This window comes from Kocuria marina (assembly GCA_014652975.1).
Lineage (GTDB): Bacteria > Actinomycetota > Actinomycetes > Actinomycetales > Micrococcaceae > Kocuria > Kocuria marina.
In genome coordinates, this window is record BMZV01000004.1 from 172637 (window position 1) to 230307 (window position 57671).

Sequence of the window (57671 nt, forward strand, 5' to 3'; positions counted from 1 at the left end):
CCTCAAGGTCCTGCACCCGCGGCAACCCCGCACGCGCCGAACGCACGTCGTACTCCGCCACCACAGCGGCCACGATCTGACGGGTGGGCTCCACCTCATGCAACGGATCCAACCCGCTGCGCCGGATCTGCTCACGCACATCCGCCTCGATCAACCCGATCGCGTCCTCGGCGACCCCTACGGCCATGACTCCCCCTGGGATTCCTTCGAACCCGTTACCGGCTGGTCAACTCTGCAGGGAACGCTAGGGGAAATCACAGCTGATCGACACGACACGGCACCCGGTCTGTGGATAATCCCGCTGACGTGCACCGATGAACCCGGCCATGGGCGTCATGTTTCGACCCACTATGCAACTGCATCGAGCATGATGGGCATCACACCAATGGGGCAGGACTCGCTAGTTGTTGTTGGCCATGAGGTTGTTGACGGCGTCGGCGCCTCGGCGTGGTCACTGCCAGACATGGGGCTTGGATGTTAGAGCGACGGCTTGACTCTGTCGTAACGTCAACCGACAGGGTGATGTTCATGACTGAGAACGACGGGCCGGCGATTGACCGGTCGATCTATGTGATGCCAATGTTCGTGAACTTCGTGGTCAGCGACCTAGCAGCATCCGAAGCGCTCTATGCCTCGGCGGGGTTCGTGACGCTTGCGACCATCCCGGGGCCGGGCGGTGTGCCGTCGCTTGTGCATCTGCGCCGGGAGAAGTACCAGGACATCCTCATGACCCAGGGCGTAGCGGTGCGCGGGTCAGTATCCGCGTCGTTTGCGGCGGGCGACGTCGACCTCGGGCAAGTCGCTGATCGCCTTCGGTCGGCGGGTGCCGAGGTCGCGGGGCCGCTCGATACTCCGTGGTTCACGACCGACGTCACGTTCACGGACAAGGACGGGAACGCGGTCACTCTGACCGCTCCGCGTGTGGCGGATCAGGCTGCCGCGCAGGCCTGGGCGAGCGATCAGATCACCGGTGACTTCGAGCTGCCCGAGGGAGCAGCCGCCCCGAACTGGAACCAAGGCTGAGGAGAGCAACGTGACGGAGTGGCCGATCAGAGACCTTGCGAAGGCGACCGGGCTCACCAGTCGAACGCTCCGGCACTACGAGCAGATCGGGCTGCTCCTCCCCTCGCGGGTCGCGAGCAACGGATACCGCTTCTACGGAGACGCCGAGATCTCACGGCTCTATCGAATACTGTCGCTCCGCGCGCTCGAACTCCCCCTCGCGACCATCCAACTCGCGCTCGATGACGAGACCTCTCTCGCTGACGCCATCGAAACGCATCTCGGGCTCCTGGAAGAGCGCCGAGACAGAACCAACGAACAGATCGCCGTCGTCCGACACACGCTCGAGACGGTGAAGAAGGGCCAGTCCATGTCCATCGAGGAAGTCTTCGCAGGCGTCGACCAGAGTCAGTACGAGACCGAAGTGCGCACCCGCTGGGGTGACGCGGCGTGGGAGCGTAGCGCTCAGCGACTCGCCGCCATGACCGACGAACAACGGGAAGCCGACGAAAAGAAGAGCCGCGACGTCAACGCGGCGTTGCGGGCCGCGGCCGAGGATGGCGAGGGCCCGAACGGCTCCCGCTTCCAGAGCTTGGTCGCGGACCATCATCGGTGGGTTACGGCGTACTGGGGAGGTAGAGAACCCGACCGTGAGGCCTATACCGGGCTCTCCGAGTTGTATGTGGCCGATCCTCGGTTCGCCGCAACCTACGGCGGTGAGAGCAACGCCGAAATCATTCGCGAGGCAATGCGGATCTGGGGCCGGGCCAACCTCGAATGACGGGTGGATGATGTTTCACCGGAACAGTCTGCTCACCTTGGAGGGCCGCCGCCGACTGATTGAGCGCTGCCAGACGCGGCCGATTTCACACGTCGCGGCCGAGATGGGCCTATCTCGTGCCACGGCCTCGAAATGGGTCAATCGGCACCGAGCCTTCGGCGACGAGGGTCTGCTCGACCGCTCCTCGAGGCCATTGCGGCAGCCGACCGCCACGTCGGGTGCGGTCGTCCGGCGGGTCGAGTGGTTGCGCCGCGAGCACAAATGGTCGGCATCTCGCATCGCTTTTGAACTTGAGCGGGAAGGGGTCTGCCTCAGCCGCAGGACCGTGACTCGATTGCTGGGGCATCTCGGATTGAGCCACCGGCGGTTCATCGACCCGACCGGCGAGACAAACCGCGAACCGCAGCGCATCATTGCCGAGCGACCCGGTCACATGGTCCACATCGACGTGAAGAAGGTCGGCCGGATCCCGGACGGTGGCGGCTGGCGCATTCACAGCAAGGGTAGCCCCCCAAGCCAAAGCGGTCGACCGCGCGAAGCGGCGCGGATCGCGGGCTGGATACGTCTACCTGCATTCCGCGATCGACGGCTACTCGCGACTGGCGTACACGGAAGCCCCCCCCACGATGAGAAGGGCATCACCGCAGTTGAGTTCCTGGCCAGAGCCCGCGACTGGTTCGCCGCCCACGGCATCGTCGCCATCGAACGGATCGTGACCGACAACGGAGCCTGCTATCGCTCGCAGGCATTCGCTGCCGCTCTCGACGGCAGCCGACATCAGCGCATCACGCCCTACACGCCGCGGCACAACGGCAAGATCGAACGCTACAACCGCATCCTCGCCGAGGATTTCCTCTACGCCCAAGCCTGGTCCTCAGAACAGCAACGCCGAGACGGGCTGCTCACCTGGAACCTGCACTACAACTACCACCGACCCCACAGCGCACACGACGGTCGCCCGCCAGCATCCGCGACACCGTTACGCGTCAACAACGTCCTGGCCTCCTACAGCTAGTCCGGCCGAGCTGGTCGCCGCGACGTGACTGAGAGACTTGGTCCTTTGCAGCACGAGCTCCGTGCGGGGCCAACGGCGCAAGTTGAGAATGAGCGTGCGATCCGCCCGCCTTAAGGTGACGCCACCGATGGAAGGAGGGAAGAGTGGCCAAGCACCTGTTTCTGCCTAAGACCCACCCCCCTCTCTCGCTTTTCTCGACGAAACAGGCTCGATCTCCCGAGACGGATTCTTCGCTGTCAGCCTTCTCCTTCACCCGGGCCTCCCCGGGTTCTGCGCAGCATGCAGAAGTACCGAGACCGAACCCACGACTACGGCAAGTTCCACCTCACGGATCTCACCCAGGGCGCCCTCAATACTTACGAGGGCTTCGTGGACACCGTCTTGGCCGACAGCGACTTCCGTTTCTTCTGTTGCGTCGCTGCTCGAGATCCTGCCGACCCGGTGGCACCGTTCGCAGATCCGTGGACGGCCTACCTGAAGCTGTTCGAACGGTTACTCATAGGGGCGATCCGACCGGGATAAATAACGTCTCACAGCGGGACTCGCCGGTTCCCGGTCGCCCAAGGCCCTGCTCGCAAACCATGTCGCCCAACGATGTGGTGTGCCCGATTTCCTGACCGAGAGGAAGACTGCGTGCCTCGGCTTGAGGATGTATGACCATGCCTCCCAGCCCGGCATCGCTGGGCCCGATGTCGGGGAGTAAAATGACTATGTACCGGGTGTGGGCCTCCGGCCTATAGCCCGGTATTTTCTTGCTGTGCGGAACCCGGCCCAGCGGCGTTGTGCCCGGACGAGTACCCCGACGATGGCGCCTCCACCGGCCGACCCAGCGGCGAGGTGTGGCGGAAGGCGCGCACCGAGCGGCGCTCGCCGTGGGCAGTGTCGGGCTCCCAGGGCTTCTCGGTCTCCGAGATGGCGATGTGCCGGGCGATGCGGGTGAGCTTGACCTCCTCCGCACGGCGGTGCTGCGCTGTGGTGTACTGCGTGACCATGAACAGCACCACGAGCGCGTAGAGCACCAGGTCCGTACCACGGCCGATGCCCAGGAACCGCGCGACGTTCGTGACGAGGTCCGGGACCAGGATCGAGATGGCCGCGAAGACGAAGAACGCGACGGCCGCGAGCCGGCGGATCGCCTGGTGCTTGGCGTTGGCCCCGCCGCGCACGAGCGTGAGCGCACCGTACGCCACGGCGAGGATGAGGACGATCTGGACCACGATGGTCATGTGGGGGCTCCCGCTACTTCACGAACAGTTCGGTCAGGATGTTCACACCGTTGAGCAGAGACTGGCCCTTGCCCTTGGAGTACTCCGTGTAGATGATCTCCACCGGGTGCTCGACCCACCGGGGCTGGATCTGCGCGAACTGGTTGACGATCTCGGAGGCGTGGGCCATGCGGTTCTGCTTGAGTTGGATCTTGCCCAGGGTCCCCCGGTCGATGGCCCGCAACCCGTTGTGGGCGTCGGAGAGGTCCATCCCGCTCGTGAACTTGGACACGAACGCCGCGGTGCGCAATACGAGGCGTTTTAGCGGTGAGACCTGCGTGCGGTCGTCCAGGAACCGGGAGCCCAGGACCACCTCGGCCTCACCGGAGCGGATGCGCTGAACCATGTCGTACGCGTCGATCACCCGGTGCTGGCCGTCGGAGTCGAACGTGACCACGCAGTCCATCTCGGGGTCCTGCAGCGCGTACTCGAAACCCGTCTGCAGGGCGGCACCCTGACCGAGGTTGATGGGGTGCTGGACCACCACGGCGCCGGCCTCGCGGCAGATCCGTGCGGAGTCGTCACGGGAGCCGTCGTCCACGCACACCACATGCGGGAACGTCCGGCGGAGGTTCTCCAGAACCTCCCCCACCACCTGGGCCTCGTTGTACACGGGCATCACAATCCACGCTCGACTCACCCGACCATTGTTCCATAGCGCGACCGAGCCACAGGCGTGCCGGCGCCGTCCCAGCAGGGCGTCTGCGGGGAGCCTCGCTGGCGTCTCCGACTTCCCCGGCGGGCGGGCACCGCCCGATTGCACCCTGTGGGGTGTGCACGAGCCCCCGCCAGCCCCGTCCACTAAACTTCCCACGTACCCCGCCCCGTTGACATCTGGAGTCATGGATCCCTTGAGCTGGCCAGAAGCACTTCCCCCGTACGCTCTCGTAGCACTCCTCGTGGTCCTCCCTGGCACGCTGCTCAGCGTGGCCCTGGGGTTGCGGGGGCTCGCCCGATGGGCGTCGGTGGTGCCGCTTTCCGTGGCCGGCTTCTCCGTCTCCGCCGTCATCTTTGGTTTCGCGGGCGTGCCGTGGAACCCACTCACGGCGTCCGCGGCGTTCGTGGTCGCGGCCGTTATCCTGTGGCTCGTGCTGTGGCCCTCACGACGCCGCCGCACCGGTCCGTGGGCCGGGACCGTCCCGCTGCGGGAACGGATCAATAGCTCCGCCGTGGCCGTGGTGTGCGGTGCGGTGCTGGGGATCGGGATCGTGGTGCAGCGACTGCACCTGATCATGCAGCGCCCCGATGCCATCTCTCAGACCTACGACGCGAACTTCCACTACAACGCGGTGCGCTACATCGAGGACACCGGGTCCGCGTCCTCCCTGACCCTGGGTGGGTTGGGCGTCGTGGAACCAAGCTTCTACCCGGCGGCGTGGCACAACACAGTGGCGTTCGTGGCCCAGGTCGCCGACCTGCCCGTGGCGCTCACGGCGAATGCCATGACCATGATCGTGTGCGGCATGGTGTGGGTGCTGGGGAGCCTGTACTTCACCACCCGGCTGCTGGGTTCGCGTCCCGCCGTGGCGGTGGCCACGGGGCTGATGGCATCCAGTTTCCCCGCGTTCCCGTACCTGCTGAGCTTCTACGGCAACCTGTACCCCAACACGCTCTCCATCGCCATGCTGCCCCTGTGGCTGGGTCTGCTCGCGGATGCCCTGGGGCTGTCCCGGGAGCCCTACCTGCGCTCGAAACTCGCCCTGTGGCTGACCCTGCTCGCGGTCACCGGCGCCATGGGTCTCGCCCACCCCTCCACCGTGGTGGTGGGTCTCGCGCTGCTGTGGATCATGCTCGTGACCGCGTGGTGGCGCACGGTGCGCCGGACCCGCCCGTGGTGGATCAAGGTCCTCGGGGCCGTGGGTCTTGTGGCGATGCCCGCGGTGCTGCAGCAGATCTGGTTCGCCGCGCGCGCCTCGCAGACCGCGTCCTCGTGGCGGCCCCACGTCACCGAGGCGCAGGCCCTGGGTGAGGCCCTCGCGACCGTGCACCCGGACGCCCCCCACCTACCGTGGGTCCTGGTCCTGCTGGTCCTCGTGGGCGCGGGGAGCCTGCTGCGCCACACCTCCCGCTGGGTGGTGGGAGCATGGTTGTTCCTCGTGTGGCTCTACGTCCTGGTGGCCGCCTCGCGGGACTACTCCTTCCGCTACGACTGGACCGGTGTCTGGTACAACGACTCTCACCGGATCCTGGCGTTGATCCCCGTGGTCGCGGTGCCGCTGGCCACCGCGGGTGCCGTGGCGATCCTGCACTGGATCGTCTCCCACGTGCGCCAGACCCTCGGCCGGGCCGCGCGCAGCCGCCGGGCCTCCCCCGCCGTGCGGGACACCGCCGCTCGGATCCGGCCCGTGGTGCGTTCCCGCGGCGCGGCCGTGGTGGGCGGGGTGCTCGCCGTGGTCGTCGGGTGGATGCTGATCCAGACGCAACCCATGACCGACATCGTGGAGTACGGCAAGACGGAGTACGCGAGCGGGGTCGACTACCAGTTGCTGACCCCGGAGGAGCTGCAGCTTCTGCACGAGCTACCCGAGTACGTTCCCCCGGGAGCCACGGTGTACGGCAATCCCCTGACCGGGACCTCCCAGGCCTACTCGGTCGCGGGCGTGGACGTGCTGATCCCGCACAACGGCCTGATCGCGGACAAGGACGTCTCCACGATCGTCCACCACCTGGACGAGCTCACGACCGATCCCGCGGTGTGCCCCGCGCTGCGCCGCCACCACGTCCAGTTCGTCCTGGACTTCGGCACGCAACAGGTCAACCCGTTCGCGTACTTCGACACGAGCGGCTACTCCGAGCTCACACCCGAGAACGGGTTCGAGTTGATCGCCCAGACCGGTCCCGAGGCCAAGCTGTACGAGATCACCGGTTGCGACTGAGCGGCCCTTCGGCACACGACGACGCCGCCGCGAGACAGGAAATCTCGCGGCGACGGCGTCGTCCGAAGGTCGGGAAGCGGGGGCGGGCTCAGCCGGCCAGGGGCCCGTCCAGGTCCGGATCGTACTGGGGCACGAACTCTTCGCCACGCTCGGCGGCCTCGCGGGCCTGCCACTCGCGTTTGCGGCGCTTGTCCTCCAGAGCGCGCGCGAGGCCTTCCGCGTGCTCGCGGCGCACCTCCTCCTCCGGCTGGTTGCGCATGTGGGCGACGGCGCCGTAGACGTTGCCGTCGAAGACCTTGTTGCCGTGGTCCATCACGATCCCGCGCTCGCAGATGTCCATCACGAGGTTGAGGTCGTGGCTGACCACCACGAGGGTCTTGCCCCGGCGTACGAGGTCCTTGATCCGACCGATGCACTTCTTCTGGAACGGCTCGTCCCCCACGGAGAGGATCTCGTCCACCAGGAACACCTCGGGGTCCGTGTGGATGGCCACGGAGAACGCGAGGCGCAAGTACATGCCGGAGCTGTAGAACTTGACCTCGGTGTCGATGAACTCGGCGATCTCGGAGAAGGCCACGATGTCGTCGAACTTAGCGTCGATCTCCGCCTTGTCCATCCCCAAGATGGCACCGTTGAGGTAGACGTTGTCGCGGCCCGTGAGGTCCGGGTGAAAACCCGCACCCACCTCGATGAGCCCCGCGACGCGCTCCCGCGTGAGCACCTCCCCAGAGTCGGGGTTCATGACCCCGGAGATCATCTTCAGGGTCGTGGACTTGCCCGAACCGTTGAAGCCCAGCAGCGCCACGGTTTCGCCGTCGTAGACGTCGAACGAGACGTCGTTGAGTGCCGTGAACTTGGCCGTGAGGTCCCCCTTGCGGCCCTTCACGAGCCACACGAAGGCCTCCTTCATGGAGCGGGTGTGGCGCAGCACGAACTCCTTGGTCATGTGCCTGACCCGAATGGCGACGTCCGCCTCGGTGCGCTCGGGGGTGTGCGGCGTGACTGAACTAGACATGATTCACAGCTCCTGCGCGAAGTTGCCCTCTTGGGACCGGAACAGCCGGTCCGCGATCACGAAGAGGATCAGGCTGGTGACGATGGCCAACGGGGTCCAGCCCGTCATCAGATGGGGCGGGACGTGCCAGATCTGCGGGTTGTCCGTGGTGGGGAACCAGAACCCGTAGTGGAACAGTTCCACGGCCACCGTGAGGGGGTTGACCATGTAGACGTAGTACACCCAGTCCCACAGCTTCTCCCGCACCATGGTCCACATGTAGAGCACGGGCGAGGCCCACGTGGATACCATGACGATCAGGTCCACGATGTTCTCCGCGTCCCGGAAGAACACGTTGAACGTGGTGAACAACATGCCCAGGGCCAGGGAGAACAGGGCGATGATGAGCGTCCCCACGACCACGGCCAGCAATTGTTTGAGGTCCGGGCGCCACCCGGTCACGAAACACGCGAGCAGCAGGATGGCCAATTGCGGGACGAAGTGGATGAACGCGACCAGCAGGTTGGACACCGGGAACAACTGCCGTGGCAGGTAGATCTTCTTGAGCAGACCACCGTTGGCCACCACCGAACGCGATGCGTTGCCGAAGACCTCACCGAACAGGTTCATCACCACGATCCCCGAGAACAGGTAGACCGCGAAGTTCTCGATCCCCCGGTTCAGGTCCAGGAACACGCCCATGGCGATGTAGAACACCAAGAACTGCACGCCCGGCTTGAGGTAGGACCATAACAGACCCAGCACCGTGCCGCGGTACCTGATCTGGATCTCCTTGTCCACGATCAGCTTGAGCAGGAACCTGTTGGCGAACACGTCCCGCAGGCCGCGGTCCTGCCCCGGAGGCCGCAACTGCGTCGCGGGGGCTTGCATTTCCATCTGCCGTCCTTTCCTCGCACGGGCCGTTGTGCGCCGTGACCGGATACACGCCGACGCCGCACGCGGAAGTCTGCGTGCGGCGTCGTGCAGGGGCCAAATTACTGCGCGGGGCCGTTCTCCGCAAAAGTCCGCGCCCACGCGTCCACCGAGGTGATCTCCGGGAGGGCGGCGCGGTACTGCTCGCTCAGCGCGTCCCAACGGGAGAGCAACTCGGCGTGGAGCTTGACGCTCTCCACCATGAGCTCACGGACCTGAGCGGGGTCCCGGCGGTACCAGGACGCCCCGGTGCCGTCCGCGTTGGAGACGATCGCCGAGTCCAGGGACGCGAGGTAGGACCAGTGGCTGTCCATGTGCGCCACGCTGGCCTCCGGGTACTCCTTGGCCATGTCCCGCACGGGGCGCAGCGTCTGCTTGAGCACAGTGCGCACCGCCCACGGGATCAGCTGCGCCTTGGTCGGAGACTTGGGAGCCCCCATGGTGCGCGGGGGCTTCTTGCGCCGGACCGGCGGCAGGGTGGCCGGGTCCTTGACCACGCGCGCGTCCGAGTACTCGTCCTTCATGGCGCGGATCTCGGGCATGCGGGTGGGCAGCATGGCGTGCAGCCCGTCCGGGCCGTCCAGGACGTCCTGGATCGCGAGCAACACGGACTTGGCCGGGTAGTACTGCATGGACACCACGTGCTTGGTGTCCGTGGTCAGGGACTCGCGCAGCATCCGCCCGCCCTTGGCGAACGGAGAGTGCAGTAGGGCCGCGATCAAGCGGTTGCGCTCGTGGAAGTACGCCTGCCAGTCCACGGCGTCGTCCTTGTCCGCCCACGACACGTGCCATACGGCCGCACCCGGCAGGGAGATGGTCGGGTAGCCGGCGGCCTTCGCGCGCAGCGAGTACTCGGAGTCGTCCCACTTGATAAACACGGGTAGGGACAGCCCGATGTCCTCGAGGACCACGCGCGGGATCAAACACATCCACCAGCCGTTGTAGTCGGCGTCCCAGCGCCGGTGCAGCTGGGGGCGCGAACGCAGACCGCGCTCGGCGAAGTCCACGCCACCCAGGCCGTCGATGGGACCCCACAAGAACCGGTAGGGGTTCACGACCTCCGCGTACGCGTTGAGCAGGGGCTTGTTGTACATGTCGAACATGTGCCCGCCCACGATGGACGGGGTGTGGCACATGTCCGCGAACGCAGTAGCCCGCAGCACGCCCTCGGACTCGAGCAGGATGTCGTCGTCCAGGATCAGGACGTAGTCGGACTTCTCCACGCCGTTCGGGGTGTCCCGGCCGCGCACGACCTCGTACATGTTCCGGGCGAAACCACCGGAACCGCCCATGTTCCCCTGCCGGATCATCCGCAGCTTCCCGCGCATGGCCTTCTCGGCCTGCGGGAAATCGGGTTCGTCCTGGACCAGCTTGTTACCCTGGTCCACGATGATCAGCTCGTCGAGGACCTCGTCCAGGCCGTCCGCCTCGGCAATGGTCTTGATCGTGTTGACGCAGTAGTCCGGGCGGTTGAACGTCGTCACACCCAGGGTCACCCGGCCCACCGGACGGCCATGGGACGGCACGAGCCAGGACGCCGCGTCCAGGACCATGCCCTCCTCGTCCGCGATCAGGTCGAACCAGTACCAGCCACCGTCACCGAACGGGGCCAGCGTGAGCTCGAACTCGCACGTGGTGCTCCCGCTGACCCGACGGTCCTCGACGCGCTGCGCGACCCCGCGAGCATTCGTGCGGTACACGATGAGCGATCCGGCACCCGTAGTGCGCACGCGCAGCACCACGGACTCGGCCACGGTCCAGCGGCGCCAGTAGGACGCCGGGAACGCGTTGAAGTAGGAGCCGAACGAGACGCGTCGCCCGGCCCGGATCCGCACCGAACGGCGCGAGATGATGTCGTCCGGGTGCTGGTTGGCGGTGTCGGCGCCGGCCGAGGACGGGCCGTCCCGGTTGATGGGACCGTCGATGTACAGCGGCAGGGCGTCCAAGTCCTTGTTCGCGGGGAACACGACCCGGGCCACCTCCCGCAGGTCCTCCGCCGTGCTGGGCTCCGTGTTGATCTTGGCCAGGTACTCCTGGTCATCCGTGGTCTGCGGTTCGGGCTGGCTGGCCTGTTCCACGCGTTCGCTGCTCACTCGTCCACTCCTCCGCTGCTCAGGGGCGCACCGGAGGTGAAATGCGGTGCGATCTTGTTGTCCACCATGGACAATGCCGAGCCGATGGCCATGTGCATGTCCAGGTACTTGTAGGTGCCTAGGCGGCCGCCGAACAACACCGACGACTCCTCCTTGGCCAGATCCCGGTACGCGAGCAGCTTCTCGCGGTCCGCCTGCGTGTTCACGGGGTAGTAGGGCTCGTCACCCTTCTCGGCGAAACGCGAGAACTCCCGCATGATCACGGTCGCGTCCTTGGTGTAGTCACGCTCCGGGTGGAAGTGGCGGAACTCGTGGATGCGCGTGAACGGGACGTCCTCGTCCGGGTAGTTCATCACCGAGGTGCCCTGGAAGTCCTCGATGTCCAGGACCTCCTCCTCCAGATCGATCGTGCGCCACGAGAGGTCGCCCTGGGCGTAGTCGAAGTACCGGTCCACCGGGCCCGTGTAGACCACGGGGACCTGGCCCACCACGTTCGACTTGGAGAACTCCTGGGAGTCGTCGAAGAAGTCGGTGTCCAGGCGCACGTCGATGTTCGGATGGTCCGCCATGCGCTCGAGCCACGCGGTGTACCCGTCCACGGGCAGGCCCTCGTGGGTGTCGTTGAAGTAGCGGTTGTCGTACGTGTAGCGCACGGGCAGCCGGGAGATGATGGACGCGGGCAGGTCCTTCGGATCGGTCTGCCACTGCTTGCCGGTGTAGTGCTTGATGAACGCCTCGTACAGCGGGCGCCCGATCAGCTGGATGCCCTTGTCGTTGAGGTTCTGCGGATCCGTGCCCGCCAGTTCACCGGCCTGCTCGCGGATCAGATCGCGCGCCTCCCCCGGGGAGTACGCCGCGCGGAAGAACTGGTTGATCGTGCCCAGGTTGATGGGCATGGGGAACACCTCCCCCTTGTGCCGGGTGTACACCCGGTGCACGTAGTTCGTGAACGCGGTGAAGCGGTTCACGTACTCCCACACGCGCTCGTTCGAGGTGTGGAACAGGTGGGCCCCGTAGCGGTGCACCTCGATCCCGGTCCGCTCCTCGTTCTCGCTGTAGGCGTTGCCGCCCAGGTGGGAACGCCGGTCGATCATGGTGACCTTCAGACCCATTTCTCGCGCCGCTCGTTCCGCCACGGTCAAACCGAACAGACCCGAGCCCACGACCACCAGATCAGTGTTCATGTGTTTCTCCTAGCATCTTCCGCGATTCATGCACGGACATCGTCTGGCCTAAAAATACCGGACACCACCCCGTGCGCCCTGTGTGACCCGCACAGCGCCGCGCCTCATGAGCGCCGTCACACGGCGGCGTCGTGCGCGGGGTGCGACGCCGCTCGGCCGCATCGGCGACGGCGCCGCAGCTCGGAGGACGGCGGGGTTCACGTACCGCGGCGCCGGGATGACAGCGCGGCGCGCGCTCCGCGTTCAGCGGGCGTCCCGGGTGAAGCCGCTGAGCACCCACGCGGCGGCGGCTCGCCCCGACGCCGCGAGCGACGCGTTCTCGCGGGCCCACGTCCGACGGCGCTCACGCGCGCCCTCGCGCTCACCCGAGCGGGCGTCGTCGAGCGCGCGTTCCATGGCGTCCGCAACCGCCTCGGGGGTGAACTCCACGGGCGTTCCCAACCGGTTCTCGGACACGAGGCGGGCACCCGCGCCCACCCCGGCGTAGATGGACGGTGTGCCGCACGCGGCGGCCGCATAGAGCTTGGTGGGCTTGGAGAAGTCGTACCCGGTGTGCGGGATGACGGAGGCGAGGGCGGCCACGGCACCCCGCAGGAACGCCGCGGTGCGCGCCGGGGGCTGCACGCCGTGGAACACGACGTTGTCCGGGGCCAGCCGCGCGGCGACCTCCTGGACGCGGGTGAGGTCCGACCCGCGCCCCAGGACGTGCAGGGTCACCCCGGGGTGGCGCGGCAGGATCCGGGCGAGCGCCTCGATGAAGATGTCCATACCCTGCCATTCGGACACGGACCCCGCGTACACGAAATACGTTCCGTCCCACGGTTCGGCGGGGCCGTCCGCGGTGAAGGTGTCGGTGTCGATCCCGTTCTCGGCGAGGAACATCTTGTCCCGCCCGACCCCGGTCACGCGGCGCAGTTCCTCGCCCATCGACTCGGACACCGTGATCACACCGCCGGCGCGCCGGGCGGACACGGTCTCCGCGACGCGCATCAGCTGCGTCACCACCGAGGGGACGTCCATGTTCAGGGTCGCGGAGGTCCACACGTCCGGGTTGTACCAGATGTACGGACGACGCCGCAGTGCACTCGACAGCCATACCGCGAGTCCCGTGGTGGGGGGTGGTTCGCTCACCACGATGTCCGCGTCCATGGTGAGGAGGCGGGCGAAGGCCTGGACGTCGAAGCTCAGGTACTGGGCCACACCGCGGACGTAATCCTCGCTGTCCCGCAGAACGGGGACCCGCACGATGCGGTACGGCTCGTCCACGGTGGCCGCAGCCATGGCGCGGGGCGGGTTCGTGGTCAGGACCGTGACGTCGGCCCCCTCGGCGGCGAAGCCCCTGGCCAGGGCGGCCAGACGGAAGGACGCGGCCGCCGGTTCGGGGAGGAAGATTCGGCTGACGATGACAACCTTGCGGGGTCTCATGGCCTTTACTGTCTCATGATTCACGCCCCAATCCGGACCGCGTCCACGGCGCGTGCATGGGCGTTCGGTGGGAAGATCGGCCCGCGGTGAGCCCACTGCACGAGCGAGCCCTTGTACTCCCCCGCGCCGCGCGGATCCACACGGCGGGACGTGTCCTCGCCGCGGGCGGTCACCGGCGGGTGAAGTGCTGTCATGCAGTTGAGTCTCCGGATCACGTGGGCCGGTTCTGGCGTGGTCCACACTGCGCACCTCACCGCCGCATCGGGTGCGCGCGGGGCGGACCTGCGCGCCGAACTCGCCCGACTCCTGGGGACGCCGTGCACCGCCGTGGTCTCGGGCGTCGATCTCGCGGCCGCGCGCGTGGGCACCCCGCCCCTGACGGATGGTGCCACGGTGGTCCTGACCCCGGAGGCACGGACCCTCGACGACGCGGACGTGCCGGCCGGGCCCGCTCGGGCCTCGACGCCGGGTCCCCCATCCCCGGTCGTGCCGCTCGCGGATTCACAGGAGACCGCGTATCTCGTGGCCGTGGAGGGCGTCGGGGTGGGAACGCGCTTCCCGCTGGCCCGCGGAACGCATCAGCTCGGCCTCACGCCCCACGAGCCACGATTGCTCCCCGCGTCGCAGCTACGGAAAGATCCCGCCCACCCGACCCTGATCATGGATGACGTGGGCCTGCGGGTGCTCCCGGGAGGCGCAGCACTGCGGCACGGCGACCGGGTCCGCGTGCGGGCGGACGGTCGCGCGTGCACCCTGCGGGTCTCGTTCCCCCCGGCGCACACCGAGGACCTGGCCTGGCCGGATCCGGCGGTGCCCTCGGCAGGATTCACCGCCCAGGAGGCGGATCCGGCCCACCCCTTGCGTGTGGATTCCCCCGCGGTCGGGAAGTCCCGGATCGCCCTGATCACGGGTCTGCTCCCCCTCCTGGCCGGGATCGGTATCGCGGTGGTCACCCACTGGTGGTTCTTCCTGGTCTTCAGTGCCCTTGGTGCGGTCACGTCCGCGGTGGGTTGGTTCGGCGAGCGCGGCGCGCGGCGCGATCATCGACGTCGCCTGGCCGCGGCACTCCAACGGGACCTGCGCCGCTGTGAGAAGGCGGCGCCGTCGGCCGCGGAGATCGTGGCGCGCGGCCGGGCGGTGCGCAGCCCGTCCCGGAGTGACGGCGGCGGACCCCGCCCGGCCACCGCACTGTCCCATGACGCCACAACGCCCGGACGGATCGGCGCCCCTGCTGAGCGGACACATCGGTGGGTCCGGCTGGGTCACGCGGCACGGTCCGCGCACATCGTCGGTGACCGTGCGACGGCGCCTCGCGCGGCATTCCACTCCCACGCTCCCGTGTTACTGGATCTGGCGGGGATTGGCAGCCTGACCCTGGTTCTCGACCGGGAACGCGCGGAGGGTGTTCTCCATGCCCTGGCCGTGCAGTTGTTCACGGGGCACGCGGCGCTCGCCGCATTGCGCGTGTCCCCGGGCATCACATGGCGCCCGCCCGTGGCCCACGATCTGCTCGCAGCACCCCGCGAGAATCCCACGGCCTCTTCACCGGACCGGGACGTCGCGCTGGAGGTCGTGACACCGGCGTGGGCCGCCACCGCGCCGGCCACGCCCGGGACGCTTCGCATCATCGTGACGGCAGACCCGGAGGGTGCCCCCGGGGACACCGTCGTCACCGCGGGACCGGACGGCCTGCGGCTCAGCAGCCGAGTGGTCCATGCCGTTCCGGGGCTTGCGGAGACCGGGCGCGGGACGCACCTCGCGTTCACCCCGGACACCGTGACCTTCGACACCGCAGAGGCGGCGATCCGCGCGTGGCGACGAGCCGCGGGAGGCGCTCACGGTGGGCCACTGCCTCGCCGCGTGGGCTCGCACGAGCTGGTGGCCGCGCACCTCGGTCCGACCTCCACCTCGCTCGTCGGCACGTGCCGTGGCGGGTCCGCCGCTCGTCCCCAGCCCGCGACGTCGAACGCAGCACTGGCCGCGGTGTTCGGCGTGTCATCCGCGGGGCCGGAGGTCGTCCGGCTCAACGACGAGAACCCGCACCTGCTCGTCGCGGGCACCACGGGATGCGGGAAGTCGGAAGTGCTGCGCACCCTCGTCACGGGGCTCGCACACGCATTCCCACCCGAGCGCCTGGATTTCGTGTTCATCGACTTCAAGGGCGGGGCGGCCCTGGCCCCACTGACGGGGCTACCGCACGTCACGACCCTGCTCACGGACCTGGGACCCGACGAGGTCCGCCGCGCCCTGGCCTTCCTACGCTCCGAGGTGCAGCGCCGCGAGCGGGTCCTGTGCTCCCTCGGGCTCAATGATATGGCGCAGCTGCTGTGCGCCGCGAGCGGTGCACTTCCCCTACGGGAGCTCGTGGTCGTGGTGGACGAGGCCAGGATGCTCACGGATGCCTTCCCGGATGCGGGGCAACAGCTCGCGGTAATTGCCGCGGTGGGCCGTTCCCTCGGTGTGCACCTCGTGCTCGCGACCCAGCGTCCCCAGGGTGCATTGAGCGCGGACGTGCGCGCCAACATCACCCAGGCACTGTGTCTGCGGGTGCGCAGTGATCAGGAGTCGATGGACGTACTCGGAACCGCCGCGGCGGCCCGCATCGCCCCGGGCATCCCGGGCCGCGGGTTCCTGGACCGCGGGGACGGCCCGCCCGTGGAGGTGCAGGCGGCGGTCCTGACCCGCATGATCCCACCGCGACCCGAGCCCCTGGTGCTTCGTTTCGATCCCGGACCCCTTCCGAGCCCGCCCGCCGCGGGAACCGGGCACGTCCGCCTCACCGCGTCCTCGGAGCGGGAAGCCGGGGTCACCGCCGCGGTGCGCGACGTCTCCCGTGCCTGGCACGGGTATCCGCCGCCCACCTCCACTGATATGGCATCGTCTCGCGTTCCCGCCGACGCCGCTGTCCCACCGCCCCTGCCCCGCCACGTGCCCGCGGTGCGCACCGACGGTGACGAGGTGGATCTGGGTGCCGCGGAGAATCCGGCGGCCCACTGGTGCGGGCGGGTCTCGTGGCACCCGTGGCAGGACGGGCCGCTGTTGCTGATCGGACGCCCCGAGGCCACGCGCAAGGGACTGCGCGATGTGCTGCGGCGCTGCGCCCACATCCGGATCCCGACCGCCACGGACGAGGCACACACGGGGGTGGCGGTGTACGTCCTCACCGCCTCGGGCCAGCCCGTGGAGGGGCTCACCACGGCGGACGGTCGGCCCCTGCACCCCGCTGTCCGCGGCTGTGCCCGTGCGGACCAGCCCGGGGACGTGGCCCACCTGGTGCGACAACTCCATGAGGGGCTCGAGCACGCGTCCACCGTTCCCAGGGATCCCCCGTCACGCGCCGTCCTCGCCGTGGACGACTGGGATCGCTGTTGCCAGGTCCTGCGTGCGAGCACGTGGGCGCATCTGGAGGACGAGCTGGTGTCTCTCATGGCCACGGGTGCGTCCGGCGGGCTGTCCTGTGTGGTCGCGGGGGATCGCGCGCTGGTTGCGGGACGCGCGTCCCACCTCGGCTCCAACCGCTTGTACTTCCCACAAGGACAGAGCAGCGACGCCCTCGTGCAGTGGCCCCGCCTGCCCCCGTTCACGCCGCATCCCGAGCGAGCCGCCCTCGCGGGCCCGATGGCCGCCCGCTGCACGCCGTGGGGCGTGGAGGATTCTTCGGGGCACCTCGCGGTCGTCCAGCTCGCCAGGTGGCTCGGACCCGACGCGCCCGCGGTCGCCCACAGTGCCGCACCCGGACCCACCGTGCCCACGGGCCTCCGGGATGCCCGGCTCGTCCCGCCACGGCCCGATGAACCTGCGGGTGCACTCGCCGCCGCGTCCCAGGATTCCCCGGACGCACGGCGCACCGACGCCCCGACGCACCAGCCGGCGAACCCGTGGCCCACGTCCTTCCCCTTGCCCACCGTGTGGCATGTCCCCGATCGGTCCGTGGCCGGCTTGGTGCTGGGTGTCACGCGGGACGGGCAATGCGCCGTTCACCCGTGGGGTCCCGGTTCGACCCTGATCGTCGCCGGCCCGGCGCGGTCGGGGCGATCCACGTTCCTCGACGCCGCCCGTTCCGGGTTGGCTGCACGCGCATCCGGAGACGGCGGGCCAGGACATCTCGTATTCGCCGGCTCCCCCAGCACCGCAGCCGAGGCCGAGGAGCTCCTGCACGCCGCCAGGTCAGCTGATCGGTCGGCCACGATCGTGATCGACGACGCGGACCACCTCACCTCCGATGTCCTGCGGGCACTGGCCACCGCGTGGTCCCCGCATGCTGCCCCGGTCGAGTCCCACCAGGCGGCGGACAGCTCAGCCACCGCCTCGGCCCAGCCCGGGGCACGAATGATCGTGGGCGTGCGCCTCACGGATGCGCTCGCGGGGACCTTTCCCCCGCTACTCGCGTGGCGACAGCACGCGGACACGCTCCTGGTGCGTCCACGGCGGGTGTTCGACGGTGACGTGTTCGGCGTGTCCCTCACGGGCCTTGCGCTGGGCGGGCCGCCCGGCCGCGCGGTCTGGGTGCACCGCGGCCTCGCGGAACCGGTGCAGCTGCCCGCGCCCGCGCAGGCGGTCACAGGGTGAGAGGTACGACGACGCTCGGCCCCGTTCGGCGGGCCACGCCCCGCAACCGTCCGGTCACCCGGGGGCCGTTGCGGTGGACGCCATCACTGCCGGCTCGCGCGAGCATCGGTGCCTGAGGTCCCGGCGTGCTCCGCGGGAGGTCCCGCGAGGTCAGCGAGCGACGTCGTCGTGGGTGCGATGCATCCAGGCGACGGTGCGCGGTGCGAACAAGCACAGGACGGTGACCACCGCGATCGCCGCGACCACGATCCCCCAGAAGCCCATGGTGAGCTGCAGGAAGGACAGTCCGACGATCAACAAGAACGCCTGAGACACCAGGACCGCGGCGCGCGGCCAGCGTAAACCTCGCCAGGTCCCGCGGGCCGCCGCGCCGAGCCACAACGCACCCGCGGCGAGCACCACGGTCGCGAAGATGATCCCCGCGATGGGTAGGACATGCACGGAGAACAGGGAGACGACCAGGCCCACGGCAACCGCGAGCAATGCCGCACCCTCCAACGCCACCAGCACGGTGATCACGGATGCAGTCCAGGGCCGGGAGCTCGCGGCTCCGGGGGCGGTACGACGATCCGGGGCGGCCATGCGGAAAACCTTTCGGCGGGAACGGGAGCACTCCCACTGTAGTGACCGCATCGGCCCGCGGTCGGTGACGGATGCCGGGAACCTGTCCCGTCCGCTGATGCCGGAGGCCGATGCCACCGGTCGGTGCCGACGGCTCATTCGGGAAACCGGTCCTAACACTCGGTCCCGGCCACCGATGCCGGCCGTCGGCCGCGCGGGCAGCGGCCCGAGCAACCGGTCCCACGGGTCCGTCTCATCGGTGGGTCCCAGCCGCCGGTACAGGGGCCGGCCTCGCGCACGGACATCCGGCGGCAATCGTTGCGGGGGGCGCCTTGGGATGTGATATAGCGCTCACACCCTTGTTTACTGTGTGTTTACGTGGGAAAATAATGGGCAGAATCCCCAGGGCCCGACATTCACGGGCCTTTTCTGTGTGTCATTCCCCCCGGAAATCCGCGACGCGGCCCGCTGCCGCATTGCTTGGGATGCGCACGGGCCCGCACCCACGAACCCGAAAGGAGCCGTGCCGTCATGGATTGGCGTAGTCGCGCAGCTTGCCTCGAAAAGGATCCCGAACTGTTCTTCCCGGTGGGCAACACCGGCCCCGCCCTATTGCAGATCGAGGAAGCCAAGGCCGTGTGCCGCACGTGCGAGGTCATGGACACGTGCCTGCAGTGGGCCCTCGAATCCGGTCAGGACGCCGGTGTGTGGGGCGGTATGAGTGAGGACGAACGGCGTGCGTTGAAGCGCCGCGCCGCCCGCGCCCGCCGCGCCTCCTGAGTCCGTTCCCCACGGCGGCCCGTGACCTGCTCCCACGAGCAGGTCACGGGCCGCCGTCGTCCGCGGCCGGCTGGGCGTGTCAGGAGCGCCCGGACGTCGCCCGCGGGAACCGGGCGGTGATGATCACGCTCGTCCCACCCCCGTCAGCGGGTTGCCACCGGATGCCGCCCTGCAGCTCACCGGCCACGAGCGTGCGCACGATCTGCATCCCGAGTCCCTCGCCCTCCGCGGGTGGGCGGTAGGCGTCCACACCGGATTCCTCGATCACGGCGTCCCCCATGCCGCGCCCGTCGTCGTTGATCGCGATCTCGACGACGCGGTACCTCTCTCCCGCGTCCGTGACCTCGTCCTGCCGGTGCGTCACCGCGAGCTCCACGGTGCCGTCCCGGTCCTTGAGCCCATGCTCCACGGCGTTGGCCACGATCTCGTTGACCACGAGGGCCACGGACGTCGCGCTCTTGGACGGCAACCGCCCGAACCGGCCGCTGACCCGGGTGCGCACGTGCTGGCCCGCGGAGGCGGTCTCCACCGCGAGTTTGACCTGGTGGCGGATGAGGTCGTCGAAGTCCACGTCCTCCGAGATCTCGTGGGACAGGGACTCGTGCACGCGCGCGATCGCACTCACGCGCCGCATGGCCTGCTGCAGGCCGTTGCGTCCCTCGTCGGAATGCATGCGCCGGGACTGCAGGCGCAGGAGGGCGGAGACCGTCTGCAGGTTGTTCTTGACCCGGTGGTGGATCTCCCGGATCGTCGCGTCCTTGGACACGAGCTGCAGGTCGCGGCGCCGCAGTTCCGTGACGTCCCGGCACAGCAACAGCGCCCCGGTGCGTTCCGGGCCCTCCCGCAGCGGGATCGCACGCAGCGTGGCGGAGGCCTTGCCGGTGGCCAGTTCCGCGCGCCACGGCATGGTCCCCGCGAGCACGGGCGCCAGGGTCTCGTCCACGCCCGGGGTGGTCAGGGGCAACTGGCGTGCCACGTGCAACAGGTTCTGCCCCGTGATGTCCCCCGCCAGACCCAGCCGCCGGAACGTGGACAGACCGTTGGGGGAACAGAACTCGACGCTCCCCTCGGCGTTGAGCCGCATCATGCCGTCGCCCACGCGCGGGGCGCCCCGGCGGGAATCGGTGCGCACCGCGAAATCCGGCCACGTCCCCTGGTTCGCCATGCGCAGCAGGGCCGAAGCCAGCTCGTGGTACACGAGTTCCATGCGGGACGGCAAGCGGTCGTGCTGGGGGTCCGCGGTGAGACTGAGGACGGCGATCGTGCGGTTGTTGCGCACGAGCGGCACGAGGGTGACCGACCGCGACGCGAGGCTCGACCACTCGGACGGACCGGCCCGTTCGATCCGCCGGTCCACCCACGCCCTGCGCAGTGTGAACGCAGCCTCGCCACCCACGACCTCCCCCACCATGTCTTTCTGGTAAGCGGTGGGTCCCGTGGTGGGCCGGGCGTGCGCCAACACGAGGAACTCGCTGCCCTCACCCGGGATCGGATCCCCCGTGGGGCTCTCGGCGGCGGGGATCACGTCCGCGGGGAAGCACAACAGCAGGTCCCCGAAGCCCAGGTCCGCGACCATCTGCCAGTCCCCCACGAGCAGGTGCAGCCACTCGGCGTCCCCGGCGTCGAAGTCCGGGACAGATCGCAACGGATCCGTGAAGGCCATGGAACGCTCGCTTTCCGATGCTCAACCGCGGCGCAACCACGCGCCCATCCGACGCCCCAGCCTAGTCCCCGCCGGACCCGCTCCCGCGCCCACGGGTTCTGCCGCGCCCTCGTGTGCATCGGGCTCACGCATCCGCCGCACGAGCTCCGCGAGCCCACTCATCTCGTGACGTAGCGTGCTGCGTGGCGCTGTCTCCGAGAGCACAGCACCGGCGAGCAGGGCGTCGTCGCACGCCTTGGCGTCCCACGAGAGGGTGTGGGCCACGGGGTGCCCGGGCGAGAAGCGCTCCCAGGCCTCCCGCACGGACTCGGCCGCGGAGCGACCGGTGGCGGCGGCGCGCAGTTTGTTCATGACGACGACGATCCGCGCGTCCGGTGCCGCGTCCAACAGGTCCGGCAGAGCCTTGACGAGCCGCGGTACGCCGAGGGTGTCCGCTGCGCCGAGTGCTATCACCACGTCCGCGGCCGCGACCGCGGTCAGCGTCCCGGCATTGCGCCGCGGGGCCATGAAGTCGGAACTGATCTCCTCGTCGGACTCGAGGCCGGAGGCGGTGTCCACGACCACGGCGTCGTAGTCCTTCCGGGCACGGTCGAGCACGAGGTCCAGGGCGGAACCCCGGATCTCGGGCCAGCGGTCGTAGCGGGTGATCCCGGTCAGGACGTCCAGCGAGGCGCCCGCGACGGACACCGTGCTCGCGCAGCGTCGCAATCCCTCCCGGTCCAGCCGCGCCTGATCGGCGAGCCGGCACGCCTGCGCCAGCCCCGCGGCTTCGTCCAGCATCCCGAGGCTCGCCGCGACCGAGGCGGCGTAGGTGTCCGCGTCTACGAGCAGCACACGCCGCCCGAGCAGGGCAAGTTCGGCGGCGAGATTGAGCGAGGTGACCGTGCGGCCGGGGGCCCCCATCGGTCCCCACACGGCGATCACCCGGCAGGCTTCGGCATGGTCGAGGGCGTCTGAGTCATCGAGGTCGTGCGCCGTCGCGGGATCGCCGGATGACCCACCGGGTACGGCAGCCCCCGAGCCGAGTCCGGCGGCGTCGGGGCCGATGTGACCTTCCCCATGGGTGCTGTCCGGGGAGGATGCGGACTTTGCGACTGCTCGGCCCGCGGCTCGCCCGGCTGCTCCTTCGCGCGACGCCGGCCCGTCCGCGGGTGCATCAGTCGCCGCCGCGCCGTTCGATACCGCTGCCTTCGATGCCATTCCCTTTGACGACGTTCCTCTCGACGCCGCTTTACGCTCGGGTGCCGGGCGTTCGCCCGGCGCCGCAGCGCCGTCGTCCCGCACCGACGACGGCGAGCGTGCGGGACCGAGCATCGCGCGGGTGATGATCCGGGCCAGCTCCTCCCCGGTGGCGTCCGGGGGTACGCTGCCGACACCCAGACGCTGCACGCGGGACTCGTCGTGTCCCTCGACCACCAGGACCCGCAGGTCGTCGGTCTCGAGTTGATCGAGCAGGCTCGCGGTGAGCTCCTCGGCGCCCTCCGCGACGAGCGCCACGTGGGCCATGCGGGTGTGGGCGCACGCGAGCAGCTCGGCGAGGTCCAGACAGCGCCGCACCACCGTGACGTCCCCGTGCAAGCGTTCGAGCCGGTCCACGAGCGGCCACGTGCTCGTCCCGAGCGTCACCACTGAGATACTCACGAGCCGGAACCCGCCGTGTTGAGCACCAGGGTCACCTTGGCGTCGTTGCCGAGCGCGTCCACGAGCGGACCCACCTGGGCCTGCGTGACGAGCACGTAGACCGTGGCCGAGGCGTTACCGCCAAGCGCCGTGTCCTTGGTGTCCACGCGCGCGATTTCCGCGCCCGTGACGAGTTTCTCGGGCGCCCCGTACCCGCGCCCCGTGGGTTTGGGCTCGGCCACCCACACGTCCACGCGGGACCCCGCCTCCGCCTGGGCCGGCATGGGGGTGGTCAGGGCGACCCCCACAGGTGTGCGGTCGAGCTCGTCCGCGGTGCCCACCGCCGCAGCCGGCACGAGTTGCCCGCGCGCCACGCGCTGGGTCACCACCGCGTTCTCCCGCAGTTGCCCGTCCGGGACGTACTGCGCGGAGGAATCCTGCAGGTGTGCGTCCACCGTGCCCAGGTCCTCCCGCGTGATCCGTTGCCCCACGGAGAGGTCGTTGGCCGCGACGTAGTACGGCTGGGTACGGTTGGCCGTGGCGACCAGCAGGGTCACCCCCAGCACGGAGAGCAGGACCAGCAGCAGCCCCACGAGCAGCCGCGGATCCCGCCAGGACGGTTTGCGGAATCGTGCGGCCGTGGACCGTCCCGAGCGCTCGAGCGCCGCGGTGCTCCCCATGCTGACATCCTTTCGTGATGCGCCGGCCCCCGCCGGCTGCACCCGAGTGTGCCGCGTCGCACACCGCGCTGGGAAGTGTGACGAACGACCTGTGGACGGAGGTGGCCACGTGTTCATTCCGCCCAGGACCTGTTGATAACCCGCCGCCTACCCCCTCACGTGGGACAATGACGAGCGAACCCCAATGAAACAGCATGCAACGGCACCTAAGAAAGTGATGGACCGGAATGTCCCAGCAGCGATTCCTCACACTCGCGGACGTCGCCGAGATCCTCTCGATCTCCGTCCCGCAAGCGCGTGCCATGGTGCGTTCGGGGGAGCTTCCCGCGATCCAGGTGGGCGGCCGGGGGCAGTGGCGCGTGGAGACGGTCAAGCTGGAGGAGTACATCCAACAGGGCTACGAGCGCACCGAGCAAGCGGTGCGTGAGGGCACCCTGCACTGACACACCCTTGGGACGCCGGGCGACTCACCCCGCATCGAGGGACGAGACCAGCGCCACGGCATGGAACCCCACCGTGCGCACCGCGGTGACCGAGCTGCGTCGGCGAAACTGGTCCTGCGGGTGCACCGCGACGTCGAAGAAGTCCTGACCCACGGCGTCCACCGTGCCCTCGATCTCCCCGTGACGGGATTCGTCCTGCAGCACGACCCGCACGTGCACGCGCGCGGTGCTGAGGGCGCGCAGGACGTGGCCCATGCCGAGCCTGCGGATGGTCGAACGTTCCGGGAGCACCTCGAAGCGACGCGGTAGTCCCTCCCACCACACCACGCTGTGCAGTGGGACCAGGTGCTGGAGGTGCCGCTCGCGCACCACAACCCAGCCGGAGCCCACGTCCGCGAGCTCTCCCTCCAGGGTGTCACCGCGCGCTGGGCGCAGCCGCACGGGACCGCCGCGGTGTGCCGCGAGCCGCTCGAGCAGCGTGAGTCGTGACAGCTCCGCGCGCGCGGTCTCCACGGCCTCCTGCTCCACGAGCCGCACCCTGGCCTGCTCGAGTTGGGCCTCCATGTCCTCGAAGAGGTCGTCCCAGCGCATCCGCCACCGTCCTTGGGTCTCGGGGTCCTGAGGTCACGCTACGGCGTGCAGGGGCCGGCTCCGCGTCGGATGTCATGCCGACATGAATGCAATTGCAACGATGATTGACAGCCGACCGAGACCGCTGAATGATCTAGAAATGTCAAACGGCATCAAACAGCACTATTCGGAGGCAAATATGTCTACGATCCATCGATCGGCACCTTCCACCGGCACCCGCTTGGCCGTCGCGTGGCTCGGCGTCCCCGTGCTGGCCGGGGCGCTGGGGGTTCTGGGCCTCGGATATGCGCAGACTCTGCGCGCCACAGGATCCGGTCAAGACCCCGACCTGTTGGTCGCGGTGGTCGCGGCGGGTGCGTGCCTCGCCGTGGCCGGGTGGTGGGTCGGTGGACTGGTGATGCTCGCTCTCGCCCGGGCGGCCCGGCGACTGCGCTGGCACGGCCTGGAGCGGTGGGCCACGCACCTCACGCCCGCCCTGGTCGCGCGCACCGCGGTCGCCCTCGTGGGCGTGCAGCTCGTGGTCGTGGCACCCGCCCACGCCGACGACGCCGCCCTCGACCCCTTCTGGGCCCCGGCCACCGCCGGTACCGAGCAGCTCGCGGAGCCCTCCGCCCCCGCGCCGGAATCCGTTCAGGAAGCTGTTCCCGACGCCGCACCCGGAGCGCAGACGAGCGGCCCGGAAGCGACCCCCGAATCCACGGCCGCTCCTGTACGGGCCCCGGAGGCCTCGACCCCGATGCTCGAGCCGGCCAACCCGCCCGCTGGGCAGCGCGTCTCCAATGGCGTCCTCACCGTGATGGCCGGGGACACCCTGTGGGGCCTCACCGAACAATTGCTGGGGCCGGGGGCCACGGACGCCACCGTGTGCCACAACCTCCCGGCGTGGCTCGAGCTGAACGCCGTGGCGCACCAGGGGGATCTGATCCGCCCCGGGGACCAGTTACGCGTTCCGCCCCACCTGCTCGATCCGGCGGGCACACCGCACGAGGAGCGCTGCACCGGATAGGTCTACTCCAGGCAGGTCCGCCCTGGGATCCATGACTCCAAACACGGCCACTTCAGGACCCACGCGGGCCCCGGAACACCGTCGGGAACTCGCCTCGCGGCGGGGCCACAACCTCTCTCCATCGTCCCCGGGCCGTCCGGCCCACCCTTCGTCACCGAGGAGCACACCATGAGCATCGCCGTCCCCGAATCAGCACCCCGCACTCCCGCGGGCGGTTACACGTGGCGCCAGGACCGCACGGTGGCGGCCCTCACGGGCAAGAACGAGATGGAGCGGGTCGGCGCGATCGCCCGCAGCATCGGGCAAGCCGCGGTGGAGATCCTCGCGGGCACCCGCCCGGCGAACCAACTGTCCCGGTGGACGGAGCCTGAGATCGTGGAACGCTTCACCCAGCGTGCGGCCATGCTCAAGCTCGTGCAGGAACAGTGCCCGGACCGGCGCGCCGTGTTCGAGGTGCACCGCGCCGCCCGGATCCGGCGGATCCGGGTGTGCAGCCCGGCCCCCGGGTGCTACGAGGCATCCCTCGTGGTGGAGGAATCCACCCGGGCGCGCGCCGTGGCGTTACGGATCGAGCGGATCGCGCGGCAGTGGCGGGTCACCCATCTGGAAGTCGGGTGATCTCGCCGAGCCCAGCCGGGCCTCAGCGCCGCTTGCCCCGCTTCGCCTTGCCGCCGGCCTTGCCGGACTTCCCCCGGCGCTGGGCACGGTTGGCCCCCTCGCCAGCGGAGGTGGCGCCGTCGGCGTCCGAGGCCCCGTTCGTCGTCGCCGGCTCGGTGTCCGCCGCAGGCTCGTCGTCGTCGGAGGACACCCGGGGCTCGGACTCCACGGCCGCGCGCGGCGTGCCGTCCTCGTCCGGGGCGGTGTACTGCAGGAACGCGGGACGCTGGGGCGTCGTGAGCTCCACGGCACCGCCGTCCGCACCGGTGCGCTGCTTGCGGACCTCCAGGTTGAACAGCGTCACCACGGTCTGCTCGCGGATGGCGGCCATCATCTCCTGGAACATGGCGTGGCCCTCGCGCTGGTACTCCACGAGCGGATCGCGCTGGGCCATGGCGCGCAGCCCGATCCCCTCCTTGAGGTAGTCCATCTCGTAGAGGTGCTCGGGCCAGCGCTGACCGATCACCGAGAGCAGGACCCGGCGCTCGAGGTTGCGCATGGCCTCGGAACCGAGCTCGTCCTCGCGTTCCTTGTAGGTGACCGCGGCGTCCGAGAGGATCTGTTCCTGGAGGAAGTCCGAGGTCAACCGCGGGCGGCCACCCGCCTCCTCGAGGACCTCGTCGCGGGTCAGGGACACGGGGTAGATGGCCCGCAGCGCGGTCCACAGCGCGTCCAGGTCCCAGTCCTCGGGGTGACCCGTCCCGGTGTGCTCCGTGATCACCGACGTGATGACCTCGTCCGTGAACTGCCGGATCTGGTCCTCGATGTCATCGCCCATGAGGATCCGCTTGCGATCCCGGTAGATCACCGCGCGCTGGCGGTTCAGGACGTCGTCGTACTTGAGCACGTTCTTACGCTGCTCGGCGTTGCGCCCCTCCACCTGGTTCTGCGCGTTGGCGATACCGGAGGTGATCAACCGGCCCGTCACGGGGACGTCGTCCGGGGCGATCGCCATGAGCCGCTGCGCCGCACCGGGGTTGAACAGGCGCATGAGGTCGTCCGACAGGGACAGGTAGAACCGGGATTCCCCCGGGTCCCCCTGACGACCGGAACGCCCGCGCAACTGGTTGTCGATCCGGCGGGACTCGTGGCGCTCCGTGCCCAGGACGTAGAGCCCCCCGGATTCGAGGACCTCCTCGTGTTCCGTCTTGGTCGCGGCCTCGCATTCCGCGAGGACGTCGGGCCACCTCGCCTCGTACGTCTCGGCATCGCGCTCGGGGTCCAGGCCGAGTTCGGCCATCTTCTCCACGGCGTTGAACTCGGCATTGCCGCCCAGCATGATGTCGGTGCCTCGACCGGCCATGTTGGTGGCCACGGTGACCGCACCCTTGCGGCCGGCCTGGGCCACGATCGCGGCCTCACGCGCGTGGTTCTTGGCGTTGAGCACCTCGTGACGCACACCGCGCTTAGCCAGCAGACGGGAGAGGTACTCCGACTTCTCCACGGACGCCGTACCCACGAGGACGGGCTGGCCCTTCTCATGGCGGTCCTCGATGTCCCGCACCACGGCGGCGTACTTGGTGGCCTCGTTCTTGTAGACCACGTCCCGCTTGTCCTCGCGGGCGATGCCGCGGTGCGGCGGGATGGCCACGACGCCGATCTCGTACGTGTTCATGAACTCGGCCGCCTCGGTCTGGGCCGTACCGGTCATGCCCGAGAGCTTGTCGTACAGACGGAAGTAGTTCTGCAGGGTGATGGTGGCCATCGTCTGGTTCTCGGGCTTGATCTCCACGCCCTCCTTGGCCTCGATGGCCTGGTGGACGCCCTCGTTGTAACGCCGCCCGGACAGCACACGGCCGGTGTGCTCGTCCACGATCTTCACCTCGCCGCCCGCGACGATGTAGTCCTTGTTCGCGCGGAACAGTTCCTTGGCCTTGATCGCGTTGTTGAGGAACCCGATCAGCGGGGTGTTCTGGGACTCGTAGAGGTTGTCGATGCCGAGCCAGTCCTCGACCTTCTCGATCCCCGGTTCGAGCACGCCCACGGTGCGCTTCTTCTCGTCGACCTCGTAGTCGGTCTCCCCGTTGAGCTTCTCCACGACGGTCGCGAACTCGCGATACCACCGGTTGGCCTCCCCGGAAGCCGGTCCGGAGATGATGAGCGGGGTCCGCGCCTCGTCGATGAGGATGGAGTCCACCTCGTCCACGATCGCGAAGTTGTGCCCGCGCTGGACGAGCTCCTCCTTGGACCAGGCCATGTTGTCCCGGAGGTAGTCGAAGCCGAACTCGTTGTTCGTGCCGTAGGTGATGTCCGCGGCGTACTGCTCACGCCGGGTCGCAGGGTCCTGACCGCTCAGGATCACGCCGGTCTCCAACCCCAGGAAGCGGTAGACACGGCCCATGAGGTTGGCCTGGTACTCGGCGAGGTAGTCGTTGACCGTGACCACGTGCACGCCGTTGCCCGCGAGCGCATTCAGGTAGGCCGGCGCCGTGGCCACCAGGGTCTTGCCCTCACCGGTCTTCATCTCCGCGATGTAACCCAGGTGCAGGGCGGCACCGCCCATGATCTGGACGTCGAAGTGGCGCTGGCCCAGGGTGCGGGACGCGGCTTCGCGCACGGCCGCGAACGCCTCGGGGAGCAACCGGTCGAGGGACTCGCCGCCCTGGATACGTTCACGGAACGAGTCGGTCTCGGCGCGCAGCTCGGCGTCGGAGAGTTCCTTGAAACTGTCCTCGAGGCTGTTGACGGCGTCGGCGTAAGTTCTCAGCCGCTTCAGGACCCGCTTGTCCCCAGTGCGAAGAACCTTTTCCAGGAATGACGCCACGTGTGTTCGCTCCTCCGAGATCAATGGTGGGCACCGGCAGGACAGTGGGTGCACCGCCGAACAGTGTACGTGAGCCAGGCTGGACGCCGGCCGCGTGCCACCGCGCCGGGCACCGGGTGGCCCCCGGACGGGTGGCCGCGGAATCCCCGATGCCCCCTCGGCAGACGCGGGATGGGCAACGACCAGGTTCCCGCTACCCGCTCGCCGGGCACGGGACGGGCCCGGCGACGTAGTCGCGGGCCCGTCCTCGGTGCGGTGCTGCGAATACTCAGGAGGCCGCGGAGTTCGCGGTGTCGGGCTGGTAGGCCCGCGCCTTCTCCTCCCCGGAGCGTCCGTCATTGCTGAGACTGATCACCCCGTACTCCCACCCCTTACGGCGGTACACGGCGGAGGGTTCCTGGGTCTCCTTGTCCACGAACAGGAAGAAGTCGTGACCCACGAGCTCCATCCGGTCCACGGCCTCGTCCACGGTGATCTCGTGGGCGGGGAAGCGCTTGCGCCGGATCTCCACGGGGGTAGGGGGGTCGCTCAGAGGGTACTCGGTGCTGAAGGCCTCGTCCTCGGCCGCCGCGAGTTCTTCCTGGCTGGCATACGTGGGAGTCGGTCCCGAAGGGTCCACGGGCAGCGATCCCGTGGCCTCGTGCACGGCGATGGGCCTCTGGTGCCCGGTGCGGTGGACCTTACGGCGGTCACGCGCCCGACGCAACCGCTCCACGAGCTTGGCGTAGGCCTCGTCGAACGCCGCGAACTTGTCGTCGTTGCGCGATTCGGCGCGCACCAGGGGCCCGCGCCCCACGACGGTGATCTCCACCCGCATGCCCTGGTGGCCGGAGGCGGCGTGTTCCTTGGTGACCTTGACCTCGATGGATTGGACCTTGTCGCCGAGCTGCTGGAAGCGCTCGCTCTTCTCCTCGACGTATTCCTTGAATCGGTCCGGCAGGGTGACGTTGCGGCCTAGGATGTTCAGTTCCATGAGACCCTCCACATCTTGGGGATGACGCGGGATGTGCTGCTCTCCCACACGGGACACCTTCAATGCCTCCCGTGATCCAACGCTAGAGGAAACAACGGGGAAATTCATGGATGACAACGTCCGATGATCCTGCGTTCTCCCCCGGTGAACGCCGCACGCGCACCCCCGCGAGGGTCACGACCGCGGGCACCCTGGCCCCGGTCGCGGTCAGGGCACGGACGGCCTCAGCGGCCGTGGCGCCCGTGGTGAGCACGTCGTCCACGACCACGCACGTGAGTCCCGACATGTCCCCGGCGCGCAGGCTCCCGCGTAGCGCCCGGGTGCGCTGGATCCTCCCGCGGCCCTTCTGGGTGCCGCGCCCGGCCACCGCTCGGTGCGTGAGGGCGGGTGCGATCCGCGACCGCGGGGGCAGTGCCGCGCCCCGCAGCAGCGTGGCGACCGGATCGAACCACCGACGACGCCGCGCGCGGGCGCTCGTGGGCACCGGCACCCAGTACAGGGTGGGCCTGTCGTCACCGAGCTCGCGCGCCACGGTCGCCAGGGCTGCCGAGAGCACGGCGGAGAGCACGGGAGCGAGATCGGTGCGGCCGCCGTTCTTGAAGGACAGCACGCACGAGGCGAGTTCGTGTTCGTACTCCCCCGCCACGACGACCCGCACACCGGACGCGGCGAGTGCCGCCGGGGGTGTCACCGGGTGCGGCCGAACCGTGGCACGGCGCAGCACGATCCGGCACGCACGGCACAGCGTGGTGCCCGGGGCCGCACACACCGCGCACGACACCGGTAGCACCAGGTCCAAGGCCTGCGCGCACCACCCGCTGACGACCGCGGCCCGACGGTCCCACCGCGCGAGAACCGCCTGGCGGCGCCAGGGTGCGCCGGCGGTGCCACGGCCCGGAGCGACGTCGTACACCGCGGAACGGGACACCGTCGAGGAGCGGTACGGAACGACGGGGCGGGAGCGGGTCATGGCACCAGTTCACGGTGCGCGGACGGTGTCCGTCCACGGCCCGGCAGATATGTGCAGCGCGCACCGCACGGCGCACCCCCTCAGGAACGAGTGCTCACCCCGCGAATGCGGTGTCCGTGACCTCTTCGCTCTGCAGCGCCCAGGAACTGCCCGTGAGCATGTAGAGCCGCCCGTCCGAGGCGCCGTACACCGCGGCGGGCCCGTTGCCCCCGGCCAGGGAGGTCACCCCGGTCAGGGCGGGCAGCTCGTCCACCTTGCCCGCGATCGTGTACCGGCGGGGCTGCGAGTTGGTGTCCTGGTCCAGGGCACTGGACACGAACTCGTCCGGGCCGATCCACTGGGCGGTGTCCACGTCCACGTCCGTGGCCACGGCATTGCCCTTGGCGAGCTCGGTGGGTTTGCCGGAGGCGTCCCGCACCACTCCCGCGATCCACACGGTGGAACGCGTCGCGGCGGCGTCGGTCGTGACCACGAGCGCCCGGCTGCCCTCGCGGGAGATCCGCAGGGACGCTACGTGCTGATCGTCGAGCCACGAGGCGGACACGGTGTCACCCTGCCCCTCCGACGACGCCCGCACGACCCGGACGGTCCCGGAGCGGTCCGCGCCCCACACCCACCCCAGGTTGTCGAAACTCGGCCGGGTGGGCTTGTCCCCGGACCACCGCTGCCGGGGTTGCTGTCCGGGGGACACGGTGTAGACCGTGGAACCGGCGCTGTCCACGAACCCGAAGGCCCCAGCCTCCATGCCCATTCCCGGTTTGCTGAGCGTGACGCCCTCGGGCAGCGTGAGGTCCGGGATCAGCTCGGTCTGGCCGCCCTGGTAGAACGCGAGCTTGTTGTCGGAGACCCCGATTTGCCGGTTGGGGACGGTCACGGCCTGGATCGGGTCGTTGTCGCTGCCGCCGGAGGTGTCCACCGGGGCGTCGTTGATCCGCAGTTCGACGTCGTCCACGTTCGGGATGGTGCGCAGGGTGGCCCGCAGCTGTTGTTCCATCCGGCGTGCCTGGTTCACCTCCGCGGGGTCGAAGCTCGCGAGCGTGAGGTCCACCGCCGCGGTCCCCCCGGACACCGGCACGGCCGAACGGGACAGCGCGGCACCCTGCGGGATCGCGCTGGTCACGGCGTTGCCCAGGTACGCGGCGGGCCCGCGCATGAGCGCGCGCACCGCCGCCGTGGAGGTCGTGGAGCGGTTGGCGAACCACCGCGGATCCGGCACGAGGTACTTGCTGTCCTGCGCGGAGTAGAAGTAGAGGTTGGTGGGCGAGAAGATCTTCTCGAAGTCCGCTTGCGGGACCACCACGCCGTCGGGCGCGCGGGAGATCCGCCACTGCCCGTCCACCGAGGTGAGCACGAAATCCAGGACGCGCGTGCTGCCCGAGGGCTGCTTGGCGAGCACGCCGTTGGCACTGAGCTCCCCGCTGACCTCCATGCTCGTGCGGAATTCGCCGTCATTGAGCCGCGGCACGGTGGTGGGCTCCCCCGAGTGGATGAGCACGCGGGTGTCCGGCTTCCAGGTCGCGGCGAGCTGCGGTGTGAGGTACTGGCGGGCCACGGAGTAGTCGTCCTGCGCGCCCACCCCGGCGGCCAGGAACCCCTCCACGATCTCCTGGGCCGTGGCCCCCACCCGGGGCCCCTGGGGATTGAAGGGCATCGCGGACTGCTGGGTCTGCTCCGTGGGCTCGATCACCTTGTGCACGGGCCCGGAACGGGGCATGGCCCCGCACGCGGACAGGGTCAGGCCCAGGACCATCGCGCACGCCAGGCCCGTGTACCGCGCCCGACGCCGCGTTCGCCCGGACACGACGTCGCTCACCCGGCGCGCGTCCCCGACGGCCCGGGTGGCATCCGCCCGATCACGGGTCCGATCGTGGTCTGCGGGATTCATGACTCCTCCGTCCGATCACGGTGTCGCGAGGCGCTCGAGCCCGTGCGCTCTTGTTCCGAGGCGTTCGCATCCGTCGTCGCGGCGGGCTCCCCGGCGGCCGCGCCGGCGTCCGGGAAGTCGATGAGCAGCTGGCCCGTGTCCCGGTCCTCGCTCGGGCGGACGGCCGGGGCGGTGAGCTGCAGCGAACCGGTGTCGGTGACCCGGGCGGTGGATTCGCTGTGCTGTTCCACGGGCGGCATGGGCAGCGGATCGGGCTGCTCCGGGTCCAGGACCTGGTTCCGCAGCAGGGGCAGGGTGAGCCGGAAGCACGCTCCGTTGTCGGGTTCGGCCCACACCGTGAGCGCTCCCCCGTGCAACCGCGTGTCCTCCGTGGCGATCGCGAGCCCCAGGCCCGTACCGCCCACCGTGCGAGCGCGCGCGGGATCCCCGCGCCAGAACCAGTTGAAGACCTTGGTCGTCTGCTCCTCGGTCATCCCGATGCCGTGGTCGCGCACAGCCACGGACACGCAGTTCTCGTTGGCACCCACGTAGATGTCCACGGGCTTGCTCTCCCCGTGCTCGAGCGCATTGGTCACGAGGTTGCGCAGGATCCGGTCGATGCGCCGCTGGTCCATCTGCACCACGCAGCGGGTCAGGGTGGAACGCACCGTGAGCTCCGAACCGCTCTCGAGCACGAGCGGCGCGCACGCCTCGACGACGTCGTAGATGACCGTGAAGATGTCCGTGGAGGCCATGTCCAGGCGCGCGGCGCCGGCGTCGAACCGGGAGATCTCGAGCAGGTCCGAGAGCAGCGAGTCGAAGCGGTCCACCTGGTTGTGCAGCAGTTCGGCGGAGCGCCGGTTGACGGGATCGAAGTCCTCGCGCGCGTTGTAGAGCACCTCCGCGGCCATCTTCACGGTGGTCAGGGGTGTGCGCAGCTCGTGGGAGACGTCCGAGACGAACGTCTGCTGCATGGAGGACAGCTGTTCCAGCTGGGTGATCTGGCCCTGGATGGAGTCCGCCATGCGGTTGAACGAACGACTCAACCGCGCGGCCTCGTTGCTTCCGTGGACCTCCATGCGCACGTCCAGGTCGCCGTCGGACAACCGCTGGGACACACGCGCCGTGCTCGAGACCGGACGCACCACTTCCCGCGTCACGTACCACACGATCGTTCCCACGAGCAGCAGCAGCGCGACCATGGACAGCAACAGCACCGCGTGGATCGAGTCCAGGGTGGCCTGGGGGTCCGAGAAGTCGTAGACGAAGTACAGCCCGTAGCGGGAGTTCTGGTTGAGCTGGACCACGTCCCCGATCACGATGACCGGTTTCTCCGGAGCGTTCTCCGCCATCCGCGCCGAGGCCGGTTGCCAGTACGTGCCGTCCCCGTTGGCCACGCGCTGTTGCAGCTGTTGGGGCACCGTGGCGGAGGTCATCCACGCGCTCTCGGTCTGCACCCCCACGAACGACTGCCCCGCCCCCTGGTCCAGGGGGATCAGGATCCAGCGGTGGTCGGTGGTACTCGTGTCCTGGCTCAGCCCGCCCAGCGTGGAGTTGATCAGCGCCTGCACCTCGGTGCGGTCGGAGGCGTCCGAGGCATCGAAGCTCGCCTGCGCGGTCTTGATGTCGCTGCGGGCCTCCTCGAGCACCTGGTCCAGGCGGTCGGTGAACAGCCGGTCCGCGATCTGGTGGGAGAGGAAACTGCCCGTGGCCAGGAACGCGACGGACGTGAGGGTCAGCGCCACGGCGATGGCACGGAACTGGAGGGACTGCCGCCACCGGCGGAAGAGCATGCGCCGACCCAGCCGGATCCTGCGGAAGCGTTTGGGTCGACGCCGCTCGGCGGGGCTGTGCGCCACGGGTCGCGCCGGGGCGGACGTCATTTATGCGCGTGTCCCCCGGCCTTGTAGCCGATCCCGCGCACCGTGAGGACCACCTCCGGGTTCTCCGGATCGCGTTCCACCTTGGAGCGCAACCGCTGCACGTGCACGTTGACCAGGCGGTTGTCCGCGGCGTGGGGGTAGCCCCACACGTCACGCAGCAGCTCGTCCCGGCTGAACACCTGGTGCGGCGAGCGCGCCAGGGTCGCGAGCAGGTCGAACTCCAGCGGGGTCAGGAAAATCTCCTGCCCGGCCCGGGTCACGCTGTGCCCGGTCACGTCGATCACGATGTCCCCGAGCGTGATCTCCTGGGTGGCCCCGCGGTCCATAGGGCGCAGACGCGCCTTGACGCGGGCCACGAGCTCGGCGGGCTTGAAGGGCTTGGGGACGTAGTCGTCCGCGCCGGCCTCGAGCCCGCGCACCACGTCCGCGGTGTCGGACTTGGCCGTGAGCATCACGATCGGGATGTCCGACTCGGTGCGGATCTGCTGGCACACCTGAATCCCGTCCATGCCGGGGAGCATGAGGTCCAGGAGGATGAGGTCCGGTTCGGAGGCGCGGAACACGTCCCGGGCGCCGGCGCCGTCGTAGCAGTAGACGGGCTCGAAGTCCTCGGACGCGAGGATGATGCCGATCATTTCGGACAACGCGGCGTCGTCGTCCACCACCAGGATTCTTGCTTTCATGGCCCGCTTTCGCGCTCGTCCCTGACACCCGGAGCGGCCGGGATCGGCGTCCGTGTACGCCCTCGATTCTACGGCCTGGCCGGGCTCAACCCTCGTTGCACGCCTCGGTGAGCGCGCCGCCCAGGTGCGTCACCCGCTGCAGGGCGTCCGGCAGTTCCGGCGGGGTGAGCTCGCTGATCCGCGCCGACGGCGCCAGCACCGTTCCCAGCAACGCCGCCGGATCCATGCCCAGCTCACGCCACGGGCCCAGCACGCGCCGCACGAGCTCGGACACGGGGGTGCGCCCGGCCACAGGGACGGTGTCGAAACACAACCGCACCCCCGCCTCGTGCAGGGCCGCGAGGGGCTCCCACTGCTCGGTGGGCCCGTCCGGCAGACCAAGCACGGCGGCGTCCGCGCCGACCCGCGGGGTCCAGTCGATCCCCACGGCGCCCGCGTCCAGGACCACGGTCTCCGCCCCCGTCGCACGGCACGCGGCCACGGCGTCCGAGAGCGTGGCGCGCAGTTCCTGGCGCGGCAGCGCACGCAGGGTGCGGTAGCCGCTCGCGGTCGGGATGCGCCCGGTCACCACGCGTTCCAGCTCGGGTTCCTCGAGTACCAGCACGACACCGCGCCCGGCCGTGTTGCGCCGCAGCACGGCCACGAGGTCTGCGACGCCCAAGCACCACGACTGCGCGAGATCACGGCGAGCGCCGGGATCCGACTGCAGCTTCTCCCCGTTGTGCACGTGGACGGTCGCCGCGAGGGAGACCGGGCCGAGCAGCGAGAAGGCGATCGGTCCGGTGTCCGCGCCGGATTCGGCGCCCAGGACGTCCGCGACCATGTTGAGGTCGCTCTCCAGTTGCCGGCGTGCACGGCGGGAGTCGTCGCCGGGGACACCGCTGATCCGCCACCCGTGGGGCTGCCGGTCCGCGTAGAGGGAGTCGAGCACGGCGCACGTGCGGGCCGCGAGCTCGGCGTGCGGACCCCGCTCCGGCAGCAGCGGCACGGTGGCCAGGTGCGGTGCGCCCAGCTCGCCGCGCAGCACGGTGAACGTCTCGAGGAGGTCCGTGCCCCGCAGGGAACGGGTGAGGGTTGCGGTGACTGCTTCGCTCATGCGTCGGTGCTGCGCTGGTGGTTTTGGGAAATGGCCTCGTGGTGGCGGATGACCTCGCTGATGATGAAGTTCAGGAACTTCTCCGCGAACTCGGGATCCAGGTGTGCGGCCTCCGCGAGTCGGCGCAACCGGTGGATCTGGGTCTTCTCGCGTTCGGGGTCCGACGGTGGGAGGTCGTTCTCCGCCTTGAGCTTGCCCACCTGCTGGGTCGCCTTGAAGCGTTCGGCGAGCAGGTGCACGAGTGCGGCGTCGATGTTGTCGATCGTGCCGCGAATGGCCTTCAGGCGCGTCAACGCGCTGTCCGCGGGGCGGTCGGTGCCCGGTGAATCGGCGCCCGATGAGTCGACGGGCGCGTGGTCGGCGGGGTCGGTGACTGCACTCATGCGTCCACTGTAATGGGGGTGTGCGTGGCACCCGGTCGTGTGGCGGTCATGCCGCACCACGTGAGGAACACGACGCGACCTTCGCGGGACGTGGGGCTCAGGACGCGGCCGCGGCCGCGCGGTCGGCGAAGGCGGCGTCGATGGTGGCCTGGCCCAGCACACGGGTGCCCTGGTAGAGCACCATGGTCTGCCCGGGGGCCACACCGCGCTGGGGCTCGTCGAGGCGCACGCACAACCGCTGCTGCCCGCCCTGCCGGGTGAGCCACGCGCGCGCCGGCGCGGGATCGCCGTGGGCGCGCACCTGGACCGTCACGGGGAACTCGTCGGAGCGCCCGTCCACGTCCTCGGCCATCGCCGCGACCTCGCGGGGCGGGAGCCCGGCCCACGACGGGCGGATCCCCTCCATGACGTCGATCGACAGCAGGGCCTCCGGCCCCACGACCACCTCGTTGGTCTTGGGCCGGATCTCCAGGACGAACCGGGGCTTGCCGTCCGGGGCGGGCCGGCCGATGTGCAGACCCCGACGCTGACCCACCGTGTAGGCGTGCGCGCCGCGGTGCTCACCGAGTTCGGTGCCCTGGGTGTCCACGATCCGCCCGGGGGCGAGCTCCATGTGGTCCTCGAGCCACCCGCGGGTGTCCCCGTCCGGGATGAAGCAGATGTCGTGCGAATCGGGCTTCTTGGCCACGGACAGCCCGCGCTCCTCGGCCTCGGCGCGCACCTGCGCCTTGGACGGGGTCTCGGCCAGGGGGAAGATCGCGTGCTCGAGCTGCTCGGCGGTGAGCACACCCAGCACGTAGGACTGGTCCTTGGCCCAATCGGCCGCGCGGTGCAGTTCCTTGTGCCCGTCCGCATCTTCCACGACCTTGGCGTAGTGACCCGTGCACACGGCGTCGAAGCCCAGGGCGAGCGCCTTCTCGAGCAGGGCCGCGAACTTGATCTTCTCGTTGCAGCGCATACACGGGTTGGGGGTACGCCCCGCGGCGTACTCGGCCACGAAGTCGTCCACGACGTCCGCCTGGAACCGTTCGGAGAAGTCCCACACGTAATACGGGATGCCCAGCTTCTCGGCCGCGCGCCACGCGTCCCGGGAGTCCTCGATCGTGCAGCAACCACGGGCACCCGTGCGCAGCGTCCCCGGGGTGCGGGACAGTGCCAGGTGCACCCCCGTGACGTCGTGACCCGCGTCCACGGCGCGCGCCGCGGCCACCGCCGAGTCCACACCGCCGCTCATCGCTGCCAGAACACGCACGTCAATTCCTCCAGGTCCGTCGTGGGTCGAAAGGTGAAGGGTCGAACCGGTTTAACAACCAGCGCGCCGCCGGGGCTATTCCCGACGACGCCGCTGTTCCGGGCGGTGTCGCGGGTCCCGACCGCGCTGCAGTTCCCGACGACCCCGTTCCGGCCGCGCCGCTGTTCCTGGCCGCGCCGCTGTTCGGGGCGGCGTCGCTCAGGACGCGAAGCCCGGGACGTGCCCGGACAAGCCCGCGGTGTGGGCGCGGTCGTAGACCTCCGCCACGGCGGCCAGCACCGCGGCGACGTCGTCCGGTGTGCTCGAGTGCCCCAGGGAGAAGCGCTGGGCGCCGCGCGCGGTCTCCTCGGGCACCCCCATGGCCAGCAGCACATGGGATGCGCGCGGGACGCCCGCGTTGCACGCCGATCCCGTGGACAGCGCGACCCCCGCGGCGTCGAAGAGGAAGAGCATCGAATCGCCCTCGCACCCGGGGAACGTGAAGTGGGCGTTGCCCGGAAGCCGTGTGGGGTGCGCCCACTCGTCCTCGGGGGCGCCGGGCTCGGGCCCGCGCAGCACGGCCTGCGGGACCCGTTCGCGGATCCCGGCCACGAGGGTGTCGCGCAATCGTGCGCGACGCACGAACTCGGCGTGCGCATCGCGCTGGGCGGCGTCCACCGCGGCACCGAACGCGGCCGCGCCCGCGGCGTTGACCGTGCCGGAGCGCACGCTGCGCTCCTGGCCCCCGCCGAAGCTCGTGGCGGCCAAGGTCACCGTGCGGGGTGCGTACAGCGCACCCACACCCATCGGACCGCCGAGCTTGTGCGCGGACACCGCGAGCGTGCTGATCCCGGGCAGGTGCGCGTCCACGGGCACCGCGCAGAACGCCTGCACGGCGTCCACGTGGAAGGACACCCCGGCCCGGTCGCACAGGGCCGCGAGCTCGGCGATCGGCTGCACGGTGCCGACCTCGTTGTTGGCCCACATCACGGTCACCAGGGCCAGCTCGTCCCCGCGGCGGCCGAGCAGCTCCCGCAGGTCGTCCGGGTTCACCCGGCCCTCGGCGTCGACCTCGAGCCACGCGAGCTCGGCGCCCTCGTGCGCGGCGAGCCACTCGGCGGCTTCGGACACCGCGTGGTGCTCCACGGTGGACAGCGCGATCACGGTGCGACGCGGATCCGCGTCCCGGGCCGCCCGGAACAGCCCGAGCACGGCCATGTTGTCCGCTTCCGTCCCGCCGGACGTGAGGATGATCTCCACCGGTTCCGCGTTTAACGCGGCGGCCACGCTGTCCCGCCCGGTCTCCAGGGCCATGCGCGCGGAGCGGCCTCCCGAGTGCAGGGACGCGGGGTTGCCGCCGCGCTGGGCCTGCGCCACGTAGGCCTCGACGGCCTCGGGCAGCATGTCGGTCGTGGCGGCGTGATCCATGTAGACGCGCGGTGTGGGCATGGGTCCAATTCTAGGCGCGCCCACCGCGGCCCTCCCTCGACCGCGCACCTCCGGTGCGACCTCCCCGGCGCACCTCCGGTGCGACCTCCCCCAGTGCACCGCCGGTGAGACCCCCGGCTGCGTCGATGCAACACCCCACGCCCCGCCGGTGCCGTGCCGCGCGCGGACGCGCCTACACTCGCAGCCATGCTGCATTTCGTCTTCCACACCCCCGAGATCCCCGGCAACACGGGAAACGCCATCCGCCTCGCAGCCTGTACGGGCGCCCGCCTGCACCTCGTGGAGCCCCTGGGCTTCACGTTCGGGGACGCCCACCTGCGCCGGGCGGGGTTGGACTACCACGATCTCGCGGTCATGGACGTGCACCCCAGCGTGGAAGCACTGTGGGACGCACTCGGGGACGCCCGGGTCATCGCGTTCACGTCCCACTCGAGCACCCGCCACACGGACGTGACCTACCAGGACGGGGACGTCCTGCTCTTCGGCCGCGAGTCCACGGGGCTGCCCACCGACGTGCTGGAGGACGAGCACGTCACCGAGCACGTCCGGATCCCCATGCTGCCCGGGCGCCGCTCCCTCAACCTCGCCAACTCCGCGTCCATCGCACTCTACGAGGCCTGGCGGCAGTTGGGCTTCCCCGACGGCGTGTGATCCCGCCACGACGACGGCGCTCGCCGGGTACCGTGCATATGCACACCCTGCGAGCGCCGTCGTGAACGCCGTCGGCGCGGCCGGAGCCGCGGGCGCCTACTTGCCCGATTGCTCGGCGGCGTCGCCCACCCTGACCTTGGCCGTGTGCTCGTCCCCGCCGCGCCGGTAGGTGACCTCCGCCTCCGTCCCGGCCGCGAGTTCGCGCACGCCGGCGGTGAGAGCGTCCGCGTCCGTGATGCGCTTGCCGTTGAACTGCGTGATCACGTCGTTCGCGCGCAACCCGGTGTCCGCGGCCGGGGAGCCGTCCTGCACGCTGCGCACGAGGGCACCCGAGGAGAACTGCTCCGAGTTGCTCCCGGACGGCGTGTAGGCGGAGACGGACGCGCCCAGGTAGCCGTGCGTGGCCTTGCCGTCCTTGATGATCTCGTCCGCGACCCGCTTGGCCGTGTTGGACGGGATCGAGAATCCCACACCGATGTTCCCCGAACTGGAGGAGTCGTTCGAGGAGGACCCCGCCGCCGAGGCGATCGCCACGTTGATGCCGATCACCTGACCGCTCGAGTTCACGAGCGCGCCGCCCGAGTTGCCGGGGTTGATCGCCGCGTCCGTCTGCAGGACGTTGAGGTAGACGCTCGACTTCGCGGACTGCGAGCTCGACTGCCCGTTGTCCGGGAAGTTGAAGAAGAAGTCCTGCCCGCCGCCGCCCTGCTGGGAGTCCTCTGGGGTCTCCTGCGCCGCTGAGGAGGCGACGGCGATCGTCCGGTTGAGCGTGGAGACGATGCCGTCCGTGACGGTCCCGCTCAGTCCGAGCGGTGAGCCGATCGCGATCGCGGTGTCCCCCACGTTGAGCTTGCTCGAATCCCCGAATTCCGCGGGCGTAAGACCGCTCGGGTCCACCTTGATCACCGCGAGGTCCGATTCGGGGTCCGTGCCCACGAGGCTGGCCTTGCGCACGGAACCGTCCGAGGTCTGGACCTCCAGGTTGGCATCCGAGCTCGCGCCGTCCAGCGTGACCACGTGGGTGTTGGTGAGGATGTGTCCTTGATCGTCCAAGATCACACCGGACCCCGTCCCCGCGCGGCCCCCGGCGGACGCGGAAATCGTCACCACGGACGGGGAGGCCTTGTGGGTGGCCCCCGTGATCTGGTTGACCGATTCCGTGTTGTTCACGATCACCGGGGAGCTGTTGCCCGCCGCGGACACGCCGTTGTTCTCGGCGAGGGCGCCGGTCCCCACCGCGGTCCCCGCACCGATCAGCCCTGCGAGCACCATCCCGGCGACCAGGGCACCCGCCGAGAACTTGCGCTTGGGCGTCGTGGCGGTCGCAGCACCACCGACCGGTTGCGACGCCGCGGTGTAGCCGTCCTGACCACCGGAATAGGTGCCGTACTGGTAACCCCCGGTGGCGCCGGGGTGTTCGCCCGCGGGCGGGATGGGTTGGGTGTCCTGCGCGTGCCACGGCGAACCCTGGCCGGTGCCCTCCGTCCCGGAGCCGTACTGGCCGTACCGGGGCACGGGACGCTGGGGATCGCCGCCCGCACGGGGGTCATAGGAATCGGCCATGTTCTCTCCTTCAGGACTGTGACAGGACGTCGAGGGATCGTGTGTCTGGATGCGGATACCGGGACCCGCCCGGCGGCTTCCGGTAGCCCAGTATGCCCGGGCGTACTGAGCCACGGCTGTGAGAACTGGCCGATTCCTGCACGTTGTCTGGCGATCTCCGGGACGCTCGCTGATCTCGTGACCGCATTGTCCGTTCAGCGTAGTCTGTGACTCGGACGACCATCATGTCCCGGGGACGATCCCCGGGAGGGCGTCCGCCGGGCTGAGATCGATTGGAACGAGGGTCATGAATTCACACACCGTTTGGCGCCGCGCTGTTTCCGCGACCGTACTCTCGGGAGTGTGCTTGTTCGCGGCGCCCGCCGCCCTGGCCGAGCCCCCTCAGCAGGTGGACCCCGGCACACGGATCGTGGATTCGGCCAACGTCCTGGGCAACACGTCGCAATTGCAGGACGAGATCAACAGGGTCGCCAGCGAACACAACATCACGCTCTACGTGGTGTACGTGGACCGGTTCACGAACCCCACCGATCCCGGTCAGTGGGTCCAGGACTTCGCCCGGAACAACGGTTTCGGGACCAACGACGCCGTGCTCACCGTGGCCACCGAGACCCGCCAGGCGCGGTTCGTGGCCAACTCGGCGGGTCCCCTGTCCCGCTCGGACACCCAGGAGATCTACAACGAGAACATCGTCCCGGCCCTGCGCAACGGCAACTGGGACGCCGCCGCCCAGGGGGCCGTGAAGGGGATCGACTCGAAACTCGGCGGGGTGAGCCTGAACGGGGCCGGCGGTGTGGTCGGCGGGGTCGTGGTGCTCGGCGGGCTCGCGGCCGCGGGCGTGGGCGTCGCGTCGCTCATGCGCGGGCGGCGTCGTCGTGCGAATGCACCCCAGGCCCCGGAACCGCACAACGGCAGCAGCGCGCCGCAGCGACCGCTCGTGCCCCTGCCCGAGCTGCACAAGCGCGCGGGTTCGGCGCTCGTGGAGGCGGACAACGCGATCCAGCACTCCGAGCAGGAACTCACCTTCGCGCAGCTGCAGTACGGCCGCGAGCAGACCCAGCCGTTCGAGCACGCGCTCGCGCGGGCCAAAGAGCATATGCGCGCGTCCTTCGAGCTACAGCAGAAGCTCGAGGACCACATCCCGGACACCGAGGCGGACCAGCGCGCGTGGCTCGGGGAAATCATCGAGCGCTCCAACCAGGCGCGCGGCTCCCTTGCGGAACAGGAACAGAACTTCTCACAGTTGCGTCAACTCGAGACCCGCGCCCCCGAGGCGCTCGAGGACGTGCGCCACGCCGTGGCCGGTGTCCAGCCGCGCCTGCAGGACGCCGAGTCCTTGCTCGTCTCGCTGCACGCAACGTACGACGACGCCGCTCTGGCCCCCGTGCGGGACAACGGCGAGCAGGCACGCGAACGCCTCGAGTTCGCCGAATCCGCGATCGCCCAGGCCCAACAGCACCTGGACGCGGGACAGGTTTCCCAGGCCGTGCTCAACATCCGAGCCGCCGAGGAAGCGCAGGGCCAGGCCGAGGGTCTGATCACCTCGGTGGAGAACGCCCGCCGGGAACTGGCCAAGGCCGAGGAGTCCCTCAAGGACGCCGTGAGCATCGCCCAACGGGACGTCGCCGAGGCCGAGGGACTGGTCCAGCAGGGCTCCCGTCCCGAGCTCGCGGGTGCCGCCGCCGGGGTGCGCTCCGTGCTGCAGACCGTGACCCAGAACATGCGTTCCGGGCGCTACGACCCCATGGGCTCCGCCCGCCGGCTCGCGCAGGCCAAGGCCGAGCTCGACAAGGGCCTGGACGATGTCCGTAGCGCGAACGACCGCGCCCGCTCCGCGCGCGAGACCCTGTCCCACGCGCTCGTGAGCGCGCAGGCGAGCCTGACCACCGCGTCCGACTACGTGTGGGCGCGCCGCGGCGGTGTGGGCGCCCGCGCGCGCACGGAACTCGCGGAGGCCGAACGCCACCTGGAGATCGCGCAGCAACTGCAGAACTCTGATCCCGAGCGGGCACTCAACGAGGCCAACCAATCCATCCGCCTCGCGGACTCCGCACAGCGCTCCGCACAGACGGACGTGGACGAGTTCTACAACTCCCCCATGGGCTACGGCGGCATGGGTTACGGCCGGCGCAGCAACGGCCTCGGTGGTGCCATGCTCGGCGGGATCCTGCTGGGCGGGATCCTCAACGGCGGCGGAGGCGGTGACTTCGGCGGCGGTTTCGGCGGCGGAGGCGGCGATTTCGGTGGCTTCGACGGCGGTGTGGGCGGGAACTTCTGACCCCCTCCGGGTCAGCGACGCACCCGCCGCCCCGTGACAGATTTCAGTTTTGTCCGAGATACGAGAAGAGGAGAACACCATGTCCAAACAGTCCATTTTCGGGCGGATCGCTCAGCTGGCCAAGGCGAACATCAACGCGATGATCGATTCCGCGGAGGACCCCCAGAAGATGCTGGACCAGATGGTCCGCGACTACACCGAGAACATCCGCGAGGCGGAGTCCGCCGTGGCCCAGACCATCGGTAACCTCCGCTTGCTCGAGAAGGACCACGCCGAGGACGTCCAGGAGGCCGCCCAGTGGGGTAACAAGGCACTGGCCGCGTCCAACAAGGCGGAGGAGTTCCGTTCGTCCGGCAAGGAGAGCGAGGCCCAGAAGTTCGACAACCTCGCCAAGGTCGCGCTGCAACGTCAGATCCAGTCCGAGAGCGAGGCCCGCGGGGTCGAACCCCAGATCGCGTCCCAGACCGAGGTCGTGGAGAAGCTCAAGGACGGGCTCAACACCATGCGCGGCAAGCTCCAGGAGCTCTCCGCCAAGCGTGACGAGCTGGCCGCTCGTCAGAAGACCGTCCAGGCCCAGGCCCAGGTGCAGGACTCCCTCAAGGCGTTCGACGTCATGGACCCCACGAGCGAGGTCTCCCGGTTCGAGGACAAGATCCGCCGCGAGGAGGCTCGCGTGGCCGGCCAGCAAGAGCTCGCCGATTCCTCCCTGGACCGCCAGTTCGAGGCGCTCGAGGACATGGGTCAGCAAACCGAGATCGAGGCGCGGCTCGCGGCGCTCAAGGCCGGCAGCGCCACCAAAGACGGCGAGAAGATTGTGTCCTCCGAGGAAGTCTGAGTCACTTCCGGGACTGCCGGTGCGGTGGCCGCAGCATTCAGGGCCTCATCCCGCGGCTGAGCAGACACCCCCGGCGTGAGCCGACGTGGAGCAAACGCGGCATCGCCTGCTGCGTTTGCTCCACTGCTTGTCGCGAAGTAGCCCCGGACACGTGTCCGGACATGCCAGAAGCCCGGTTTCCTGGGAAACCGGGCTTCTTCGTGGTTGCGGGGGCAAGATTTGAACTTGCGACCTCTGGGTTATGAGCCCAGCGAGCTACCGAACTGCTCCACCCCGCGGCGACGTCCTCAACTATACGGAGGGTGAACGGATCGTGCAAATCGGGTGTCCCCCGGCGCGGATCCGCACGGGACAGCGCCCCGATGGCGAGGGGCGGTGAGGACAGGGGCGGCGACAAGGGGGGGGGACGGTGATGGCGAAGGGCGGTGACCGGGAGAACCCGACCACCGCCCTTCGGGCGTCTCCCCTGGATTACGGGGTGGCACCGTCCTGACGCATGGCCTCGTCGATGGCCTGCTTCAGCCGGTCCTGGGCCTCGCCGTACTGCGTCCAGTCACCGTCCCGGCGTGCCCGATCCGCTTCCTGCATGGCCTGGTTGGCGTTGTCCAGAGCCTGCTGCAGGGACGTGGAGCGCGGCGACGGGGTCCCGGAGGGCTGCGGCGAGGGGCTGGCCGACGCGCCGTCGTCCACCGCGCCGGTGCGCCCGTCGCCGCCCTGGGCGGCCTCCGCGGCCTGGTCGTTCACGCCGGCCCCGGTGTCCGTGGTGGCACCGGAGTTACCGCTGAAAACCTCATCCAGAGCGCCGTCGAGCGTGGGGGCGAATCCGACCTTCTCACCGAAGCCCACGAGGACGCGGCGCAGGGTGGGGTAGGCGGCATCGCCGGAGGACTGCACGTACACGGGCTGGACGTAGAGCATGCCCCCGCCCGCGGGCAGTGTCAGCAGGTTGCCGTTGATGACCTCGGACGCACCCTGACGCAGCAGGTTCAGCTCCTGGGACACATCCGTGTCCGAGTTGAACAGGTTCTGCGCCTGGCCCGGACCGGGCACCACAGAGGAGCGCGGCAGTTCGAGCAGCCTCAGCTTGCCGTAGTCCTCGCTCTTGACGCCGTCCTCACCCGTCCCGGCGTCCGCGTTGGCGGAGAGGTACCCGTACATCACGTTACGGGTGTTGCCGGACTCGCTCTGCTGCGGGATGAAGGACGAGGTGAGCGAGAAGTTCGCCTTGTCCTCACCCGGCATGCGCATGGAGAGGTAGTACGGCGGCTGCGGGACGTCCTGGTTCTGCTGGGTGGGGTCGTTGGGCACGGACCACACGTCGTCGCTCGCGTAGAAGCTGTTCGCGTCCGTGACGTGGTAGCGGTTGAGCAGCTCACGCTGGACCTTGAACATGTCTTCGGGGTAGCGCACATGGGCCATGAGGTCCGCGGACATCTCCGAGTACGGCTTGAGCGTATTCGGGAAGACCTTCTGCCACGACTTCAGGACGGGGTCCTGGTCGTCCCACGCGTAGAGATCCACGGAACCGTCGTAGGCGTTGACCGTGGCCTTGACCGAGTTACGGATGTAATTCACACGCTCGGGCGGCAACGCAGCGGCGGTGCCCTGCGCGGTCTGGGTGTCCTGGGTGGCCTCCTGGAGCACGGACGGCGTGGAGTACGGGTAGGACGCCGCCGTGGTGTAGGCGTCCACGATCCACACGACCTTGTTGTCCACGATCGCCGGGTACGGGTTGCCGTCCACCGTGAGGTAGGGGGCCACCTTCTCCACCCGCTCACGCGGGTTGCGGTCGTAGAGGATCTGGGACTCCGGGCGCACCGCGTCCGAGAGCAGCATGTCCGTGGACTGGAACTTGATGGAGTAGGACAGTTTGCTAAACCAGTTGCCCACGGTGGGGCCGCCGTTTCCGGCGAACGTGGTCTTGGCGTCCTGGGCGTCCCCGTCATTGGTCTGGGGGCGGTCCAGCTCGAGCGGCGGGTCCTCAGGGGAGCCACCCACGATCGAGTACTCGGGCGAGTTCTTCCCGAAGTAGATCCGCGGCTCGTAGTCGTTGGAGATCTCACCGCGGGACGGGATCCCGGCCTGCATGAATTGGGGCTTGCCGTCCGACTGCACGCGGGAGCCGTACGCGGCCACCACGCCGTAGCCGTGGGTATAGACCACCGACTGGTTGTACCAGCCCTGGATCTGGTCCGGGTTCAGTTCACGGGTCGCAATGACCGTGTCCTGGGTCTGGCCGTCGATCGTGTAGCGGTCCACGTTGAGCATGTCGGAGAACTGGTAGTACGGCCGGAACTGCTGCAGCTGGGCGAACGCGGAGGAGACCACGTTGGGGTCCAGCAGACGGATGTTGGAGGTGGTCTCGGTGTCCTGGCGCAGCGCACCCTGTTCGGTCTGGGTCGTGGCGTCGTACGGGGTGACCTCGGTGTTGTCCAGACCGTAGGCCTGTCGGGTCATGGTGATGTTGCGCTGGATGTACTCGTTCTCGAGCGCCTGCTCCGTGGGGGTCACCTGGAAGCGCTGGATGGCCCACGGGTAGAGCCCACCGGCCACCACGGCCACGACCACGAGCATCGCGGCACCGATCAGGGGCAGCTTCCAACGGCCGATGAACCCGGCCACCACGAACAGGATGGCTACCAGGACGGCGGCGATCGCCAGGATGCCCTTGGTGGGGATCACGGCGTTGACGTCGGTGTACAGCGCACCGGTCCACTTGCCCGAGTTGGAGGTCAGGGTCGCGTAGCGGTCCAGCCAGAAGTTCACGGCCTGCAGCGCGAGGAACGCGGCCACGATGGAGCCCAGGTGCACGCGGGAGGAACGGGTCGTGGCGATCCCGCGTTCATGGATGCGGATCCCGCCGTAGACGTAGTGCATGAGCAGCCCGGCCACACCGGCGAGTAGCAGCGCGGTGACCAGGAAGCCGATTAGCAGCCGCAGGAACGGGAGGGTGAACACGTAGAAGCCCAGGTCCAGGTCGAACTGGGGGTCGGTCTGTCCGAAGGGTTCCTGGTTGAGGAACAGCAGCACGGTCTGCCACTGGGACGCGATCGTGGAGGCGGCGAACAGCCCGAAGATCACCGGGACGGCCACCATGACGATCTTGCGCACGGGGTCCAGCGCCTGCTGGTACTTCTGCATGTTGTCGCTGACCTGGCCGGTGTCCCGGGGGCGGTTGCGGTATGCGAGCCACAGGCTCAGGAACATGAGCGTGGCCACGATCACGGCGGAGATGATGAACAGACCGATCATCGCGAGGTTACGGGTGACGAACACCCGCAGGTAGCCGAGCTGCTCGAACCAGAGGATGTTCGTGTAGACCTGGGTGAACCCCACGAACAGGGCGATGAGGACCACCACCGCGATCACTGTGGGCAACAGGGCCCCGTGTTTCTTGCGGCCCGCTGCGGACCCGCTGGATGGACGTGGGGATGTGGATCCGGCGGTCACTGAATACCTCTGAATTCCCTGGGCACGGATGATGATCTGTCAATGATCAGTGTCCACCCTATTGTGCTGGCCCCCGTCGCGGCATGCAATTTCACCACCTCGGGATGTCACCGGGTGCCGCAGGAAGGCAGCTCCACGACCGATCCGGACGCCGCTTTTTCGACCCCTTCCACAGCATCTCCCAGTGTCTTCACCTCGATCACCGTGAGACCATCCGGGACGTGCCCGGCCACCTCACCGCAATTGTCCGAGGGGGCCAGGAAGTACGTGGCACCGGACTCCGCTGCGCCCTGCAATTTCTGTCGGATCCCGCCGATGGGACCGACCTTCCCGTCCGCCGAGATCGTTCCGGTACCCGCGATGTGTTCGTCGCCCGCCATCGATCCGGGGGTCAGTTCCTCGACGATCCCCAGCGCGAACATCATCCCGGCGCTGGGCCCACCCACCTGGTCCAGTTGGAAGTCCACGTCCACGGGGAACTCGTATTTCGGTACGAGGTACACGCCGAGCTGCCACCGCTGCGAGTCCTCGTCCCGGGTCAGCTTCACGTGTTCGGTGACCGTCCTGCCGTCCCGGCGCACGACGACGTCCGCTCCCCGCTCCCCCGCGGCGTCGAGTTGCTCGCGCAACAGCTCGAGCGAGGTGACCTGCGTGCCGTTCACGGAGAGGATCCGGTCCCCGGCCCGCAGGACACCGTCCGCGGCGCCGCCGGGGATCACGGCGTGCACGGTCAGGGTGGTTGTGAACGGCTTGCCCAGGTGGTTCAGCGCGGCCGCCACGGAGTCCTCCTGGGAGGTGACCATGGCCGCGGCGTTGGACTCGTCCACCTGCTGGCCCGTGGTGTCCGGCGGGTAAAGGGTGTCCTCCGGGATCACGGCATCGGAGGGATCCAACCAGCCCAGCAGCGCGTTGATGGAGTTGAGCCGCCCGGAGGGTCCGCCCGTGACGTACACGGTGGTCAGGTCCAACCGGCCGTCGCTCGGGTAAGTCGGGGCGCCCGTGATCTTGACGAGCTGCTTGTCGTCGTGGCTGCCCACGGTGTTGAACGTGGGTCCGGCGGATTCCACGACGTACGGCGCGGGCAGCACCACGCCCGCGAGCAGCAGCACCGTGGTCCCCGCGAGCGCGACCGACGGCAACGACCGGCGGCGGAGGAATCCGCGCCGCGCCCCCTTCTGCTCACCCGTCACGTCGCTTCCTCTCCACGGCCTCCAGGACCGTCCCAGCGTACTCGGCCCACCCTGGGAAGGTCCCGCGCACACCGTCTGGGGCGTACGTCGCACGCCCTCGTGGAAGGTTCGAAGACGCCACACGGCCGGGGACGGCGGCGTCGCCCGCTCCCGGTGAACGGGCGCCCGGAGGATACCTGAGCCATCAGCGAACTGGGCGCGCACGCGGTGGTTCGGGCCCGGGGCGGACGGCTAGGGTTTGAGCAGTCCTAGATCCTCCACGACGATTGGCGGTCCCATGCCTTCGAACCCTCCGAACGACGAGAACGGCGAGAACCCCAAGGACCCGTTCCAGGAGATGTTCGAGCGTCTGCTGGGGTCCGGGAACATGAAGCCCGGTGACATGCCGGCCGGTATGCCCATGGACCCGCAGGCCATGTCCATGATGTTCCAGCAGATCCAGTCCATGATGAGTTCGACCTCCTCGGGGGAGCCCATCAACTGGGAGCTCGCCAACCAGCACGCCCGTCAGGTGGCCGCGCAGAAGGGCGACGCGTCCGTTTCGGCGAAGCAGAAGGGCGCCGTGAACGATGCCATGAAGCTCGCGGACCTGTGGCTCACGGACAACACCGCGTTCGGCGAAGCCCCCGTGCTGCCGTCCGCGTGGGCGCGCGCCGAGTGGATCGAGGCCACGTGGGAGACCTGGAAGGAGATGACCACCCCGGTGGCCACCTCCGTGTCCAAGGCCATGTCCGACGCCCTGACCCAGCAGTTGCCCCCCGAGCTCTCCCAGGCCATGGGCGGGGCGGACCTGTCCGGGATGCTCTCCGGCGCGGGCTCCATGATGTTCGGGATGCAGCTGGGACAGGCCGTGGGTGCGCTCTCGTGCGAGGTGCTGTCCTCCACCGACGTGGGCATCCCCCTGGCCAAGGACCGCTGCGCGCTCGTGCCGTCCAACGTGGCCGAGTTCAGCGAGGGGCTGAACCTGCCGGCCTCGGACGTGATGCTGTACCTGGCCATCCGCGAGGCCGCCCACACGCGTTTGTTCCACGGTGTGCCGTGGTTGCGCCAGTACGTGCTGGACCTGATCACGGCGTTCGCGTCCGAGATCCACATCGACATGGACCGGATCGAGTCCATCGCCCAGGAACTCGACCCCTCCGACCCCTCGGGCATCCAGGACGCGCTGGCCTCCGGCGTGTTCAGCCCCGAGATGACCCCGCGCCAGGAGGCCACACTCGCCAAGCTCGAGACGGTCCTCGCGCTCGTGGAGGGTTGGGTCAACCGCGTCACCGTGGCCTCCACCGCCAACATCCCCTCCGCCGCCGCCCTCACCGAGATGATGGCCCGACGCCGCGCCGAGGGCGGGCCCGCCGAGCGCACCTTCGGTTCCCTCGTGGGTCTCGAACTGCGCCCCCGCCGATTGCGTGAGGCAGCGACCTTCTGGGGCTACGTGGAGGAACAGCGCGGGATCACCGAGCGCGACAGCCTCTGGGAGTCCCCCGAGCTACTGCCCACCAACGAGGACCTCGACGATCCCCAGGGCTTCGAGGAGCGCCGCGGGCTGCTCACGGCCAGCGACGAGGAGATGGACGCCGCCCTGGAGAAGCTGCTGGCCGGCGGGTACGAGGACGGCCGGCAGGCCCCGGGGGGCGCGAGTTCCACCGGCCAAGCCTCCGCGGACGCGAAGCAGGGTGCGTCCGGGGAGACGTCGACTGGACGCGAGCCGGGTGAGAGCACGGGCACTGCCGGCGACGACGACCAGGACGATCCCGACACCACGCGGGACGAGGACTGATCGTGGGCGGCTGGGCCTCCGTGTAGTAGGCCCGTCGTACGGACTTCAGGGTTCGCGGCCGGGCCCGTACGAACGGCACGGAGCCACTCGCACCGAGACTCGTGCGGACCTCGTACCGGCCCCTCGCCGACCCGGCTCGCCGGGCTGGCCCCTCGGGTGCCTCACTCCCGGCCCGTGACCTGCGCGGGGTTCCGCTCCGCCCACGCGGCGCCGTCCAGGAACTGGCCGGCGTCGTGCGCCCTGGGGTGGCGCCGTGCCATCTCCCAGAACCGCTCGTTGTGGTGAGCCTCGAGCAGGTGCACGAGCTCGTGCAGCACCACGGTCTCCAGAACCCACTCGGGCGCGTCCGCGAGTCGCCGTGAGATCCGAATGGCACCCGTGGCGGGGGTCGCCGAGCCCCACCGTGTGTGCTGGCGGGCGGACCACGTGATGCTCGTGGGCCGGGCACGACCCTCCAGGTAGGTCCGGGACAGCCGCTGCGCCATCTCCTCCAGCGCCGTGTCGGAGTGCCGCGTGCGCGAGGCCGCCTCCGCCGCGCGCCGCTTGGCCACGACCCTGGGAACGAGAGTTGCACTCCAATGCGCGATCTGGGCACGGGTGGCCCGTTGCGGCACCGAGAGCACCACGGCGTCCCCGCTGAAGTGGGCGTTGACGGTCTTGGTGCGGCGGGCACTGCGCTTGACGACGATCTCCGGCATCTCCTCCGGTGGTTCGACGATTCTGGCTCGTGGTGGGGGCATGCCCCCAGTTCACCACCCCGCCCGGGCGGGGCACGAACCGGGACGCAGAAGGGGAGCACGGTGCCCGCGGCACCCGTCCTGTGGATTGCCCCGCTCCGGCCGCGGGAGCACCCCGCTTCGGCAACCCTGGTGCCATGACCCACCGTTGCCCAACCGCCCCCGAGGAACCCTGCGCTCCCCCGGCGCTCGACGAGCTGCGCGTTCTCGCGCTCGGGCTCGACCCCCTCACCGCCGCCGTGTGCCTCGCGCTCGCGGAGGCCGGGGTCTGCCTGCTCAACGTCCGGGATCCTGCACCCGTCGGGACCGCGGACGTCCGCCACGGCCCGTATCCCGCGGAGTTCCAGGGCCAGCCGCGTGAACTGGTGCTGAGGACCCTGTTGCGGCGCAGATCCCCGCGCTGCGCCCCGCTCAGCGCACCCGAGCTCTTCCCGTCGGCGGCGGTGCCCACCGCCGTGGTGCTCCACACGTGGTCCGTGCCCGGTGATCTCGTGGCGGACCTCGCCACGGCTTCCTCCCCGGACCTAGACCCGGCGCTGCCCACCCTGAGCGTGGTCCGCGACGGCGGGTCCGTGGTTGTCTGGCCCCTCACCGACTGGGCGCACCGCCCGTGCCGGGCCTGTGTGGCGAGTGCGGTCCGTGAAGCGCGACGCGCGTTCCGTGGGTCCCCAACCACGCCCGGCGAGCCTCTGCTTCCGCGTCAGGACGGGACGATGGCCGTGCTGACGCGCACGGTGGCCACCGGGGAGATCGCGGGTCGCCTGCTGTCCCACGTGCTGCGGGACGACGCCGCTCCGCGGGCGGCACCGTCCGACCCGCCACACGACGCTCCCCCGGACGTGCCACCTGCCGGCACCGAAACGGCACCGTCCGGCCCACCGCCGGCCCGGCCCACCGCCGGAACGCAGTCACCTGACGGTCCGGAAGCGTGCCTCGTGCTGCGCCGGGGGCTGACGGTTCTGCCTTTGGCCCCGGATCCGAGGTGCCTGTGCTCCCTCGCGTTCACCGGGCTGTGAACCGTGTGTGCGGAGTGCGCCGTACCACCCGTGCCCGCTCAGACGGAGTCGCGGTCCACCGTGAAGGCCCCCGCCGTGTCCGGGGGCGAGGGTGCGGGCTCGTCCCGCACCAGGGCGTTGATCACGGCCACGATGTGCCGGGCCGTGACCTCCGGGTCCAGCGCCACCATGGTCAGCGGAGGGTCGGCCAGCGCCGCCGCCGGGGAGTCGTTGACCCCCACGATCGCGAGGTCCGCGGGCGCTTTCCAGCCGAGCCGCCGCATCCCGCAGAGCACGGCGAGTGCGGCGGTGGTGTCGTGGGCGCACACCCCGGACGCCCCCGGGTGCCGTTCGCGCCACTGCAGCAGCACATCGGCCGCCCCGCGGGGATCCGCAGGAAGGGGAAGAGCGCTCGGGCGAGGCAGGCCACGGGCCGCGCACTCGCGCTGCAGCACCTCGAAGCGCCACTGGGAGACGCCGTGCATGTGCTCCCCGCCCGTGATCGCATAGCCCAGGTGCGTATGGCCCGCGGCCACGAGCCGCTGCACCTGCACCCTGGCGATGTCCCGCTCACGGAGACCCGTGATCCACCGCCCCATGTCGTCCGAACCGGTCCAGGAGAGGACGCCGCGCACGCCACTTCGACGCATGCGCTCGGCGTCGTCCTCCGCGAGGTCCCACGCGAGCACGGCGGCCGGCGTCACGGAGGACCAGACCTGGGCGGCGGGGCGGCGGGTCCACGCATGGATCACCATGGACAGCCCCACCTCGGAGAACAGCACCGAGAGCCGCTCCACGATCACCCCGATGTCCTCGGTGAGGGACCCCGCTGGCGGGAGGTATAGCAGCACGGAGGTGGAGCGGCCCCGGCCGAGCGCCCGCGCCTCCGCCGAGGGCGCGTAGGAGAGCTCCCGGGCGGCGTCGAGCACGCGGCGTCGGGTGCCCGCGGAGATGGACTGTGAGGGGGTGTCGTTGAGCACGAAGCTCACGGTGGTGCGGGAGACCCCGGCCAGCCGTGCCACGTCGGCGCTCGTGGTCCGCCGTGCGGGGGTGCGGTGCCGGTGCATGCTCGTGAGTTCTCCCTGGAGGTCGGTGGCCACATGGTAGCGAGTGGCCCACCGCCGCCGGGCCCTGATGCCCCACGAATGTGAGCTGTTACACTCGACAACCATCAAGCTAACACGCGTTAGTGTGCACCGGCACGGACCGCTACCGACCCGGGCCCCTCCCGGCGCACGGCCTGCCTGCAGGGAACTGGAAGCGGCCACGTCGCCGCGAGGTTTCGGAGCCGGTACCCGTCGGGAACGCCGTCGGGCACCGGCTGCACCACCCGGATCCGACCGGGGCGCGCGACCGCAAGGAAGTTGGAGAACCACATGGACACTCAGGACGTCGACGTGATCATCATCGGTGCCGGGATCTCCGGCATCGGCGCCGCTCGGGAGCTCGCCGGCACCGGCCGCACCGTCCGCATCCTCGAGGCGCGCGAGAACATGGGCGGCACGTGGGACCTCTTCCGGTACCCGGGTATCCGCTCGGACTCGGACATGGCCACCTTCGGCTACCGCAGCCACCCCTGGACAGGAGAGCGCAGCCTGGCCACTGGGGACACCATCCTCGACTACGTCCACTCGGCGGCCGAGGAGGCCGACGTCACGAAGGACATCCGGTTCGGGCGGCGCGCCGAGCAGGCACGGTGGTCCTCCGAAACCCACACGTGGACCGTCACGCACCGCGACGTCCACACGGGCGGGGCCGAGCAGCTCACCGGCCGGTGGCTGTTCATGGCCACGGGCTACTACCGCTACGACGAGGGCTTCACCCCCGACTGGCCCACGCTGTCCGAGTTCGAGGGGACCGTGGTCCACCCGCAGCACTGGCCGGAGGACCTGGACGTGGCGGGCCGTCGCGTGGTCGTGATCGGCAGCGGCGCCACCGCCGTGACCCTCGTGCCCGCGCTCACGGACCGCGGCGCTCACGTGAGCATGCTGCAGCGCTCCCCGTCCTACGTGGCCTCCGTGCCCGGCAGGGACGAGACTGGCATCAAGCTGCGCAAGTGGCTGCCGCCGCGCGTGGCCGGGGAGGCCAACCGCTGGCGCAACATCGTGCGCTCCATGGCCATCTACGAGTTCAGCCGCCGCCGACCGCAGGCCATGCGGGACCTGCTGCACCGCGGGGCTGTGAAGCACCTGGGCCCCACCTTCCCGGTGGACGAGCACTTCACCCCCGAGTACGACCCGTGGGACCAGCGGCTGTGCGCGGCACCGGACGGCGACTTCTTCAAGGCTGTGCGCGGGGACCACGCCGAGGTGGTCACGGACACCATCGAACGCTTCACCGCGGACGGCATCCAGCTGCGCTCGGGCCGTCACCTCCAGGCGGACGTGATCGTCACCGCCACGGGGCTCAACGTGCAGTTTCTTGGGAACATGGATCTCGTGGTGGACGGGGAGACCGTGGATCCGGCCGCGCGCGTGAGCTACCGTGGCATGATGCTCGACGGCGTCCCCAACATGGCCTTCGCCATCGGGTACACGAACTCCTCGTGGACCCTGCGCGTGGACCTGATCACAGAGTACTTCCGGCGGCTGCTGGACCGCATGGACCGCGAGGGTGCCGTGGCCGTCACGCCCCGGTACTCCGGCCCCCGCACCGGGCTGCGCCCGCTCATCGACCTGGCCTCCGGCTACATCCAGCGTGGCGCGCACCTGCTGCCCCGCCAGGGCCGCGACGGGGCATGGAACGTGCGGCAGAACTACCTGCGGGACCGGGTGCTGTTCCGTCCGGGTGCCGAGAAGGACGAGCAACTGGAGTTCACGGTGCCCGCCCGCACCGCCTCGGGGGTGGGCGCGTGAGCACGCAGATGTGGAACGGGCTGAGCTGGCGCGAGACCGGTGAGGGCACCCCGGTGCTGCTGATCCACGGGATCGGACGCAGCCTGGCCGACTGGGACGAGCAGCACGAGCGTCTGGCCGCGCGGCACCGTGTGATCAGCGTGGACCTCCCCGGCTTCGGTGGCTCCGAGGTCCCCACCGAGGGCATGAGCCTCTCGAATCTCGCCTCCCGCGTGGCGGAGTTCGTGCGCGCCCAGGGCATTGCGCCGGCCCACGTGGCCGGCAACTCCCTGGGCGGGGCCGTGGCCATGCAGCTCACCGCCGACCACCCGGAACTCGTGCGCAGCCTGCTGCTCGTGGACTCCGCAGGATTCGGACGGGGCGTGAGCCCGGCCCTGCGTCTCGCGGCGCTGCCCGGGGTGGGCGAGCGCGCACTGGCACCGAGCCGCAAGGGTGCGCTGCGCTCCGAGCGGGCCATGTACCACGACCCCGCCCTGGCCACGCCCGAGCGCGTGGAACGCGGCTACGAGCTCGCGCAGCGCCCCGGCGGCTCCGAGGCCATGCTGCAGATGCTGCGCTCGATCGGCTCGATCGCGGGTGTGAAGCGGCCCTGGCGGCGCCGGCTGCTCCCCCGCGTGCGGGCCACCGGTGTTCCCGTGTTCATCATGTGGGGCGACAAGGACACGGTGCTGCCCTTCCGTCACCTCGCCCGCGGGGCGAAGGCCCTGGGGGCTCGCAGCCACCGGTTTCCCGACACCGGCCACGGGCCCATGATCGAGCGGCCCGACGAGTTCGCCCGCCTGGCCACCGAGTTCTGGGCGAGCGCGGAGCGCAGCTGACGACGCCGCACGGGCCGGTCCCGGCCGGGCCTCGGCCGCACCCGCTTAGCGGCCGCCGCGGCGTCGTGCCGGGGTGCGCGGCGCGGGGGGCAGCACAGCATCGAGGAAACGGGACCGGACCCGGTTGGGCCGACCGCCCGGGGTCCGGGACAGCGACCACGAGAGCACGAGGTGCTCCCGCGCGCGGGTGATCCCCACGTAGAGCAGCCGGCGCTCCTCGTCCATGGCATCCGGGGTGTCGGCGAAGCTGATGGGCATGAGTCCCTCGGAGAGCCCCACGAGGAACACGGCATCCCACTCCAGGCCCTTAGCCGAGTGCAGGGACGCGAGCGTGACCCCGTCCACCACCGGGGCCTCCTGGGTGGTCGCACGGCGTTCGATCTCCTGCGCGAAACCGGCGAGCGACAGCGTCTCGCCGTCCGCCACGGCGCGGCGGGCCATGGTGTCCGCGAGCGAGACGAGTGCACGCAGGGACTCCCACTTGGCGCGCGTGGCGCTGTCGGAGCGCGGGGCCCGCTCCGTGTAGCCGAGCGAACCGAGCATGTCCCGCACCTGCTGGGGGACGTCCGCGCGGTCCGCGCCCGCCGTGCGTGCGGCGGAACGGATCTGCACGATGGCCTGCCGGATCTCGGGCCGGTTGAAGAACCGTTCGGAGCCGCGCAGCTGGAAACCGATGTTCGCATCCGCGAGTGCGGCTTCGAATGCCTGCGACTGGCCGTTGGTGCGAAACAGGACGGCGATCTCGTGCGGGGCCACGCCGTCGTCGATCAGGTCCTGGATCCGCACGGCCACGCCCGCGGCCTCGGCCTCGTCGTCCGGGTACTCGTTCCACGCGGGCTCGGGGCCCGCGGGGCGCTGGGAGACCAGGCGCAGCGGTGTGGCCCACGTGTCCGGGGTGGACGTGAGGGACGGACGGCGCGCGGCCAGCAGCCGGTTGGCGGTGTTGACCACCTGAGGGGTGGAGCGGTAGTCGCGGATCAGCTCCACCACAGACGCGCCGGGGTACCGGGACGGGAACTCCAGCAGGTGCCGGGACGTGGCGCCCGTGAAGGAGTAGATGGTCTGGGAGGCGTCCCCCACCACGCAGA

47 protein-coding genes and 1 tRNA gene (2 of these 48 running past the window's edge) are annotated in these 57671 nt (G+C 69.7%); 17 read left to right on the forward strand and 31 right to left on the reverse strand.

The window, feature by feature from the left end; genetic code table 11:
• Positions 1-187, reverse strand: the beginning of a protein-coding gene (locus IE157_RS10300; protein ID WP_241180774.1) for a CpaF family protein. The gene continues 1139 nt to the left of window position 1, outside the view; 187 of the gene's 1326 nt are visible here — the first part of the coding sequence; its start codon is at positions 185-187; its stop codon lies off the left edge, out of view.
• Positions 188-528: 341 nt separating this feature from the next.
• On the opposite strand from IE157_RS10300, the gene IE157_RS10305 reads away from it, so the two are divergent.
• From IE157_RS10305 to IE157_RS10320, 4 genes are all read left to right on the forward strand, one after another.
• Positions 529-1023, forward strand: a complete 495-nt coding sequence (locus tag IE157_RS10305; protein ID WP_193519898.1) for a VOC family protein — start codon at positions 529-531, stop codon at positions 1021-1023.
• A gap of 10 nt (positions 1024-1033) precedes the next feature.
• Positions 1034-1783 (forward strand): MerR family transcriptional regulator, encoded by a 750-nt coding sequence (locus IE157_RS10310; protein ID WP_193519899.1) that lies wholly within the window; start codon positions 1034-1036, stop codon positions 1781-1783.
• 7 nt (positions 1784-1790) lie between these two features.
• Positions 1791-2798 carry an IS481 family transposase gene (locus tag IE157_RS10315; protein WP_318281433.1) on the forward strand — a complete coding sequence of 336 codons (1008 nt, stop codon included), beginning with the start codon at positions 1791-1793 and terminating at the stop codon, positions 2796-2798.
• Positions 2799-3077: 279 nt separating this feature from the next.
• Positions 3078-3320, forward strand: coding sequence for a hypothetical protein (locus IE157_RS10320; protein ID WP_193519900.1), 243 nt, complete (start codon positions 3078-3080; stop codon positions 3318-3320).
• Positions 3321-3532: 212 nt separating this feature from the next.
• Here IE157_RS10320 and IE157_RS10325 read toward each other — a convergent pair whose 3' ends face one another.
• Both IE157_RS10325 and IE157_RS10330 read right to left on the reverse strand, forming a co-directional pair.
• Positions 3533-4024, reverse strand: a complete 492-nt coding sequence (locus IE157_RS10325) for a DUF2304 domain-containing protein (RefSeq protein ID WP_193519901.1) — start codon at positions 4022-4024, stop codon at positions 3533-3535.
• Between the two features lie 13 nt (positions 4025-4037).
• The gene (locus tag IE157_RS10330; protein ID WP_193519902.1) at positions 4038-4703 is read right to left on the reverse strand and encodes a glycosyltransferase family 2 protein; all 666 of its coding nucleotides are present in this window, start codon (positions 4701-4703) and stop codon (positions 4038-4040) included.
• Between the two features lie 202 nt (positions 4704-4905).
• On the opposite strand from IE157_RS10330, the gene IE157_RS10335 reads away from it, so the two are divergent.
• Positions 4906-6939, forward strand: a complete 2034-nt coding sequence (locus IE157_RS10335; RefSeq protein ID WP_145006302.1) for a DUF6541 family protein — start codon at positions 4906-4908, stop codon at positions 6937-6939.
• Between the two features lie 88 nt (positions 6940-7027).
• On the opposite strand, the gene IE157_RS10340 is transcribed toward IE157_RS10335, so the two are convergent.
• From IE157_RS10340 to IE157_RS10365, 6 genes are all read right to left on the reverse strand, one after another.
• Positions 7028-7954, reverse strand: a complete 927-nt coding sequence (locus tag IE157_RS10340; RefSeq protein ID WP_193519903.1) for an ABC transporter ATP-binding protein — start codon at positions 7952-7954, stop codon at positions 7028-7030.
• 3 nt (positions 7955-7957) lie between these two features.
• On the reverse strand, positions 7958-8830 hold the full coding sequence (locus tag IE157_RS10345; RefSeq protein WP_193519904.1) for an ABC transporter permease: 873 nt from the start codon (positions 8828-8830) through the stop codon (positions 7958-7960).
• A 98-nt stretch (positions 8831-8928) separates the two neighbouring features.
• Positions 8929-10959, reverse strand: a complete 2031-nt coding sequence (locus tag IE157_RS10350) for a glycosyltransferase (RefSeq protein WP_193519905.1) — start codon at positions 10957-10959, stop codon at positions 8929-8931.
• A complete protein-coding gene (gene glf, locus IE157_RS10355; protein WP_035965266.1) occupies positions 10956-12143 on the reverse strand; it encodes a UDP-galactopyranose mutase in 1188 nt (395 codons plus the stop codon). The genes IE157_RS10350 and glf overlap by 4 nt, the downstream gene beginning before the upstream one ends.
• A gap of 243 nt (positions 12144-12386) precedes the next feature.
• Positions 12387-13568 (reverse strand): glycosyltransferase family 4 protein, encoded by a 1182-nt coding sequence (locus IE157_RS10360; protein ID WP_098053984.1) that lies wholly within the window; start codon positions 13566-13568, stop codon positions 12387-12389.
• 20 nt (positions 13569-13588) lie between these two features.
• On the reverse strand, positions 13589-13762 hold the full coding sequence (locus IE157_RS10365) for a hypothetical protein (RefSeq protein ID WP_156523378.1): 174 nt from the start codon (positions 13760-13762) through the stop codon (positions 13589-13591).
• Between IE157_RS10365 and IE157_RS10370 the strand changes: the two genes are divergently transcribed.
• Positions 13761-18137, forward strand: a complete 4377-nt coding sequence (locus IE157_RS10370; RefSeq protein WP_193519906.1) for an FtsK/SpoIIIE domain-containing protein — start codon at positions 13761-13763, stop codon at positions 18135-18137. The genes IE157_RS10365 and IE157_RS10370 overlap by 2 nt on opposite strands.
• A gap of 150 nt (positions 18138-18287) precedes the next feature.
• On the opposite strand, the gene IE157_RS10375 is transcribed toward IE157_RS10370, so the two are convergent.
• Positions 18288-18719: a hypothetical protein gene (locus IE157_RS10375; protein ID WP_098053980.1), complete on the reverse strand. Its 432-nt coding sequence runs from the start codon at positions 18717-18719 to the stop codon at positions 18288-18290.
• 510 nt (positions 18720-19229) lie between these two features.
• Here IE157_RS10375 and IE157_RS10380 point away from each other — a divergent pair.
• Positions 19230-19478, forward strand: coding sequence for a WhiB family transcriptional regulator (locus tag IE157_RS10380; protein ID WP_019309413.1), 249 nt, complete (start codon positions 19230-19232; stop codon positions 19476-19478).
• Between the two features lie 79 nt (positions 19479-19557).
• Here the strand turns inward: IE157_RS10380 and IE157_RS10385 are convergent, their stop codons facing one another.
• From IE157_RS10385 to IE157_RS10395, 3 genes are read right to left on the reverse strand one after another with little or no spacing between them, the layout of a single operon-like run.
• Positions 19558-21141, reverse strand: coding sequence for a sensor histidine kinase (locus IE157_RS10385; RefSeq protein ID WP_193519907.1), 1584 nt, complete (start codon positions 21139-21141; stop codon positions 19558-19560).
• Positions 21142-21162: 21 nt separating this feature from the next.
• The gene (locus tag IE157_RS10390; protein ID WP_193519908.1) at positions 21163-22782 is read right to left on the reverse strand and encodes an AAA family ATPase; all 1620 of its coding nucleotides are present in this window, start codon (positions 22780-22782) and stop codon (positions 21163-21165) included.
• Complete coding sequence (locus IE157_RS10395; RefSeq protein WP_193519909.1) at positions 22779-23441, reverse strand: SAF domain-containing protein; 663 nt, start codon at positions 23439-23441, stop codon at positions 22779-22781. Before IE157_RS10395 ends, IE157_RS10390 begins: the two co-directional genes overlap by 4 nt.
• A gap of 227 nt (positions 23442-23668) precedes the next feature.
• Between IE157_RS10395 and IE157_RS10400 the strand changes: the two genes are divergently transcribed.
• Positions 23669-23884, forward strand: a complete 216-nt coding sequence (locus tag IE157_RS10400; protein ID WP_085107605.1) for a helix-turn-helix domain-containing protein — start codon at positions 23669-23671, stop codon at positions 23882-23884.
• Positions 23885-23908: 24 nt separating this feature from the next.
• Here IE157_RS10400 and IE157_RS10405 read toward each other — a convergent pair whose 3' ends face one another.
• A complete protein-coding gene (locus IE157_RS10405) occupies positions 23909-24475 on the reverse strand; it encodes a hypothetical protein (RefSeq protein WP_085107607.1) in 567 nt (188 codons plus the stop codon).
• A gap of 178 nt (positions 24476-24653) precedes the next feature.
• Between IE157_RS10405 and IE157_RS10410 the strand changes: the two genes are divergently transcribed.
• Both IE157_RS10410 and IE157_RS10415 read left to right on the forward strand, forming a co-directional pair.
• Positions 24654-25481, forward strand: a complete 828-nt coding sequence (locus tag IE157_RS10410; protein WP_193519910.1) for a LysM peptidoglycan-binding domain-containing protein — start codon at positions 24654-24656, stop codon at positions 25479-25481.
• A 168-nt stretch (positions 25482-25649) separates the two neighbouring features.
• Positions 25650-26099, forward strand: a complete 450-nt coding sequence (locus IE157_RS10415) for an Rv3235 family protein (protein ID WP_193519911.1) — start codon at positions 25650-25652, stop codon at positions 26097-26099.
• 22 nt (positions 26100-26121) lie between these two features.
• On the opposite strand, the gene secA is transcribed toward IE157_RS10415, so the two are convergent.
• The 10 genes from secA to IE157_RS10465 all read right to left on the reverse strand — a co-directional run bounded on the left by secA (position 26122) and on the right by IE157_RS10465 (position 39434).
• Positions 26122-28902 (reverse strand): preprotein translocase subunit SecA, encoded by a 2781-nt coding sequence (secA, locus tag IE157_RS10420; RefSeq protein ID WP_193519912.1) that lies wholly within the window; start codon positions 28900-28902, stop codon positions 26122-26124.
• A 268-nt stretch (positions 28903-29170) separates the two neighbouring features.
• Positions 29171-29875, reverse strand: coding sequence for a ribosome hibernation-promoting factor, HPF/YfiA family (gene hpf / locus IE157_RS10425; protein ID WP_085107617.1), 705 nt, complete (start codon positions 29873-29875; stop codon positions 29171-29173).
• Positions 29876-29957: 82 nt separating this feature from the next.
• Complete coding sequence (locus tag IE157_RS10430; RefSeq protein WP_318281434.1) at positions 29958-30845, reverse strand: ComF family protein; 888 nt, start codon at positions 30843-30845, stop codon at positions 29958-29960.
• A gap of 94 nt (positions 30846-30939) precedes the next feature.
• Positions 30940-32730, reverse strand: coding sequence for an LpqB family beta-propeller domain-containing protein (locus IE157_RS10435; protein WP_318281435.1), 1791 nt, complete (start codon positions 32728-32730; stop codon positions 30940-30942).
• Entirely contained in the window at positions 32727-34592 is a 1866-nt protein-coding gene (gene mtrB, locus IE157_RS10440) for an MtrAB system histidine kinase MtrB (RefSeq protein ID WP_193519913.1), read from the reverse strand. The genes IE157_RS10435 and mtrB overlap by 4 nt, the downstream gene beginning before the upstream one ends.
• On the reverse strand, positions 34589-35275 hold the full coding sequence (gene mtrA / locus IE157_RS10445) for an MtrAB system response regulator MtrA (protein ID WP_193519914.1): 687 nt from the start codon (positions 35273-35275) through the stop codon (positions 34589-34591). The genes mtrB and mtrA overlap by 4 nt, the downstream gene beginning before the upstream one ends.
• Positions 35276-35360: 85 nt before the next feature.
• Positions 35361-36371, reverse strand: a complete 1011-nt coding sequence (locus IE157_RS10450) for a hypothetical protein (RefSeq protein WP_193519915.1) — start codon at positions 36369-36371, stop codon at positions 35361-35363.
• Complete coding sequence (locus IE157_RS10455) at positions 36368-36754, reverse strand: chorismate mutase (protein ID WP_162228687.1); 387 nt, start codon at positions 36752-36754, stop codon at positions 36368-36370. Before IE157_RS10455 ends, IE157_RS10450 begins: the two co-directional genes overlap by 4 nt.
• A 97-nt stretch (positions 36755-36851) precedes the next feature.
• Positions 36852-38006 (reverse strand): tRNA 2-thiouridine(34) synthase MnmA, encoded by a 1155-nt coding sequence (mnmA, locus tag IE157_RS10460; protein ID WP_162228688.1) that lies wholly within the window; start codon positions 38004-38006, stop codon positions 36852-36854.
• A gap of 198 nt (positions 38007-38204) precedes the next feature.
• Entirely contained in the window at positions 38205-39434 is a 1230-nt protein-coding gene (locus IE157_RS10465; protein WP_193519916.1) for a cysteine desulfurase family protein, read from the reverse strand.
• A 186-nt stretch (positions 39435-39620) separates the two neighbouring features.
• Here IE157_RS10465 and IE157_RS10470 point away from each other — a divergent pair, with 186 nt between their 5' ends.
• Complete coding sequence (locus tag IE157_RS10470) at positions 39621-40085, forward strand: tRNA (cytidine(34)-2'-O)-methyltransferase (protein WP_193519917.1); 465 nt, start codon at positions 39621-39623, stop codon at positions 40083-40085.
• Between the two features lie 96 nt (positions 40086-40181).
• Here the strand turns inward: IE157_RS10470 and IE157_RS10475 are convergent, their stop codons facing one another.
• Positions 40182-41648 (reverse strand): S1C family serine protease, encoded by a 1467-nt coding sequence (locus tag IE157_RS10475; RefSeq protein WP_193519918.1) that lies wholly within the window; start codon positions 41646-41648, stop codon positions 40182-40184.
• Between the two features lie 286 nt (positions 41649-41934).
• Between IE157_RS10475 and IE157_RS10480 the strand changes: the two genes are divergently transcribed.
• Together IE157_RS10480 and IE157_RS10485 are read left to right on the forward strand one after the other, a co-directional pair.
• The gene (locus IE157_RS10480) at positions 41935-43926 is read left to right on the forward strand and encodes a TPM domain-containing protein (protein ID WP_193519919.1); all 1992 of its coding nucleotides are present in this window, start codon (positions 41935-41937) and stop codon (positions 43924-43926) included.
• A gap of 79 nt (positions 43927-44005) precedes the next feature.
• Positions 44006-44761, forward strand: coding sequence for a PspA/IM30 family protein (locus IE157_RS10485; RefSeq protein ID WP_193519920.1), 756 nt, complete (start codon positions 44006-44008; stop codon positions 44759-44761).
• A gap of 201 nt (positions 44762-44962) precedes the next feature.
• Here IE157_RS10485 and IE157_RS10490 read toward each other — a convergent pair.
• From IE157_RS10490 to IE157_RS10500, 3 genes are all read right to left on the reverse strand, one after another.
• Positions 44963-45039: transfer RNA gene (locus tag IE157_RS10490), tRNA-Met, on the reverse strand.
• Positions 45040-45232: 193 nt separating this feature from the next.
• Positions 45233-48211 carry a UPF0182 family membrane protein gene (locus IE157_RS10495; protein WP_193519921.1) on the reverse strand — a complete coding sequence of 993 codons (2979 nt, stop codon included), beginning with the start codon at positions 48209-48211 and terminating at the stop codon, positions 45233-45235.
• A 107-nt stretch (positions 48212-48318) separates the two neighbouring features.
• Positions 48319-49401: a YlbL family protein gene (locus IE157_RS10500; protein WP_098053956.1), complete on the reverse strand. Its 1083-nt coding sequence runs from the start codon at positions 49399-49401 to the stop codon at positions 48319-48321.
• A gap of 277 nt (positions 49402-49678) precedes the next feature.
• Here IE157_RS10500 and IE157_RS10505 point away from each other — a divergent pair, with 277 nt between their 5' ends.
• Positions 49679-51178 (forward strand): zinc-dependent metalloprotease, encoded by a 1500-nt coding sequence (locus tag IE157_RS10505; RefSeq protein WP_193519922.1) that lies wholly within the window; start codon positions 49679-49681, stop codon positions 51176-51178.
• 161 nt (positions 51179-51339) lie between these two features.
• Here the strand turns inward: IE157_RS10505 and IE157_RS10510 are convergent, their stop codons facing one another.
• Positions 51340-51876 (reverse strand): M48 metallopeptidase family protein, encoded by a 537-nt coding sequence (locus tag IE157_RS10510; RefSeq protein WP_052160959.1) that lies wholly within the window; start codon positions 51874-51876, stop codon positions 51340-51342.
• 176 nt (positions 51877-52052) lie between these two features.
• Between IE157_RS10510 and IE157_RS10515 the strand changes: the two genes are divergently transcribed.
• The gene (locus tag IE157_RS10515; RefSeq protein ID WP_193519923.1) at positions 52053-52931 is read left to right on the forward strand and encodes a hypothetical protein; all 879 of its coding nucleotides are present in this window, start codon (positions 52053-52055) and stop codon (positions 52929-52931) included.
• A 38-nt stretch (positions 52932-52969) separates the two neighbouring features.
• On the opposite strand, the gene IE157_RS10520 is transcribed toward IE157_RS10515, so the two are convergent.
• The gene (locus tag IE157_RS10520) at positions 52970-54010 is read right to left on the reverse strand and encodes a LacI family DNA-binding transcriptional regulator (RefSeq protein WP_260850548.1); all 1041 of its coding nucleotides are present in this window, start codon (positions 54008-54010) and stop codon (positions 52970-52972) included.
• Positions 54011-54286: 276 nt separating this feature from the next.
• On the opposite strand from IE157_RS10520, the gene IE157_RS10525 reads away from it, so the two are divergent.
• Both IE157_RS10525 and IE157_RS10530 read left to right on the forward strand, forming a co-directional pair.
• A complete protein-coding gene (locus IE157_RS10525) occupies positions 54287-55765 on the forward strand; it encodes a flavin-containing monooxygenase (protein ID WP_064846094.1) in 1479 nt (492 codons plus the stop codon).
• A complete protein-coding gene (locus tag IE157_RS10530) occupies positions 55762-56583 on the forward strand; it encodes an alpha/beta fold hydrolase (RefSeq protein WP_197493103.1) in 822 nt (273 codons plus the stop codon). The genes IE157_RS10525 and IE157_RS10530 overlap by 4 nt, the downstream gene beginning before the upstream one ends.
• A 45-nt stretch (positions 56584-56628) precedes the next feature.
• Here the strand turns inward: IE157_RS10530 and IE157_RS10535 are convergent, their stop codons facing one another.
• Positions 56629-57671 carry the 3' portion of an ATP-dependent helicase gene (locus IE157_RS10535; protein WP_098053948.1) on the reverse strand. It continues 748 nt past the right edge of the window, so only the last 1043 of its 1791 coding nucleotides appear in the window; the start codon falls outside the window, past its right edge; its stop codon occupies positions 56629-56631.

Coding starts and splice junctions, on each gene's coding strand:
- IE157_RS10305 (WP_193519898.1), top strand. CDS start 529: ATGACTGAGAACGACGGGCCGGCGATTGACCGGTCGATCTATGTGATG.
- IE157_RS10315 (WP_318281433.1), top strand. CDS start 1,791: ATGATGTTTCACCGGAACAGTCTGCTCACCTTGGAGGGCCGCCGCCGA.
- IE157_RS10320 (WP_193519900.1), top strand. CDS start 3,078: ATGCAGAAGTACCGAGACCGAACCCACGACTACGGCAAGTTCCACCTC.
- IE157_RS10325 (WP_193519901.1), bottom strand. CDS start 4,024: ATGACCATCGTGGTCCAGATCGTCCTCATCCTCGCCGTGGCGTACGGT.
- IE157_RS10335 (WP_145006302.1), top strand. CDS start 4,906: ATGGATCCCTTGAGCTGGCCAGAAGCACTTCCCCCGTACGCTCTCGTA.
- IE157_RS10340 (WP_193519903.1), bottom strand. CDS start 7,954: ATGTCTAGTTCAGTCACGCCGCACACCCCCGAGCGCACCGAGGCGGAC.
- IE157_RS10345 (WP_193519904.1), bottom strand. CDS start 8,830: ATGGAAATGCAAGCCCCCGCGACGCAGTTGCGGCCTCCGGGGCAGGAC.
- glf (WP_035965266.1), bottom strand. CDS start 12,143: ATGAACACTGATCTGGTGGTCGTGGGCTCGGGTCTGTTCGGTTTGACC.
- IE157_RS10360 (WP_098053984.1), bottom strand. CDS start 13,568: ATGAGACCCCGCAAGGTTGTCATCGTCAGCCGAATCTTCCTCCCCGAA.
- IE157_RS10370 (WP_193519906.1), top strand. CDS start 13,761: ATGCAGTTGAGTCTCCGGATCACGTGGGCCGGTTCTGGCGTGGTCCAC.
- IE157_RS10365 (WP_156523378.1), bottom strand. CDS start 13,762: ATGACAGCACTTCACCCGCCGGTGACCGCCCGCGGCGAGGACACGTCC.
- IE157_RS10375 (WP_098053980.1), bottom strand. CDS start 18,719: ATGGCCGCCCCGGATCGTCGTACCGCCCCCGGAGCCGCGAGCTCCCGG.
- IE157_RS10380 (WP_019309413.1), top strand. CDS start 19,230: ATGGATTGGCGTAGTCGCGCAGCTTGCCTCGAAAAGGATCCCGAACTG.
- IE157_RS10385 (WP_193519907.1), bottom strand. CDS start 21,141: ATGGCCTTCACGGATCCGTTGCGATCTGTCCCGGACTTCGACGCCGGG.
- IE157_RS10395 (WP_193519909.1), bottom strand. CDS start 23,441: ATGGGGAGCACCGCGGCGCTCGAGCGCTCGGGACGGTCCACGGCCGCA.
- IE157_RS10400 (WP_085107605.1), top strand. CDS start 23,669: ATGTCCCAGCAGCGATTCCTCACACTCGCGGACGTCGCCGAGATCCTC.
- IE157_RS10405 (WP_085107607.1), bottom strand. CDS start 24,475: ATGCGCTGGGACGACCTCTTCGAGGACATGGAGGCCCAACTCGAGCAG.
- IE157_RS10410 (WP_193519910.1), top strand. CDS start 24,654: ATGTCTACGATCCATCGATCGGCACCTTCCACCGGCACCCGCTTGGCC.
- IE157_RS10415 (WP_193519911.1), top strand. CDS start 25,650: ATGAGCATCGCCGTCCCCGAATCAGCACCCCGCACTCCCGCGGGCGGT.
- hpf (WP_085107617.1), bottom strand. CDS start 29,875: ATGGAACTGAACATCCTAGGCCGCAACGTCACCCTGCCGGACCGATTC.
- IE157_RS10430 (WP_318281434.1), bottom strand. CDS start 30,845: ATGACCCGCTCCCGCCCCGTCGTTCCGTACCGCTCCTCGACGGTGTCC.
- IE157_RS10435 (WP_318281435.1), bottom strand. CDS start 32,730: ATGAATCCCGCAGACCACGATCGGACCCGTGATCGGGCGGATGCCACC.
- mtrB (WP_193519913.1), bottom strand. CDS start 34,592: ATGACGTCCGCCCCGGCGCGACCCGTGGCGCACAGCCCCGCCGAGCGG.
- mtrA (WP_193519914.1), bottom strand. CDS start 35,275: ATGAAAGCAAGAATCCTGGTGGTGGACGACGACGCCGCGTTGTCCGAA.
- IE157_RS10450 (WP_193519915.1), bottom strand. CDS start 36,371: ATGAGCGAAGCAGTCACCGCAACCCTCACCCGTTCCCTGCGGGGCACG.
- IE157_RS10455 (WP_162228687.1), bottom strand. CDS start 36,754: ATGAGTGCAGTCACCGACCCCGCCGACCACGCGCCCGTCGACTCATCG.
- IE157_RS10465 (WP_193519916.1), bottom strand. CDS start 39,434: ATGCCCACACCGCGCGTCTACATGGATCACGCCGCCACGACCGACATG.
- IE157_RS10470 (WP_193519917.1), top strand. CDS start 39,621: ATGCTGCATTTCGTCTTCCACACCCCCGAGATCCCCGGCAACACGGGA.
- IE157_RS10475 (WP_193519918.1), bottom strand. CDS start 41,648: ATGGCCGATTCCTATGACCCCCGTGCGGGCGGCGATCCCCAGCGTCCC.
- IE157_RS10480 (WP_193519919.1), top strand. CDS start 41,935: ATGAATTCACACACCGTTTGGCGCCGCGCTGTTTCCGCGACCGTACTC.
- IE157_RS10485 (WP_193519920.1), top strand. CDS start 44,006: ATGTCCAAACAGTCCATTTTCGGGCGGATCGCTCAGCTGGCCAAGGCG.
- IE157_RS10505 (WP_193519922.1), top strand. CDS start 49,679: ATGCCTTCGAACCCTCCGAACGACGAGAACGGCGAGAACCCCAAGGAC.
- IE157_RS10510 (WP_052160959.1), bottom strand. CDS start 51,876: ATGCCGGAGATCGTCGTCAAGCGCAGTGCCCGCCGCACCAAGACCGTC.
- IE157_RS10515 (WP_193519923.1), top strand. CDS start 52,053: ATGACCCACCGTTGCCCAACCGCCCCCGAGGAACCCTGCGCTCCCCCG.
- IE157_RS10525 (WP_064846094.1), top strand. CDS start 54,287: ATGGACACTCAGGACGTCGACGTGATCATCATCGGTGCCGGGATCTCC.